The sequence below is a fragment of the Nocardia brasiliensis genome, from assembly GCF_042691675.1.
In the GTDB taxonomy this organism is placed as follows: Bacteria; Actinomycetota; Actinomycetes; order Mycobacteriales; family Mycobacteriaceae; genus Nocardia; species Nocardia brasiliensis_D.
On sequence record NZ_CP170507.1, the window covers coordinates 6,032,753 to 6,089,574 of the forward strand.

General features: G+C 67.7%; 57 protein-coding genes and 1 tRNA gene (2 of these 58 running past the window's edge). 18 read left to right on the plus strand and 40 right to left on the minus strand.

From position 1 onward, the window contains the following. Positions 1–1,250, minus strand: the 5' portion of a protein-coding gene (locus ACFK0J_RS27740; protein ID WP_378732210.1) for a DNA translocase FtsK. The gene continues 1,321 nt to the left of window position 1, outside the view; only the first 1,250 of its 2,571 coding nucleotides appear in the window; the start codon lies at positions 1,248–1,250; the stop codon falls past the left edge of the window. Positions 1,251–1,438: 188 nt separating this feature from the next. Further along, positions 1,439–2,062 (minus strand): TIGR03085 family metal-binding protein, encoded by a 624-nt coding sequence (locus tag ACFK0J_RS27745; protein WP_378732213.1) that lies wholly within the window; start codon positions 2,060–2,062, stop codon positions 1,439–1,441. A 168-nt stretch (positions 2,063–2,230) separates the two neighbouring features. Between ACFK0J_RS27745 and ACFK0J_RS27750 the strand changes: the two genes are divergently transcribed. Next, the gene (locus ACFK0J_RS27750; protein ID WP_378732216.1) at positions 2,231–2,635 is read left to right on the plus strand and encodes a DUF4189 domain-containing protein; all 405 of its coding nucleotides are present in this window, start codon (positions 2,231–2,233) and stop codon (positions 2,633–2,635) included. 29 nt (positions 2,636–2,664) lie between these two features. Further along, complete coding sequence (locus tag ACFK0J_RS27755; RefSeq protein WP_378732219.1) at positions 2,665–3,225, plus strand: hypothetical protein; 561 nt, start codon at positions 2,665–2,667, stop codon at positions 3,223–3,225. Positions 3,226–3,304: 79 nt separating this feature from the next. Here the strand turns inward: ACFK0J_RS27755 and ACFK0J_RS27760 are convergent, their stop codons facing one another. Together ACFK0J_RS27760 and dapA are read right to left on the minus strand one after the other, a co-directional pair. Then, a complete protein-coding gene (locus ACFK0J_RS27760) occupies positions 3,305–5,539 on the minus strand; it encodes an RNase J family beta-CASP ribonuclease (RefSeq protein WP_378732222.1) in 2,235 nt (744 codons plus the stop codon). Between the two features lie 82 nt (positions 5,540–5,621). Further along, positions 5,622–6,470 (minus strand): 4-hydroxy-tetrahydrodipicolinate synthase, encoded by an 849-nt coding sequence (gene dapA / locus ACFK0J_RS27765; protein ID WP_378743068.1) that lies wholly within the window; start codon positions 6,468–6,470, stop codon positions 5,622–5,624. Positions 6,471–6,752: 282 nt separating this feature from the next. On the opposite strand from dapA, the gene ACFK0J_RS27770 reads away from it, so the two are divergent. After that, positions 6,753–7,196, plus strand: coding sequence for a hypothetical protein (locus ACFK0J_RS27770; RefSeq protein WP_218470431.1), 444 nt, complete (start codon positions 6,753–6,755; stop codon positions 7,194–7,196). A gap of 192 nt (positions 7,197–7,388) precedes the next feature. Here ACFK0J_RS27770 and ACFK0J_RS27775 read toward each other — a convergent pair whose 3' ends face one another. The 6 genes from ACFK0J_RS27775 to ACFK0J_RS27800 all read right to left on the minus strand — a co-directional run bounded on the left by ACFK0J_RS27775 (position 7,389) and on the right by ACFK0J_RS27800 (position 13,511). Then, positions 7,389–8,588, minus strand: coding sequence for a winged helix-turn-helix domain-containing protein (locus ACFK0J_RS27775; protein WP_378732225.1), 1,200 nt, complete (start codon positions 8,586–8,588; stop codon positions 7,389–7,391). 599 nt (positions 8,589–9,187) lie between these two features. Then, a complete protein-coding gene (locus tag ACFK0J_RS27780) occupies positions 9,188–10,207 on the minus strand; it encodes a hypothetical protein (RefSeq protein ID WP_378732228.1) in 1,020 nt (339 codons plus the stop codon). Beyond that, positions 10,200–11,393 (minus strand): sensor histidine kinase, encoded by a 1,194-nt coding sequence (locus ACFK0J_RS27785; protein WP_378732230.1) that lies wholly within the window; start codon positions 11,391–11,393, stop codon positions 10,200–10,202. Before ACFK0J_RS27785 ends, ACFK0J_RS27780 begins: the two co-directional genes overlap by 8 nt. Positions 11,394–11,482: 89 nt before the next feature. Continuing rightward, on the minus strand, positions 11,483–12,169 hold the full coding sequence (locus ACFK0J_RS27790) for a DNA-binding response regulator (RefSeq protein ID WP_218470435.1): 687 nt from the start codon (positions 12,167–12,169) through the stop codon (positions 11,483–11,485). A 168-nt stretch (positions 12,170–12,337) separates the two neighbouring features. Next, positions 12,338–12,790 carry a flavodoxin family protein gene (locus tag ACFK0J_RS27795; RefSeq protein ID WP_378732232.1) on the minus strand — a complete coding sequence of 151 codons (453 nt, stop codon included), beginning with the start codon at positions 12,788–12,790 and terminating at the stop codon, positions 12,338–12,340. Between the two features lie 43 nt (positions 12,791–12,833). Next, positions 12,834–13,511, minus strand: a complete 678-nt coding sequence (locus ACFK0J_RS27800) for a TetR/AcrR family transcriptional regulator (RefSeq protein ID WP_378732234.1) — start codon at positions 13,509–13,511, stop codon at positions 12,834–12,836. Between the two features lie 117 nt (positions 13,512–13,628). Here ACFK0J_RS27800 and ACFK0J_RS27805 point away from each other — a divergent pair, with 117 nt between their 5' ends. Beyond that, positions 13,629–15,044, plus strand: a complete 1,416-nt coding sequence (locus ACFK0J_RS27805; protein WP_378732237.1) for a flavin monoamine oxidase family protein — start codon at positions 13,629–13,631, stop codon at positions 15,042–15,044. A gap of 256 nt (positions 15,045–15,300) precedes the next feature. Here ACFK0J_RS27805 and ACFK0J_RS27810 read toward each other — a convergent pair whose 3' ends face one another. Both ACFK0J_RS27810 and dapB read right to left on the minus strand, forming a co-directional pair. Further along, on the minus strand, positions 15,301–15,810 hold the full coding sequence (locus ACFK0J_RS27810) for a hypothetical protein (protein ID WP_378732240.1): 510 nt from the start codon (positions 15,808–15,810) through the stop codon (positions 15,301–15,303). 163 nt (positions 15,811–15,973) lie between these two features. Next, positions 15,974–16,720, minus strand: a complete 747-nt coding sequence (gene dapB, locus ACFK0J_RS27815; protein ID WP_378732243.1) for a 4-hydroxy-tetrahydrodipicolinate reductase — start codon at positions 16,718–16,720, stop codon at positions 15,974–15,976. A gap of 134 nt (positions 16,721–16,854) precedes the next feature. Here dapB and ACFK0J_RS27820 point away from each other — a divergent pair, with 134 nt between their 5' ends. Continuing rightward, positions 16,855–17,679, plus strand: a complete 825-nt coding sequence (locus tag ACFK0J_RS27820) for an alpha/beta fold hydrolase (RefSeq protein ID WP_378732246.1) — start codon at positions 16,855–16,857, stop codon at positions 17,677–17,679. On the opposite strand, the gene ACFK0J_RS27825 is transcribed toward ACFK0J_RS27820, so the two are convergent. The 3 genes from ACFK0J_RS27825 to ACFK0J_RS27835 are packed head-to-tail and all read right to left on the minus strand — an operon-like array spanning position 17,676 to position 18,840. After that, positions 17,676–18,101 carry a type II toxin-antitoxin system VapC family toxin gene (locus tag ACFK0J_RS27825; RefSeq protein ID WP_378732248.1) on the minus strand — a complete coding sequence of 142 codons (426 nt, stop codon included), beginning with the start codon at positions 18,099–18,101 and terminating at the stop codon, positions 17,676–17,678. The genes ACFK0J_RS27820 and ACFK0J_RS27825 overlap by 4 nt on opposite strands. Continuing rightward, the gene (locus ACFK0J_RS27830; RefSeq protein ID WP_378732251.1) at positions 18,098–18,373 is read right to left on the minus strand and encodes a type II toxin-antitoxin system Phd/YefM family antitoxin; all 276 of its coding nucleotides are present in this window, start codon (positions 18,371–18,373) and stop codon (positions 18,098–18,100) included. The genes ACFK0J_RS27825 and ACFK0J_RS27830 overlap by 4 nt, the downstream gene beginning before the upstream one ends. Before the next feature lie 50 nt (positions 18,374–18,423). After that, entirely contained in the window at positions 18,424–18,840 is a 417-nt protein-coding gene (locus ACFK0J_RS27835) for a hypothetical protein (RefSeq protein WP_378732254.1), read from the minus strand. A 97-nt stretch (positions 18,841–18,937) separates the two neighbouring features. On the opposite strand from ACFK0J_RS27835, the gene ACFK0J_RS27840 reads away from it, so the two are divergent. Further along, positions 18,938–19,366: a MarR family winged helix-turn-helix transcriptional regulator gene (locus tag ACFK0J_RS27840; protein ID WP_378732257.1), complete on the plus strand. Its 429-nt coding sequence runs from the start codon at positions 18,938–18,940 to the stop codon at positions 19,364–19,366. Positions 19,367–19,389: 23 nt separating this feature from the next. Here ACFK0J_RS27840 and ACFK0J_RS27845 read toward each other — a convergent pair whose 3' ends face one another. The 3 genes from ACFK0J_RS27845 to ACFK0J_RS27855 form a co-directional block, all read right to left on the minus strand. Then, positions 19,390–20,277 carry an NAD(P)-dependent oxidoreductase gene (locus ACFK0J_RS27845; RefSeq protein WP_378732260.1) on the minus strand — a complete coding sequence of 296 codons (888 nt, stop codon included), beginning with the start codon at positions 20,275–20,277 and terminating at the stop codon, positions 19,390–19,392. A gap of 164 nt (positions 20,278–20,441) precedes the next feature. Beyond that, positions 20,442–21,554: an alcohol dehydrogenase catalytic domain-containing protein gene (locus tag ACFK0J_RS27850; RefSeq protein ID WP_378732263.1), complete on the minus strand. Its 1,113-nt coding sequence runs from the start codon at positions 21,552–21,554 to the stop codon at positions 20,442–20,444. A gap of 234 nt (positions 21,555–21,788) precedes the next feature. Then, positions 21,789–22,994 carry a DUF418 domain-containing protein gene (locus ACFK0J_RS27855; protein WP_378732266.1) on the minus strand — a complete coding sequence of 402 codons (1,206 nt, stop codon included), beginning with the start codon at positions 22,992–22,994 and terminating at the stop codon, positions 21,789–21,791. Between the two features lie 387 nt (positions 22,995–23,381). Between ACFK0J_RS27855 and ACFK0J_RS27860 the strand changes: the two genes are divergently transcribed. The 3 genes from ACFK0J_RS27860 (at position 23,382) to ACFK0J_RS27870 (ending at position 25,645) form a co-directional block, all read left to right on the plus strand. Further along, positions 23,382–24,029 carry a response regulator gene (locus ACFK0J_RS27860; RefSeq protein ID WP_378732269.1) on the plus strand — a complete coding sequence of 216 codons (648 nt, stop codon included), beginning with the start codon at positions 23,382–23,384 and terminating at the stop codon, positions 24,027–24,029. Then, positions 24,026–25,111, plus strand: coding sequence for a sensor histidine kinase (locus ACFK0J_RS27865; protein WP_378732271.1), 1,086 nt, complete (start codon positions 24,026–24,028; stop codon positions 25,109–25,111). Before ACFK0J_RS27860 ends, ACFK0J_RS27865 begins: the two co-directional genes overlap by 4 nt. A gap of 138 nt (positions 25,112–25,249) precedes the next feature. Continuing rightward, positions 25,250–25,645, plus strand: coding sequence for a VOC family protein (locus ACFK0J_RS27870; protein ID WP_378743070.1), 396 nt, complete (start codon positions 25,250–25,252; stop codon positions 25,643–25,645). 100 nt (positions 25,646–25,745) lie between these two features. Here the strand turns inward: ACFK0J_RS27870 and ACFK0J_RS27875 are convergent, their stop codons facing one another. Next, on the minus strand, positions 25,746–27,146 hold the full coding sequence (locus ACFK0J_RS27875) for a pentapeptide repeat-containing protein (protein ID WP_378732274.1): 1,401 nt from the start codon (positions 27,144–27,146) through the stop codon (positions 25,746–25,748). A 208-nt stretch (positions 27,147–27,354) separates the two neighbouring features. On the opposite strand from ACFK0J_RS27875, the gene ACFK0J_RS27880 reads away from it, so the two are divergent. After that, positions 27,355–27,762, plus strand: a complete 408-nt coding sequence (locus tag ACFK0J_RS27880; RefSeq protein WP_378732276.1) for a hypothetical protein — start codon at positions 27,355–27,357, stop codon at positions 27,760–27,762. Between the two features lie 106 nt (positions 27,763–27,868). Then, positions 27,869–29,332 (plus strand): SDR family oxidoreductase, encoded by a 1,464-nt coding sequence (locus ACFK0J_RS27885; RefSeq protein ID WP_378732279.1) that lies wholly within the window; start codon positions 27,869–27,871, stop codon positions 29,330–29,332. Here the strand turns inward: ACFK0J_RS27885 and ACFK0J_RS27890 are convergent, their stop codons facing one another. Beyond that, a complete protein-coding gene (locus ACFK0J_RS27890; RefSeq protein ID WP_378743072.1) occupies positions 29,333–30,331 on the minus strand; it encodes an alpha/beta hydrolase family protein in 999 nt (332 codons plus the stop codon). A 128-nt stretch (positions 30,332–30,459) separates the two neighbouring features. Here ACFK0J_RS27890 and ACFK0J_RS27895 point away from each other — a divergent pair, with 128 nt between their 5' ends. After that, a complete protein-coding gene (locus tag ACFK0J_RS27895) occupies positions 30,460–31,347 on the plus strand; it encodes a PaaX family transcriptional regulator C-terminal domain-containing protein (protein ID WP_378732282.1) in 888 nt (295 codons plus the stop codon). On the opposite strand, the gene ACFK0J_RS27900 is transcribed toward ACFK0J_RS27895, so the two are convergent. Beyond that, the gene (locus tag ACFK0J_RS27900; RefSeq protein ID WP_378732285.1) at positions 31,320–31,769 is read right to left on the minus strand and encodes a hypothetical protein; all 450 of its coding nucleotides are present in this window, start codon (positions 31,767–31,769) and stop codon (positions 31,320–31,322) included. The genes ACFK0J_RS27895 and ACFK0J_RS27900 overlap by 28 nt on opposite strands. A 55-nt stretch (positions 31,770–31,824) precedes the next feature. Between ACFK0J_RS27900 and ACFK0J_RS27905 the strand changes: the two genes are divergently transcribed. Both ACFK0J_RS27905 and ACFK0J_RS27910 read left to right on the plus strand, forming a co-directional pair. Then, positions 31,825–33,000: a saccharopine dehydrogenase family protein gene (locus ACFK0J_RS27905; RefSeq protein ID WP_378732288.1), complete on the plus strand. Its 1,176-nt coding sequence runs from the start codon at positions 31,825–31,827 to the stop codon at positions 32,998–33,000. Between the two features lie 76 nt (positions 33,001–33,076). Then, positions 33,077–34,012 carry an FAD-dependent oxidoreductase gene (locus ACFK0J_RS27910; protein WP_378732291.1) on the plus strand — a complete coding sequence of 312 codons (936 nt, stop codon included), beginning with the start codon at positions 33,077–33,079 and terminating at the stop codon, positions 34,010–34,012. 60 nt (positions 34,013–34,072) lie between these two features. Here the strand turns inward: ACFK0J_RS27910 and ACFK0J_RS27915 are convergent. Further along, positions 34,073–34,144 (minus strand) — tRNA-Gly (locus tag ACFK0J_RS27915). Between the two features lie 73 nt (positions 34,145–34,217). Then, positions 34,218–35,438: an MFS transporter gene (locus ACFK0J_RS27920; RefSeq protein WP_378732293.1), complete on the minus strand. Its 1,221-nt coding sequence runs from the start codon at positions 35,436–35,438 to the stop codon at positions 34,218–34,220. 93 nt (positions 35,439–35,531) lie between these two features. Here ACFK0J_RS27920 and ACFK0J_RS27925 point away from each other — a divergent pair, with 93 nt between their 5' ends. Then, a complete protein-coding gene (locus tag ACFK0J_RS27925; RefSeq protein ID WP_218470459.1) occupies positions 35,532–35,861 on the plus strand; it encodes a helix-turn-helix transcriptional regulator in 330 nt (109 codons plus the stop codon). Positions 35,862–35,993: 132 nt separating this feature from the next. Further along, positions 35,994–37,484: an adenylate/guanylate cyclase domain-containing protein gene (locus ACFK0J_RS27930; protein ID WP_378732297.1), complete on the plus strand. Its 1,491-nt coding sequence runs from the start codon at positions 35,994–35,996 to the stop codon at positions 37,482–37,484. A 6-nt stretch (positions 37,485–37,490) separates the two neighbouring features. On the opposite strand, the gene ACFK0J_RS27935 is transcribed toward ACFK0J_RS27930, so the two are convergent. The 4 genes from ACFK0J_RS27935 to ACFK0J_RS27950 all read right to left on the minus strand — a co-directional run bounded on the left by ACFK0J_RS27935 (position 37,491) and on the right by ACFK0J_RS27950 (position 42,939). Next, positions 37,491–38,786, minus strand: coding sequence for a pitrilysin family protein (locus ACFK0J_RS27935; protein ID WP_218470462.1), 1,296 nt, complete (start codon positions 38,784–38,786; stop codon positions 37,491–37,493). A gap of 86 nt (positions 38,787–38,872) precedes the next feature. Further along, positions 38,873–41,164: a polyribonucleotide nucleotidyltransferase gene (locus tag ACFK0J_RS27940; protein ID WP_378732301.1), complete on the minus strand. Its 2,292-nt coding sequence runs from the start codon at positions 41,162–41,164 to the stop codon at positions 38,873–38,875. 375 nt (positions 41,165–41,539) lie between these two features. Further along, a complete protein-coding gene (gene rpsO, locus ACFK0J_RS27945) occupies positions 41,540–41,809 on the minus strand; it encodes a 30S ribosomal protein S15 (RefSeq protein WP_014986888.1) in 270 nt (89 codons plus the stop codon). 158 nt (positions 41,810–41,967) lie between these two features. After that, the gene (locus tag ACFK0J_RS27950) at positions 41,968–42,939 is read right to left on the minus strand and encodes a bifunctional riboflavin kinase/FAD synthetase (RefSeq protein ID WP_218470464.1); all 972 of its coding nucleotides are present in this window, start codon (positions 42,937–42,939) and stop codon (positions 41,968–41,970) included. 265 nt (positions 42,940–43,204) lie between these two features. Between ACFK0J_RS27950 and ACFK0J_RS27955 the strand changes: the two genes are divergently transcribed. Further along, the gene (locus ACFK0J_RS27955) at positions 43,205–43,873 is read left to right on the plus strand and encodes a metal-dependent transcriptional regulator (RefSeq protein ID WP_378743074.1); all 669 of its coding nucleotides are present in this window, start codon (positions 43,205–43,207) and stop codon (positions 43,871–43,873) included. Between the two features lie 93 nt (positions 43,874–43,966). Here ACFK0J_RS27955 and ACFK0J_RS27960 read toward each other — a convergent pair whose 3' ends face one another. The 3 genes from ACFK0J_RS27960 to ACFK0J_RS27970 form a co-directional block, all read right to left on the minus strand. Then, complete coding sequence (locus tag ACFK0J_RS27960; RefSeq protein ID WP_378732305.1) at positions 43,967–44,776, minus strand: hypothetical protein; 810 nt, start codon at positions 44,774–44,776, stop codon at positions 43,967–43,969. Positions 44,777–44,942: 166 nt separating this feature from the next. Further along, complete coding sequence (locus ACFK0J_RS27965) at positions 44,943–45,365, minus strand: EF-hand domain-containing protein (protein ID WP_378732308.1); 423 nt, start codon at positions 45,363–45,365, stop codon at positions 44,943–44,945. 128 nt (positions 45,366–45,493) lie between these two features. Beyond that, positions 45,494–45,892 (minus strand): DUF4345 domain-containing protein, encoded by a 399-nt coding sequence (locus tag ACFK0J_RS27970; RefSeq protein ID WP_378732311.1) that lies wholly within the window; start codon positions 45,890–45,892, stop codon positions 45,494–45,496. Positions 45,893–46,035: 143 nt separating this feature from the next. Between ACFK0J_RS27970 and ACFK0J_RS27975 the strand changes: the two genes are divergently transcribed. Continuing rightward, a complete protein-coding gene (locus ACFK0J_RS27975; protein WP_378732314.1) occupies positions 46,036–46,638 on the plus strand; it encodes a TetR/AcrR family transcriptional regulator in 603 nt (200 codons plus the stop codon). 308 nt (positions 46,639–46,946) lie between these two features. Here ACFK0J_RS27975 and truB read toward each other — a convergent pair whose 3' ends face one another. The 10 genes from truB to nusA form a co-directional block, all read right to left on the minus strand. Further along, positions 46,947–47,852, minus strand: a complete 906-nt coding sequence (gene truB / locus ACFK0J_RS27980; RefSeq protein WP_378732317.1) for a tRNA pseudouridine(55) synthase TruB — start codon at positions 47,850–47,852, stop codon at positions 46,947–46,949. Beyond that, positions 47,852–48,520, minus strand: coding sequence for a 4'-phosphopantetheinyl transferase Npt (npt, locus tag ACFK0J_RS27985; RefSeq protein ID WP_378743076.1), 669 nt, complete (start codon positions 48,518–48,520; stop codon positions 47,852–47,854). The genes truB and npt overlap by 1 nt, the downstream gene beginning before the upstream one ends. A 232-nt stretch (positions 48,521–48,752) precedes the next feature. Beyond that, entirely contained in the window at positions 48,753–49,709 is a 957-nt protein-coding gene (locus ACFK0J_RS27990; protein WP_378743078.1) for a metallophosphoesterase family protein, read from the minus strand. A gap of 60 nt (positions 49,710–49,769) precedes the next feature. Beyond that, positions 49,770–51,113 (minus strand): MATE family efflux transporter, encoded by a 1,344-nt coding sequence (locus ACFK0J_RS27995; RefSeq protein ID WP_378743080.1) that lies wholly within the window; start codon positions 51,111–51,113, stop codon positions 49,770–49,772. 250 nt (positions 51,114–51,363) lie between these two features. Further along, positions 51,364–52,362, minus strand: coding sequence for a bifunctional oligoribonuclease/PAP phosphatase NrnA (locus ACFK0J_RS28000; protein ID WP_378732320.1), 999 nt, complete (start codon positions 52,360–52,362; stop codon positions 51,364–51,366). 13 nt (positions 52,363–52,375) lie between these two features. Beyond that, positions 52,376–52,819: a 30S ribosome-binding factor RbfA gene (rbfA, locus tag ACFK0J_RS28005; RefSeq protein ID WP_218470471.1), complete on the minus strand. Its 444-nt coding sequence runs from the start codon at positions 52,817–52,819 to the stop codon at positions 52,376–52,378. 28 nt (positions 52,820–52,847) lie between these two features. Next, positions 52,848–53,138 (minus strand): DUF503 domain-containing protein, encoded by a 291-nt coding sequence (locus tag ACFK0J_RS28010; RefSeq protein WP_218470472.1) that lies wholly within the window; start codon positions 53,136–53,138, stop codon positions 52,848–52,850. Positions 53,139–53,234: 96 nt separating this feature from the next. Beyond that, positions 53,235–56,267 (minus strand): translation initiation factor IF-2, encoded by a 3,033-nt coding sequence (infB, locus tag ACFK0J_RS28015; protein WP_378732324.1) that lies wholly within the window; start codon positions 56,265–56,267, stop codon positions 53,235–53,237. Positions 56,268–56,377: 110 nt separating this feature from the next. Then, on the minus strand, positions 56,378–56,737 hold the full coding sequence (locus tag ACFK0J_RS28020) for a YlxR family protein (RefSeq protein ID WP_378743082.1): 360 nt from the start codon (positions 56,735–56,737) through the stop codon (positions 56,378–56,380). Positions 56,738–56,805: 68 nt separating this feature from the next. Then, positions 56,806–56,822: the final stretch of a transcription termination factor NusA gene (nusA, locus tag ACFK0J_RS28025; RefSeq protein WP_069167613.1), read on the minus strand. It continues 1,015 nt past the right edge of the window; the window shows 17 of its 1,032 coding nt (coding positions 1,016–1,032); its start codon lies off the right edge, out of view — the gene reads right to left on this strand; its stop codon occupies positions 56,806–56,808.

Genomic DNA, 56,822 nt, shown 5'->3' on the forward strand with positions numbered 1-56,822 from the left:
TCCACCTCGTAACGGGTGACCGTCGGGCCGCGCACGAAACCGGTGACGGCGGCGTCGATTTTGAACTGCACCAGCACCTCGGTGATCGCCTCGATCATCGATTCGTTGGCGGCACTGCGCTTCTTGGGCGGGTCGCCGTCGGTGAGCAGCGACATCGGCGGCAGCACATAGTCGCCCTCGACCTCGCGGTCGGCGACGAACTCGAGTTGCTTGGGTGGCGGCGGGGTCTGGTCTTCGACTTTGACCGGGCGCTGCTTTTTCGGTTTCGGCTTCGCCACGGGCTCTTCGGCGGCGATCGGCTTGGCATCGCGCAGCGGCGGTTCGCCGATCACCTCGGTCACGGCGTCGGGATCGCCGAATTCGTCGGGCGGATAGTTCTCTACCGGTGTGCGGCCGCGCCGCTTGGCTTTGCCGGAATGCAGCGGGAACCCGTCGGCGTCGTATTTCGCCGGGTCGTACTCGCCGTATTCGTTGTAGTCACCGTATTCGTCGCCGCCGCTGCCGGTGCCGAAGTACTCGCGCAGCCGGTCCGGCACCTCGCGCACCGTGGTGCCGGTCAGTAGCAGCACCCCGAAGACGATGGCCAGCAACAGAATCGGCACCGAAAGCCAGGCGGTGAGCCCGTCGGTGAGCGGCCCGCCCACCACGAAACCGACGAAACCCGCTGCGCGCGAACGCCCGTGCGGATCGGTCGGCGCCCCGGCGATGACATGCCACAATCCGAGAACCGGCAGGCCGACCAGCAGGCCGCCGAGCACCAGCCGCGGCCGGATCTCCGGATGTGCCTGGGTGCGCATCAGGATGACCGCGATCATGGTGGCCACGAACGGCAGTCCGGCCGAGGCGGATCCGGACACCGCGCGAATGGCCTCACCCACCCAATGCCCGACCGGGCCGCCCGCCGACAGCCACACCGCGGCCGCGATCACCGCGCTCAGCGCGATCAGGGCCAGCGCGATGCCGTCGCGACGGTGGCCGTGCTCGATTTCGCCCGCCTTGCTCAGGGTCCGGGTGGTGGCGCCGAGGCCGCGCGCGAGCATGTTCCAGCCGCTGCTGATGCCGCGGCTCAGCACCGCGAGCGGTGCGGTGTTCGACTTGCGTCGAACCGGTCGGCGAGCGGGTGCGCGGCGCCCGCGCGGGGTCGACGCCGCGCGGGGTGTCGCCGAACGGGACCGTGCCGCCGTGGTCCTTCCCCGCGCCGATCCCGCCCGCGCCCGAGTAGTCGTGGTGCTGCGGGACTTACCTGCCATGGACCCAGGCTAGCCGCAAACGCCCCATCGAGACCATCCGCAACACTGGTATCGCGGGCATCAGGGGCCGCTAACTGTGCGGATGCCCAGGTCGCCGCCGATCCGGGGCCGCGCACGAACCGACCGAGCTCAGGGCCGCCTCCGCGTGTCGAACGTGCCGCCCCCAGCGCCTGATCGGCGCCGTTCGGTCAGACGGAGCGGTCCAGACTCAGTACGGTCCGTACCGCCTCGGGGTCGCCCCAGGTCTCGAGTCGGACCTCGTCGCGGCCGAACACGTGCAACAGCAGCTCCGACGGCTCGGCTCGCAACGTCACTTCACTGCCCAGCTTCGGCTGGATGACCGCACGTTTCCCATCGGGGGTCGCCAGGACCACCGTGACCGGCGAGGCGCGATAGGACCGCCGTGCCATCTTGCTGGCCAGGAACCAATATTTGGCCTCGTCGGCGGCCGACAGCTCGCGCGGCTCCCAGCCGGGTGAGCCGCGGCGCACGTCCTCGTGGTGGACGAACATCTCGGCCAGGTTCGCGAGCGCGTCGATCGGCCGCAGCGGTGACCACCACGGCGGGCCGGTCCGGACCAGCTCCAGCAGCTCGGGAAACGGCTTACGGGCCGTTTTCGCTTGCACGCCTTCGAGATACCCGGCAAACGGCTTCAGCATGATGCCGAGCGAGGCGTCCAGGCGTCGCTCGCGAACCACCAAGTGCGCGGCCAGGTCTCGCACCGTCCAGGTCCCGCAGAGCGTCGGTGCCTCCGGCCCTGCCGCCGTCATCGTCTCCACGAGCTGCTGACGTTCCCGCTGCGCGATGCTCACCCCCTGAACATACCGACCACTGCTCCGGTGCGGCAGCTCCGACATCCCGAAACCGCACGCGCCGCCCACAAGTGGGCGCCGACCGCACACCGAGGCCCCGAATTCTTGGGTAGCGCAATGAGGGTTCGCTATGTACCTTGTCACTCGGTCCATCGGGTCGTGGGCATTATGAACAAGAAGGGCAAATCCCCTGTGAAGAAGTTTGTTACTGGTGCGGCCATTGTGGCCGCTGCTAGTTGCGCGCTGGCTATCAGCGCGCCCGCCGCGCAAGCCAAGGCGTACAACTACGGCGCCATCGCATTGTCCACCTCCACCGGGCTGATCGGATATTCCTACGATTACCCGGATTCGGCCGCCGCGCAGGCGCGAGCGGTTCGCAGCTGCGGCGCGGGCGACTGCGAGTCGGTGGTCTGGTTCGCCAATGGCTGTGGGGCAGTGGCGTATTCCAACCGGTCCGGCGCCTACAGCTGGGCCTATGCCGCCTCGCGTGGCCGCGCGCAGAGTAAAGCGTTGTCCTACAACGACTCCGGCGCCTATATCGTGCACTGGAACTGCACGTCCAATCACGGCTGATGTCCGCGAATCGATTCAGGGGAAATATCGTGAAACACCGCACTTTCCGGACCGCCGTGGCCATTGTTCTCACCGCCGCCGCAGCCACCCTCACCGCGTGTGCTTCCGGCGACAAGGAAGCGTCCGCGCCGAGCACCACCACCGATGCCGCCAAGGAAGCCGGTGAACTCCAAGGCGGAAGTGACAAGGGCGACAAGGAAACCGGTTCCGCGCCGACTACCCCGTCCTCGCCGGTGCTGGCCAAGCCCACGGCGCAACAGTTGAACGACCGCCTGACCAAGGCTTTCGATCCCAACGTGCCCAACAAGGAGAAGATCAGCTGGATCCAGGCCGCGGAGCAGGATCCCTATTTGGTCGCCAATCTCGTCGATGCCGCCAAGAAACAAGGCGTCAAGGTCGAAGTCACCAATGTGCAGGACCCCACTGAGGGCAAGCTGAAGGCCGATGCAAAGGTCACCATCAACGGCAGCCCGGTCGATGACGCCTTCATCTCCTTCGTTTCCGAAGGCGGCGAATGGAAGGTCGACCACACCTTCGCCTGCAATATCGTCAAGAGCGCGAAGATCGAGTCCGCGGCCTGCCAGGAATGAGCTAGGGACACAGGAATGAGCTAGGGACAAACGAAAAGCGCCGGGTGCCAAAGGCATCCGGCGCTTTCGCGATTCAGGGTCAGACGCCGATGACCGTCGGCACGATCATCGGGCGACGACGGTAGGTGTCGGCGACCCAGCGGCCGACGACGCGCCGCACGCTCTGCGCGATCCGGTGGATGTCGGTGACTCCTTCGGTGGCCAGCCGCAGCAGTTCGGCCTCGACGAGTTCGGCCGCGTCGGTGAGCGCCGTGGGATCGTCGGAGAACCCGCGCCCGCTGACCTCCGGCGTGCTGACCGCCTTGCCGGTGGTCTCGTCGATCGCGACGGTGATCGAGATGAACCCGCCCTCGCCGAGCACCAAACGATCCGACAGCGTCGATTCGCCGACGTCACCGACCGACAGCCCGTCGACGTACACGTGCCCGACCGGCACCCGGCCGACAATCGAGGCGATCCCGTCGACCAGGTCCACCACCACGCCGTCCTCGGCGAGCATGACCCGGTCCTCGGGCACGCCGGTCGCGATGGCGAGCGCGGCGTTGGCGCGCAGGTGCCGCCATTCGCCGTGCACCGGCATGGCATTGGTGGGTCGCACCGCGTTGTACAGGTACAGCAGCTCACCGGCCGAGGCGTGCCCGGAGACGTGCACCTTGGCGTTCTGCTGGGTGATCACCGTTGCGCCAAGCCTGGCCAGGCCGTTCACCACCGCGAACACCGAGTTCTCGTTGCCGGGGATGAGCGAGGAGGCCAGCACCACGAGATCATCCTCGCGGATATTGATCTGGCGATGGTCGCCGCGCGCCATCCTGGACAGCGCGGACAGTGGCTCGCCCTGCGAACCGGTGGAGATCAGCACCAGCCGATCGCCGGGCAGCGTCGCGGCCTGATCGAGGTCGACGACCACGCTGTCGGGCACCGTCAGGTAGCCGAGGTCCTGCGCGATCTGCATGTTGCGCACCATCGAACGACCGACGAAGCAGATCCGCCTGCCGTATTTCTGGGCGACATCGACGACCTGCTGGATGCGATGCACATGGCTGGCGAAGGAGGCGACGATCACTCGGTTGCGCGCCTTGCCGATGACCGTGTCGAGCACGCCGCCGATCTCCCGTTCCGGCGTGACGAAGCCGGGAACCTCGGCGTTGGTGGAGTCCACCAGGAACAGGTCGACGCCCTCGTCGCCGAGCCGGGAGAAACCGGCCAGGTCGGTGAGGCGACCGTCCAGGGGCAGCTGATCGAGCTTGATATCGCCGGTGTGCAGCACGACGCCCGCCGGGGTACGGATGGCGACGGCGAGTGCGTCCGGGATGGAGTGGTTGACGGCGAAGTATTCGCAGCCGAACGGTCCGTGCGTGGTGTGCTGGCCCTCGACAACCTCCACCAGCTTCGGCTGCTGACGGTGCTCCCGGCATTTCGCCGCGACCAACGCGAGGGTGAACTTCGAGCCGATGACCGGGATGTCGGAGCGCAGCCGCAACAGGAACGGCACCGCGCCGATGTGGTCCTCATGGCCGTGCGTGAGCACGACGGCGACGACATCGTCCATCCGGTGCTCGATGGGCCGGAAGTCGGGCAGGATCAGATCGACGCCGGGCTGCTGGTCCTCCGGGAACAGCACGCCACAGTCGACGATGAGCAGCTTGCCGCCGTACTCGAAAACGGTCATGTTGCGGCCGATTTCGCCGATACCGCCGAGCGCGAAGACGCGAAGCCCGTTCTTGGCCAGCCGCGGCGGCGTGCCGAGGCGATCGTGCGCGGCGGCCGCGGCGCGCGGATCCACTTGGGGCGCAGACTGTTCGGCGCGACCCCGGCCGGACTGCTGGCGGCCGCGGCCGGACTTCCGGGCCTGCTGGCCGCCCGGCGATGCGTCGGCGCGTGGGGACGACTTCTTCGCAGGTGCTTTCGCCTGGGTCGACTGTTTGGGCTGCGACTTGGTCGCGGCGGGCCGCTCTGGTTGCGCGGTCACTTCGGACTGCACTACGACGACCTCCGATTGCACCGTTACGGGCGGCTGCGCGGTAACTTCTGGCCGCGCCGTGGTTTCGGGCTGCGCTGTGGTTTCGGGCTGCGCTGTGGTTTCGGGCTGCGCCGTGGGTCTGGGCTGCGCCGGGGTTTCGGGCTGCGCTGTGCTGGCGGGCTGCGCTGTGCTGGCGGGCTGCGCTGTGCTGTCGGGCTGCGCTGCGGGCCGCTCCGAAACTACCGGCTTTTCGGTGCGGGCAGGCTGCTCGATCGGTGCGGGCGGCGGCGGTCCGGCGGTGCGGGTCGCGGCGCGACGGGGACGACGTGCGATGGGCTCACTCTGTTCGGTCATGCCCGCACCTCGCCGACGCTCGGCTCCGGCATGACTGAGCAATGCTCAGCTGTGCCTGTGGTTCGCTCGCTGCGCTCACTCATCATGCCTGTACCCCTGCTGCTCGTAGATCGTTCGCAAGTTGGTCGAGTTGTTCCGGCGTTGGCATCAACTGCGGCAACCGTGGTTCACCCGCATCGATGCCGAGCAAGCGCAATCCGCCCTTGCTCATGGCGACGCCGCCCAGCCGGAACATCGCCGAATTCAGCGGCACCAGGCTCGCGTTGATCTCGCGAGCGCGCACCACATCACCGGCGGTGTAGGCGGTGATCAGTTCGCGCAGGCGCTCGGGCACGAGATGTCCGATGACACTGATGAATCCGGTCGCGCCGACCGATAACCAGGGCAGGTTCAGCGTGTCGTCGCCGGAATAGAAGTCGAGTTCGGTGTTCGCGATGAGGTCTGCGCCCGCGTTCAGGTCGCCCTTGGCGTCCTTCACGGCGACGATGCGCGGATGCTCGGCCAGCCGGCGAAGTGTGTCGGTGGCGATCGGTACCACCGAACGCGGTGGAATGTCGTAGAGCGTGACCGGCAGGTCGGTGGCGTCGGCGACCGCGGTGAAGTGTGCGAGCAGGCCGTCCTGGGAGGGGCGCGAATAGTACGGCGTCACCACGAGCAGGCCGTGCGCGCCGGCCCGCTGGGCGTTGCGCGCGAGTTCTATGGAGTGCGCGGTGTCGTAGGTGCCCGCGCCGGCGATCACGGTGGCGCGGGCGCCGACGGCGTCGACGACGGCGCGGAGCAGGTCCGCCTTTTCCGATTCGGTGGTGGTCGGCGACTCGCCGGTGGTTCCGGAGATGGCGAGTAGATCGACGCCGCGGTCGACCAGGCGGGCCGCGAGCGCGACCCCGGCATCGACATTGAGCTTGCCGTCGGCACCGAAGGGGGTCACCATCGCGACACCGACCGTGCCGGACGCGCGCAGCTGTCCCTGATTCGCGGTGCTCGCTGCCCCTCCGTGGTTACCCACGCTGCCGCCTCCGGGCCGCACGCTCGCACCGCGTGCTGGCGTCGATTCACCGTTCGTCATGGTCAGAAAGGCTACCCGGTCGGGAGAACGCCCTCGACACCGTCGCCACCGAACGGACCGGCCGGTCGGGTGATCGGTCTCCCACCGCGCAACCGTGATGTCATTCCCGTCCTTGTGCGACATCAAACATGGCGTCACACTGATGTCATGGATCTGAACAAGTACACCGCCCGCCTGCGCGAGGACCTGATCGCGGCCGCCGCCCTCGGCGACGAAAAAACCCAGGCCACCGCGGCGGCGTTGGCCGCGGCGACGGAGAGCTCGGCCCGGCTGGTGTTACTTGCCGCGCTGTCCGACCTCGCCAACGAGGTCAGCACCGAACTGGGTGACCGCACGGTGCACCTCTCCTTCGACGGCACCGAAGCCAAGGTCGACCTCCGCAAGAAGACCTCCCCCGACGACCACCCCACCTTCGAGGAAATGACCGGCGACATCAGCCGTGTCACGTTGCGCCTCGTCGAACAAATGAAGGCCAGAGCCGAGGAAGCCGCCGCGCAGAGCGGTCAATCCCTGAACTCCTGGCTGTCCAGCGCGGTCTCCGGCGCGCTCCGCGACCAGATGCGCGGCTACGGTCCGAAGCGCGACTTCTAGCGCGCCCGTTCTGATCTCATAGAGCGTCCGTACGTTTCACAGAGCGTGTAGCCCTGTGAAACATATGGGCGCGCTGTGCACGTGGGGCCGCTGCGCGAGCTGAAACGTCCGGGCGCTCTGCGCACGTGGGCCGCTGCGCGAGCTGAAACGTCCGGGTGCTGTGCGCACGTGGGCCGCTGCGCGAGCTGGCGACTAGAGCAGGGGTGCGAGGTTGCCTCGGTCGCCGATTACTACCTTGTCGAGTTCCAGCCAGTCCGCCATTTCGCGGAGGGTTTCGGTGAGGGCCGCCGCGGTGGTGGGTGTGTCGTGGCCGGGTTCGGCGAAGGCGGCGGGGACGGAGAGGCGCCCTGCCGCGCGTTCGGCGCGCAGGTCGACTCGGCCGACCAGTTCGCCGTTCAGGAGGAACGGGAAGACGTAATAGCCGTGTACCCGTTTGGCTTCGGGGGTGTAGATCTCGATGCGGTAGTGGAAGTCGAAGAGGCGTTCGGTGCGGGCGCGGAAGAAGATGAGCGGGTCGAACGGGCACAGCAGGGCGGCGGTCTCGACCCGGCGCGGGATCGGGGTGCCTGCGCGGAGGTAGGCGGGCTTGTCCCAGCCCTCGACCTCGACGGGGAGCAGTTCGCCCGCGTCGACCAGGTCGGCGATGGCCGGTTCGGTTTGGCTGCGGTGCAGCCGGTAGTAGTCGCGCAGGTCGGGTTCGGTGCCGATGCCGTGTGCGGTGGCCGCGCGGAGCACCAGTTCGCGTACCGCGTCCTGTTCGGAAACGTTGCGCGCCAAGATATCCGGCGGGATGACGCGTTCGACGAGGTCGTAGTGTCTGGCGAAGCCGACGCGCTTGTCCACCGAGAGCGCGCCCGCGGCGAACAGTTGCTCGCAGATCATCTTGGTGTCGCTGAGGTTCCACCAGGAACCCTTGGGGCGCGGCTTGTCCAGTTCGAGATGGCGCTCCACCTCACCGGCGGTGCACGCGCCGACCTCGGTGATCACATCCAGAATGTCCTTGCCCAGTGTGGGATTGCGTTCGATTGCCTTGCGCATGCCCGCCCAGCGGCCGTGCTCGTACCGCGCCATCCGCCACCGCATCAGCGGCCAGTCCTCGACAGGAATCAGCGCCGCCTCGTGCGCCCAGTACTCCACCAGTCGCCGAGGCCGCCGCACCCCATTACGCCACGCCGCCTCATCGAGCAACGCCCGATCGTAAGCCCCGATCCGACTGAACACCGGCGCATAGTGCGCCCGCACCACCGCCGACACCGAATCCAACTGCAACAGCTGTGTTTTCCCCACCACCCCGAGCACCGCCCGCCGCGACGCCCGCCCCGGCCGCCGCCCCGAAAACCCCTGCGCCGCCAACGCAACCCGCCGCGCCACCCCCAAACTAATCTTCCGCATACCCCGCACAATGCCACGCCGGTCCGACAACATTCCCCGCCCAACGGGACATCACGGAGCGCCCACTCGACATTCGCCACCCCCATGTCCCGTTCGCCGCAAGGCCGAGCGGGCCACGGTGACCAACGGGACCCCACGGAGCGCCCACTCGACATTCGCCACGCCCATGTCCCGTTCGCCGCAAGGCCGAGCGAGTCGCGGCGACCCACGGGACCCCACGGAGCGCCCACTCGACATTCGCCACGTCCACGTCCCGTTCGCCGCAAGGCCGAGCGGGCCACGGCGACCAACGGGACCCCACAGAGCGCCCACTCGACATTCGCCACGCTCATGTCCCAGTCGCCGACACCGCCCCGGACTGAGCGGACAGACGGGACGTGGTGGAGCGACTACACGGCATTCGCCACCGCCATGTCCCGCTCGCCACCGTCATGTCCCGCTCGCCCGGAAGGCCGAGTGGGCTGCGGTGGCCGACGGGACATGGTGGAGCGGCTACTCGGCGTTTGGCTCGGCGGTGTCCCGTTCGCGCTCGACGGTGACGGGGCTGGGGGTGGCGACGGGACGTGGCGGAGGGGTGCTTGGTGGTGCCGGGGGTGGGGCTAGGTGGAGACCTTGATGGTGCCTGCGGCGTCTATTTCGGTGCGGCGGTCTTGGTCGGGGGCGTTGGCTAGGACGGTGGCTAGGATGCGGCGGCCCATGGGGAGGACTCGGACGGTTACCGAGCCTGCGTTGGCGGCGTCCAATTCCTTTGTCGCGGCTTCGATTACCTGCTGGCGGACCCAGCGGGGCACGCCGGCGAAGCCGCCGTCGTCGAGCAGGACCACCTCGACGCCGCGGGAGCGGGCGCCGCGGGCGGCGCTGCTGAGTTCGTCGGTGACGAGTTGCGGGGCGCGTAGGCCGTCGCGTAATTCGGCCTCGAGCAGTCGGCACTGTTCTCGTTCGGTGGCGGTAAGTTCGGCCCCGTCTGCGATGCGTTCCAGGATGGGCCTGGCCACCTTGTCGAGGCGGGCCAACTGGCGGTCGCGTTCGCCGTTCTCCGCGGCCATGGTGGCCTCGGCGGCGGCGCGCATCGTCGACTCCTCGCGCAGCAGCCGCAGCGAACGCTGGGTCGGCCGCATGATCACGGCGAACAACGAGACGCCGGCCACCGTGGAAATCGGCACGATCGATCCGGCGATCACCCCGCCCCGCAGGCCGTTCACCGCGCCGACAGTCGCGATCACGATCGCCACGCCGCCGACGCCGAGCCACGCCGCGCCCAATCGGCCGCGCAGCACGAGCACCGCGAGCACATAGGACGACGCGAACGCGGTCCACACCTGCTTCGACCAACCGTGGTCGACATTGAACGAGGTGAGCGCCGTCGCCAGCGGCCCGGAGGCGGCCACGAACACCGTCGCGGGCATCGGCAGCGGGTCGACCGGGATCACCAGCACCACCACCCCGGCCGCGGCCAGCAGCACCAGCGCCGCCACCGCCGAGATCAACGGCGAATCGCCGAAATTGCGCACCATGTACAGCACGATGGTCGCCTGGAGAATGAGCAGGAACAGCCCGGCCGCCGGATCCCGCAGGCCGAGCAGATCGCGCAGCCCGAACTCGGTATCGGTGTCAGCCATCGCTACCCCACACCAGCGTCACCGTGGTGCCTTCGCCCGGCTGCGATTCCACGAAGCCCGCGCCGCCGGCCAGCTGGCGCATCCGCCCGAGAATGCTCACCGAGATACCGAGGCGGTCGGCGGGCACCTGACTCAGATCGAATCCCGCACCGTCGTCCCGGAATACCACTCGGATACCACCCGCGCTGATGGTCACCGTGACGCTGCGCTGCACTTCACGCCCCGGCACGGTGGCGTGCCGCAAACTGTTGCGCACCGCCTCGGTGAGCGCGGCGGCGATGGTGCCCGCGGCGTCCACCGGCAGTCGGAGATCGTCGAATCCGGCCCAACGCCGGGCAGTGAACCGGATACCGGGGTTGACCTCGTGCACGGCCGAGCGCAGGAATCCGGTGGCCGACTGCGCATCCAGGCGGTTCGGTTCCACCTCGCCGACCCGGCATTCGTCGAGCTGTTCGAGTGTCCGCTCGGCTTGCCGGCGCAGCACCGGGGAGTCGGTGCCCGCCCGGGAAGCGTCCAGCAGGGTTGACAGCACCGCGTCGTGGATCAGTGCCGCGAAGCGCGCACGTTCACGATCGCGGGCCGCCGCGCCCGCGACGGCCGCCGCGCGCCTGCTCTCGATCGCCGACTCACGGTCCACCCGATCCGCGGCCGCCTTGGCATAGATGGCGCACCACAGGAACAGCGCGCACAGACCCGCCGACCGCACGAAGTCACCGGCCCACACCAGCGGCGTCGTGTTCGGCACCACGAACCCGTTCGCGAATGCCGACAGTGCGGCGCCGATCACGAGATAGATGACCGCCCACATCGGCCGCCACGCCAGCACTGCCGCCAGCACGCCCAGCGCGAGCACGCGATACAGCCAGACCGAGGACGCCTCGGGTGCGGGATCGGGATACGCGAACGGGATCACAGCCATCGCCGCGAGGAAACTCACCGCCGCCGCACCGGCGACCAACTGAATGACCTGCCTGCTCGATGCGATCGACACCGCGGCGAGCACCGGGAACAACCCGAATGCCAGCGCCACCGTGAGGATCGTCCAGCCGCCCGCGACGAACCGGCTCTGGTCCGCGATCTCCGGCAGTTCCACCACCGCGACGATTACCCCGGCGATCCCGATGGCCAGTCCGAACCGGCGCAGGATGCGATCGGATGCGCCCTCGTACCCACTCTGCCGGGACACCGGTGCGATTCCACGGCGCCACCGGCTCGAGGTGGTGCGGTCGAGCGACACGGGGTGGGAAGTCGAGGTGTCCAGCATGCTGGACGCAATCATGCGCGCGGATGCCGCTCGGGCACCGGAAGCCAGCCGTCCTCCACCGCCCGCTTGTACAGGTCGGTCTTGGTCGGCGCGGGCCGTCCCGCGTCGGCGTACTTCTGCCGGATGCGACCGAGGTAGTCGTTGACCGTCTGTTCGGACAGACCGGTCAAACGCGCGACCCGGGAGGCCTTCTCGCCGGACGCGTACAGCGTGAGCACCTCTTCTTGACGCGGGCTGAGCCCGACGTCGGACAGTTGCGGGTCGCCGTCGATGGCGGCCGCCCAGTCGGTGGTCACCACCTGCTCACCGGAGGCCGCGCGGCGCACCGCCGCGACCACGGTCTGTACGTCCTCGGATTTGCGCACCACACCGAGCACACCGGCCCGCGCGGCGGAACGCACCAGGAACGCGTTGTCCGCGCCGGTGAAGATCAAAACCTCGATGCCACGGTCGCGCAGGGCGCGCACGTTGTCCTCGGGCGTCGACCCATCGGCCAATCGCAGATCGAGCACGACCAGGTCCAGTTGCGGCAGGTCCTGGGCGGCGGCCAGTAGTTCCGGCACCGTACCGGCGGTCAGCACCAGGTCGAGGTCGGATTCCGGCGCAAGCATGGCGGCCAGTCCGATCGCAACCGATTCGTGGTCTTCGACCACTCCGATCCGGCGCGGTGCGTTCTCGCCCCCTTCGGCCAACGTCACCTGAAATCTCCATTCCCGAGCAAACTCGTCACATCCCCACCGCAACAACGTTCTGTCAGTATGCCGGGCTGAAGCACCGAATGGTCAGACACCAGAAATCGGGGCCGTTTCTTTCGCAGGTCCGGCAGCGATTGTCACCGCTAGCTATTTCGGGGATAAAAACTGTCATTAGCCCATCAGGTGCGCGGCAAGGGTTGCGCCGAGTTCCCAGCAGCGCTGAATGTCGTCCTTGCTCGGTGGCCCCGACAGGATTACCGGCGCGGCCGCCTGCTCCCAGCCGAGACCGGTGGTCACCCGCGCGACGCCGTTTTCGGCGCCTTCGGTGCCCTCGTTGCCGTGCAGATAGAAGCCGAACGGCCGACCCCGAGTGGAATCGAGGCATGGGTAGTAGAACGTGTCGAACGCGTGCTTGAGCGCTCCCGACATGTAGCCCAGATTCGCCGGACTGCCCAGCAGGTACCCGTCGGCGGCGAGCACATCGGAAGCGGTGACGGCCAGCGCGGCGCGACGCACCACCTCGACGCCTTCGATCTCCGGGTCGGTCGCGCCGGACACCACCGCCTCGAACATCGCCTGCATGTGCGGGGACGGTGTGTGATGGATTATCAGCAGCTGCGCCACAGGACGAGCCTAATCCCGACCGTTCGTTCCGCATCGCCGCGGCTCAAGATCGACGCAGCCCATCCAGGACGCAGTGCAGACCCTGTTCGAATCGTCGTGTCGAGTCGGTGCGTGGGTATCGGCCGAAGTACTCCACGACCGGTGTGATGTCGCGGCCGTCGGCGGACGCCAGGCGTGAAACATGTTCTGGTGACAACGGATCCGGTCGACCGGCGCGCGCCCAAGCGGATTCGGCCAGTGCCGCGCCGAGCACGTAGTAGTAGAAACCGGCGATCGCCGCGTCGAGCTGCTCGCCGGAGAAGCCCGCGTCGGTCAGCACGCGCAGGATCGCGCCGAATTGTGCGACGGCGGCGGGGCCCATCGGCGGGTTGTCGCCGATCAGCGCCGCTGCCCATGGGTGTCGCAGCAGAGCCTGAAACGTTCGGTGTCCGATCGCGGTGAGGTCGGCGCGCCACTCGCCGGACGGGTCGATGTCGTCGAGAGTCTCGGCGAACACCGCGTCCACCGCGAATTCCAGCAGGTCGTCCTTGGTGGACACGTATCCGTACAGCGTCATCGGGGGCGCTTCGAGTCGGGCGGCGAGTTTGCGCATGGTCAGGCCTTGCACGGACTCCTCGTCGAGCAGGGCGACGGCGGTGGCCACGATTTGGTCGCGGTCGAGTGTCGGAGGGGTGCGCGGCGACTTTGCCGGGCGCAGCCATACCGAATTCCGTTGGGGCATTGCCTGATTGTACGGCCGGGCGTACATTGGACGGGTATACGTACAGTGTACGGATATGTCGTACGCCGTACGAGTCAGCGGATCGCCGCTGGTGATCCGCGTTCGATGGAGGTATCGATGTCGCAGCCACAGAACCAACCGGTCGATGTAGTAGTGATCGGCGCCGGACTATCCGGGCTAGCTGCCGCGAGGCGATTGGTGGACGCGGGACGGTCCGTCGCCGTGCTGGAGGCCAAGCCGCGGGTCGGTGGGCGAACGCGCAACGGGCGAGTGGGGGCGGTCACCGTTGACGAGGGTGCTTCGCTGGTATATCCGGTGCACCACAACGTCTTTCGGCTGGCCGCAGCGCATGGCGTCGAGCTGTTCGAGGGCAGTTTCGACGGACGCTTCCTGTTCTATGCCGACGGTCTCGCGCATACCTTTCAGTTCGGGTCGACGCGCGGTATGAAGTTGCTCGGCAACCCGGCACTGCGGCCGCTGTTGCGGGTGGCGCTCGGCCTCGCGGCGCGGTGGAAGCCGCTGCCGATGCGGCCCGATGACCTGCTGGACCTTGTTCGGGCGATCAGGCGACTGGACGAGCTGGCCGCGACCGTGCCGCCGCACGCCCCGTGGACCGCACCCGACGCCGACGAACTCGATCGGCGCACGATGGGTTCCTGGTTGGCTGCGGAAGTGCCGTCGGCTCAGGCACGCCGACTCTTCGAGTCCAGCTTCGCCGGATACTTTCCCGCGTCGGTATCCCTGCTGTTCGCCTTGCACTACCTGAACACCTGGGGCGGCGTGGGGTCGCTGCTCTCCGGGCGGCAGACCCGGATTTTCCGGTTCGCCGACGGCGCACAAGTATTGGCGCGTGCGATCGCCGCGTCGCTCGGCGATCGGGTGATTCTCGACACCCCCGTCCAGGAGATCGCCTGGCAGGCCCGCAATGTCGTAGTGCGCAGCGCCGCTGCGGAATTCGACGCGAAACGGGTGATTGTGGCGATTACCCCGTCGGGGGTTCGGAACGTGCGCTTCGATCCGGAGCTGCCGATCGACCGCGCCATCCTGCAGGATTCTTGGCAGCCGGTGCACGGCCGCAAGATCAATGTCGTTTACCGGCAACCCTTTTGGCGTGCAGCCGGGCTGTCCGGTTCGGCGCTCGGCGACCTCGACACGATCCCCGGCGTCACCGACGTGTCGCCACCGGACGGCTCGGTCGGCATCTTGGCCAGCTACGTGACGGTGAACGAAGCAGAGGACGATGCCGCCGGACGACGCGAGTCGGTGTTGGCGGCGTACGCGCGATTGTTCGGCCCGCCCGCACTCGAACCCGTTGCATACGTAGAGCAGAACTGGGCAGACGAGCCTTACACGTTCGGTTGCGAGGGTGGATTGACCACCGGCGCGCTGACCACCGCTCGTCGACTACCGAAGGCACCGGTCGGTCGACTGCACTGGGCAGGCGTCGAAACCGCCGACACCTGGATGGGTTTCATGAGCGGCGCAATCCAGGCCGGTGAGCGCGCCGCCGACGAGGTCCTCGCCGCGAGCTGACACTGCTGCGCGCGGCGCGCGGGTCCGTTCTCCGCCTGCGCGCGCTGAGCGACGCGGAGGTACGCAGAACAGGCGCAGCCGGACGGAGTCCGTAAAGAGACCGCGCGAGGTCGGAGCGAACGCCGAGCTACGCAGAACAGCGCGGTCCACCCTTGAATGGCGGCAGCCTGAGCCGGCGCGGAGGTACGCAGACAGGCGCAGCCGGACCGCGTCTGTCCCCAGAACGCGCATAGCCGAGGCGAAGGTGCTGGTACGCCTAACCTGCTTGGTCGCGTTCGAGCTTTTCTAGTGCGACCGCGCGGCGCATGGTTGCGCGGGCTCGGGTGCGGTCGCCGGCGTAGTCGTAGGCGCGGGCCAGGCGGTAGGAGACGCGCCAATTGTCGGGGTCGGCTTCCCATTCGGCCTTGACCTGGTTGAACAGGTCGTCTGCCGCGTCGCGTTCGATGCGGCCGGAGGGGCGGCGGGGCAGGTGGCTGGTGTCCAGTTCGCGGCCCTCCGCGTGCATGCGGCGGGCCAGGTGTTGGTGGGCCAGTGCGGCACGCACGGTGGCGACGACGACCCAGACGCCGACGAACGGCAGGATCAGCACGCCGATGCCGATGAGGATCGCGGCGACACCGCCGGAGTCGATGAGGCTGAACGCGATTCGGCCTAGGAGCAGGAAGTAGAAGCCGCATACGAGCACGAGAGCCGCGACGAGCGCGACAACCTTGACCACTTCCCGGTTCTGCCCGTCCTCGTCCGCCCCGGATTCCGCGGCGTTCACACCCACACCTCGCCGGGGACCGCCATCGTCGAGCGAATTATTCGCTCGACCACGGGGTTCACGGCTCGCTCGCCCACGATTCCGCCACACCCGTGCTCGGCTCCGTCATGCACGACGGCAAGCCGTGATGGTGCGGTGGCAACGATCCGCTTGCTGCGTTTGATCACAGGTCGAGGAAGGGGTCGAGGCCTACGGTGAGGCCGGGGCGGTTGGCGATCTCGCGTACGCCGAGCAGCACGCCGGGGGCGAAGGAGGATCGGTCGATGGAGTCGTGACGGATGGTGAGGGTTTCGCCTTGGGTGCCGAATAGCACTTCCTGGTGGGCGACCAGGCCGGCGAGGCGTACCGAGTGCACTCGTACGCCGTCGACGTCGGCGCCGCGGGCGCCGTCCAGTTCGGTGCTGGTGGCGTCGGGGCTGCGGCCGATGCCTGCCTGCTCGCGGGCGGCGGCGATCAGTCCGGCGGTGCGGTAGGCGGTGCCGGAGGGCGCGTCGGCCTTGTTCGGGTGGTGCAGTTCGATGACTTCTACCGATTCGAAGAACCGGGCGGCCTGTTCGGCGAACCGCATGGACAGCACCGCGCCGATGGCGAAGTTCGGTGCGATCAGCACGCCGGTTTCGGGGCGGTCGGCCAGCCAGGCGCGCACTTCGTCGAGGCGGGGGGCGTCGAAGCCGGTGGTGCCGATGACGGCGTGGATGCCGTTCTGCACCAGAAACTTCAGGTTCCCCATCACCACGTCCGGGTGGGTGAAGTCGACGACTACCTGCGTGTTCGATTCGGTGAACGCGTCGAGCGAATCGTCTTTGTCGACGGCCGCGACGAGTTCCAGGTCGGCCGCCGCTTCCACGGCCGCACAGATGGCTTGTCCGACTTTGCCGCGCGCTCCGAGCACTCCGACCCGTATGGTCACCGCTCCTCCTCTTTCCGTTTTCGTCGGTGTCAGCCTATCGACCGTGCCGGGGTGGCGGTCCGCTGACCTCTGTGATTCACATTGCTACATGCGCATGTTTGCGTACGGCCGGTATCTCCCCTACCGTCGCGGAGGTGACTTCTATTCGTGAGCGGGCCGCGGTTTTCTTTGGTGAGCACGACAGCAAGAGACTTGTTGTCGGGCAACATGATTGGCATTACTACACCGGCGGTGCGGGTGATCCGGTGTTGTTACTCACCGGTGGTGCGGGGATCGGTATCGGCTGGCTCGATTTGACGCACGCGCTGATTCCGCGGTTCCGAACCCTTGCTCCCGACTATCCGTCGAGCGTCGGGTCCTGTGCGGAGTTGGTCGACGGCCTGGTGGCGCTGCTCGATGCGGAGGGGATCGATCGGGCTCATGTGGTCGGTCAGTCAGCGGGAAGCATGTTCGCCGAACTCCTTTCGCGTCGTGCGCCGGAGCGGGTCCGATCGCTGATCTTGTCGAGCACTGGGCTGTACGGGCCGGAGGATGTGGACCGGCTGCGTATGCGAGTCGAGACCACCTTGGCGACGCCGTGGTCGGAGACCCAGGAAGCGATTCACACCGCATTGCGCGGCACCTGGAAGGACTCCGATGACGCCGAGTTCTGGATCGAACAGGTGGTATCGGCCACCGATGCGGCGGGCAGCGCGGGCGCCGCCAATTCGTATCGTCTGCTGCTCGAACTCGCCGAGGGTGTCGACGAACTCATGCGCGGTCCCGCCTGGCAAGGACCCACCCTGATCTTCCGCGCGAATGACGATCCGCTGATCACCACCACCCATACCGAGCGCCTGCGTGAACTGCATCCGAACAGCGATTTCCGCACCTTCGCCGAGGGCGGTCATTCCTTGCTACTCAGTCGGACCGCCGACTACATCGGTGTGGTGCACGAATTCCTCACCGCATCTGACTAGTCATGCCAGGGACATACGACCGCCACCCCGGTCGGTCCGAAATGTCCGACATTGCGCGTGACAACCTCCAGCCCGTGCGATATGGCGGTCGCGGCGATCAGCGCGTCCGCCGGTGTGACCGGATTTCCGTTCCCTTCAGTTCGCGCCACCATCCGTCCCCATGCTTGCGCGACTGTCGCATCTACCGACAGAAGGCGCCCTTCGAATCGGTCGATCAGCGACCCTGTCAGCCACTCCACCAGTCGCCGCTTCCTCGCCGAATCCGGCATCTTCTCGATGCCCTTACGGATTTCGCCGAGGGTGATGACGCTGAGATGAAGCCGGTCCTCGTCAGTCGTGTGGAGCCATTGGGTGAGGCCGGGATTCGGCCGAGGCTTCACCCATTCCGACACCGCACTCGTATCGAGCAAATAGTTCCTCACAGTTCGACGTCGCGCACATCCATACGGATGCGTTCGATCTCTACTGCGGAATCGCGCAGCGGCGAAGCCGCGAAGAACTCGGCGAGACTCCCCTGCCTGCTCGTCTTCTGCCGCCACTCGTCGATCGGTACGACAACAGCGACCTCTCGTCCATGCTTGCTGATCACTTGCGGCCCCTCCCGCTCGACGATGTCGATCAACTCGGACAACCTGGCCTTCGCGTCGGCGAGTGGCCATGCGACGTCAGGTCGCTCCGACCGCTTTCGAGCCATCTGATCACCTGTTCCGACCATTTTGACTACTCTGGTCAGATCGAGATTACCTACCGAACGGCCTCGGCACCAGCCATATTGGCGGCCATTTTTCGCAGCACCCACATCGTCTCGGCGAACTGTTCGTCGGTGATGCCCTCGGTCATCTTCCGGCGGCGCGCGCCGATCCGCGCCCACGCCCGGTCGTGGGCGGCCCGACCCGCATCGGTCAGCGAAAGAGTGCCCGATTCGTCGACCACCAGGCTCCTGGCCACTACCGCCGCCAGCTCGGCAGCCCATTCCGCCGAGTCGGCGAGAAAAGCGTCCAACGCGTCGCGGAGCTCGCTTGCCGACTGCGGCCCGCTCGATAGCGAGTGCAGGATCTGCCAGTGTCTGCGGCTCAGCTCGCCGACAGCGAGATCCTCCTCGAATCGCTCGTTGATCAGCCGATCGAGTTCGACGAGCCAGTAGCCGATTCGACGCTGCACGGCCATCATTCCTCCATATATGCTTCAGTACAACTACATGTAATTTAACATGCAGTTGATTCGGGTGGAAAAATACACAGGAAGGAGGAGTGCACCGATGGACGAGCACGATGCGATCACCGAAGCCGTCGAAGCGGCGATGGTCCGAATCCGACGCAGACAAACCCGAGGGGCACTCACCGGCGACACCCCTATCCCGGTCGCCGTTTTCCGCGTGCTCGACGCGGTGGCCTGCACCGAATCCCCCACCGTCAGCACCCTGGCGCCAGCCTTGGGCGTAGATCAGCCGCGCGCCAGTCGCCTTGTCGCACAGTCTGTTTCACTCGGCCTACTGGAACGAGTAGCCGACCAGCACGACGGGCGACGCGCCGTGCTCCGGCTCACCGGCGACGGCAAGCGGGCGGTGACGGCCGCCCAGACCGGGCGCCGCACCGCCATGGCCGCGGCCATGTCCGACTGGACTACCGCCGAGCGGGCCGAATTCGCCCGCTTACTTCGTCGATTCGTCGATGCCATGGACGACTGATCCGAAACTACCTGCGCGACTGGTCATGCCGCCGGTTTACGTAGCACCTCGATCACCGAGGTGATGCTGTGTTCACCGTGCCCGTCCGCGACCGCGCGGCGCAGCAGACCGTACATCGGTGCGTGCCAAGACATATCGACCCCGCTTTCCGCGCCGAGTTCCTCGTCGTTCCCAATGGACGCGTGGAACAGGTCGACCGAGGAACCGAGTTTCGTGTAGTCGCCGGTGTCGATCTCGTCGGCCATGATCGGCAGCAACGACTCGATCATCTGCAGCCATTTGGTCGCATAGGGCACCATCGTCTGCGCGGTCAGTCCGCGAGCCGTCAAAATGGCTGCGCCCTCGAAGAATCCGAGCAGGGCGGGCAGCAGCGTCGCACCGACCGCTGACTCGTACAGCGCGGCGAGATCCGGCTCCGGGCCGAGGTGGATGGTGTCCCCGCCGAGGACGCGCAGCGTCTCCACGTGCTCGTCGAAAATCTCCCGGTCACCGCCGTAGTAGAGCTGGGTGTCCGGCTGCCCGACCGCCGCGGGCACGTTCTTGATCGCACCGCCGAGGAACCGAGCACCATGCGCGGCCGCCCACTCGGCCAACTCTTTTGCGCCCGACGGGGTTCCGCTGTTCAACGTGACCAACGTCCGGCCCGACATCGCCTCGCCCGCCCGCGCCAAACTCTCCAGCGTGGCCCCGAACGTGGTCAGGCAGGAGACCACGAGCGCGCTCTCCCGCACCGCGTCCTCGATCGCAAGATGGTGCGTCGCACCTGCGGCAACCACCGGTGCCGCCCGATCCGGACTCCGGTTCCACACTGTGGTCGGGTGCCCCGCCGCGAGGAATGCCTCGGCGAGCGCCCGTCCCATTGCTCCCAGTCCGAGAACGGTTACAGGTTCCCGTGCGCCATCGGTCATCATGGGCTTCCTTCCAAGTCATTGCCCCTACCGAAGGCAAGTCTCGGCACCGCCCGAATCGCCGACAAGTACGAACTTTTCGGTCGAATACGCACGTCGAGGTAAGCAACCAGCTCACACCGCTCCGCTGCCGCGCCGCATGATCAGCGTCACTACGGCGCGCGCCGTCAGTCGAAGACGATCACCTGTCGCAGCGCGTGACCTGCGGCGAGTTCGTCCATGGCGTGGTTGATGTCGTCCAGGCCGATATGCGCGGACACCAACCGTTCGACGGGCAGCCGACCGGCTCGCCACATGTCGACGTAGGTAGGAATGTCACGCGAGGGCACGGCTGAACCGAGATAGCTGCCGACGATCGAACGGCCTTGCGCGACAAGAGCAAGCGGGGAGATGCTGGCGCGGGCGTCCGGAGCTGGCAGGCCGACCGTCACGGTGGTGCCGCCGGGAGCCGTTGCCGCGACGGCGGTTTCGAAAGCGCGAATATTGCCCGCGGCCTCCACGACGATCTCCGCCTGTACGCCGAGCTCGGCCACCTGCACGGGAGTGTAGGCCGCAGTGGCACCCAATTCCTCAGCGAGAGTGAGCTTTTCCGGGACGGTGTCGACGGCGATCACCTCATGACCGTCGGCCGCCAGCGACACCGCCACCAACACCGCCGCCATGCCGACCCCGCCCAGACCGACCACCATGATCCGGTCTCCCGGCCCCGGCTTCGCCGAATTCAGCAGTGCTCCACCGCCGGTCAACACCGCGCAGCCGAGTACGGCCGCCACCTCCGGCGGTACATCGTCGTCTACCGGCACCACCGACCTGCGGTCCACCACCGCGTGCGTCGCGAAGGCAGACACCCCGAGGTGATGGTGCACCTCGCTGCCGTCCCGGCTCAGCCGCCGTCCGCCGCCGAGCAGTTCACCCGCGTTATTGGCGAGACTGCCCGGCACGCACGGTGTCCGGCCGTCGGTCGCGCAGCCCGGGCACGCGCCGCAGCGCGGCAGGAAGGTCATCACCACGCGCTGTCCGACGGCGAGATCACTGCCGCCGGGGCCGATCGCCTCGACTCGGCCCGCCGCCTCGTGTCCGAGCAGCATCGGCACCGGCCGCACCCGATTGCCGTCCACCACGGACAGGTCCGAATGGCACAGCCCAGCCGCCTCGATCCGAACCAGCAGCTCCCCCGCTCCCGGCTCGCCGAGCTCCAGCTCACCCACGCTGATCGGCGCCGACTCGGCGAACGGCACCGGCGCCGCGATCCGCTCCAGGACCGCCCCACGAATCTTCATTCCGCCGACGCTACCGCCCGCACTGCCCCAGGCCCAGTGCCCGCCAGCCACCACCCGCCTGCCGCCAGCCGCCAGCCGCCAGCCGCCAGCCGCCAGCCGCCAGCCGCCAGCCGCCAGCCGCCAGCCGCCAGCCGCCAGCCGCGCAGGAGTTTGCTCGCAGCGCACAAAAGAGCTACCAATCTCGTGCGCAGCCGCGACCTCGCGCGCTGCGGGAGGGACGGTTCCGCAGGGTGACTACCGCACGCGGTGGGCAACGGCGGTTGCTCGGTTCAGTAACCATTCCAGTGGGCCGCGGCGGAAGAATTGGGTCCAGCAGGCGGCGAACATCAGGATGATGGCAGACAGTCCTAGCAGGACCGGGAGGGAGTCCGCAGGCAGGGTGTCGAAGCCGAGCACCGCGATGGCGGCTACGTGGAACACGTAGGCGGTCAGCGACATGGTGCCGACCGCGATCAGTGGGGTGGTCAGGCGTCGGAACTGCCGGGATCCGTCGCAGGCGGCGAGACAGGCGACCAGGATGGTGAGCGCGACACCGGTGTTCCCCAGGATCGAGAAGGTGCTTTCGCTGTGCGGGATCGCCGACAGTCGGTATCGCCAGCCGGGCGGGTCTTCGGCCAGGTCGGACCACCAGGGCGCGTTCATGAACCCGAATGGTTCCGTCTCGCCTGGTGAGAGATGCAGTGCCAGTGCGGAACCGCCGTATCCGAGCACCGCGAGGCCGACACCGGTGATCGCGAGCCGGGCGCGAATTATGCTGGCGGACAAGTCGAGTCGAGCGACCGCCATGCCCGCGATCACGAACGGCAGCCAACTCAGTGCCGGATAGCTGCCGGTCAGCAGCAACCCGGTCAGCCCACCCGCACTGCCGATCGGATCGCCGCGACCGCTCGCCCAGGCGAGCGGATCGAATCGGTTGACGGCGTCGATCCAGCCGGTGTCCTGCGCGAGCACCACGAACCAGAGTTGCGGCAACACCAGCGCGCTCACCGCCGCGATGACGGCCAACGTGGCGGCGCGCAGTCTGCGCAGCGGCAGGACCAGCAGGAAGTACAGCCCGTAGTAGGCCAGGATGACCTCGACCGCGGTGCCGAGCGCAGTCAGCGCGGTGCCGAGCACGACCAGGACACCCGCCCGGATCAACACCTTCACGGCCGCCTGCCTGCCGTCGCGCTCCGTCTTCGCCGCCCGCCGACCGGTGATCAGCAGAATCGAGAAACCCGCGAGAAACGCGAACAGCGCCGACGACCGCCCGTGCGTCAGCTCCATGACGAACCCGATGCCGCCACCCCGCCCCGCATCAGGACCAACGTGCGCGGCGAACATCCCGAGCACCGCGATACCGCGCGCCAGGTCGACACCGAGCAACCGAGCACCGGCGCGCGCCTTCTCGGCGACACCGCCAGCCGAACCCGCGGAAGCCGTACCGCCGGTCCGAACCACGCCACCAGCCCGATCCACACCGTCCGTCAGATCTGCGCCGTCAACCCGCTCCTGACCGCCAACATGAGGTGCACGGCCAGCCCGATCCGGGTCACCAAATCGACCCATACCCCCCGCCGGATCCGCACCACCCACGCAAGCAGTGTGCTCGGCATCGGCGGCAGACGGAACTGTCTTGTGGGCCATGACTTTCAGCGTTGAGAAAGATCGATCCGCTCGGTATCCGGCATCGGACCGGAACCCTCCGCCCGTCGGCCGCGAATACCCCGCCGATCGGCTGGACCACCCCCACCGGTCGGCTACCTCACCGCCTCGCTGACGGGTCGATATACCACCCAGATCTAGGCTCACGGCTGACAGGGCGACGTCTGGACAGGAGTGTGGCAAGTGATCCGGGTGGTGGTCGTCGATGACGAAGCGCTGGTGCGATCGGGTTTCGAGCTGATCCTGAATGCGGCCGCCGATATCGAGGTGGTCGCGACGGCGACCGGGACGGAGGCGCTGGCGGCGGTCGAGCGGACGCGGCCGGATGTGGTGCTGCTCGACATCAGGATGCCCGACGTGGACGGCCTGACCGTGCTGCGCCGACTCCGTGAGGTGCCCGACCCGCCGGTGGTCGCCATGCTGACAACCTTCGACACCGACGACTACATCCTGTCCGCATTGCGCTCCGGCGCAGCGGGTTTCGTGCTCAAAGACACCGAACCCGAGCAGCTGGCGCAACTGACCCGGACCCTCGCCGCCGGTGGCGTGGTGTTGTCGCCGAAGGTCTCGGCCGCTCTGCTCCGCAACGCCGGGCCCGCCACCACCGCGGACCTGGATGCGGAGGTCGCACGCGTCGAGCGGCTCACCGAACGGGAACGTACGGTGCTGGTGCTCATCGCCGAGGGGCTGTCGAATGCCGAGATCGGGCAACGCGTCCACCTGAGCGTCGGCACGGTGAAGGACCATGTCAGCGCCATCTTCACCAAACTGCGAGTACCCAGCCGCGTGCAAGCGGCACTGCTCGCACAGCGGGCGGGCCTACTACCGTGACCCGCTTCCCGCCATGGCTGATCGACCTCGCGCTCGTCGCGGTAGCCGCGGCCGACGTGCTCGTCGACGGCGAGGACACCTCCCCCGGCAAGCTCGCGGTCGGCGGTATCGCGTGCGCGGCCTTGCTGCTGCGGCGACGGCACCCGCTGGCGGCATTCGTGCTGACGCTGCCCGCAAGCCTGCTGCTGGCCAATCTCGCCGCCCCCGCGATCGCCCTGTACACGCTGGCCGAGCGCACCAAAAACCGAACGCTGCTGGTGACGACGATCCTGGCCACCTCGATCGCCGCGTCCACACCATGGCCACCCGACCAGACGGAGTACCGCCCGCCGGACACACTCGTCGCCTTCGCCTACTCGCTGGCCTGGGCGGGCGCGCCCGTGCTGCTCGGCCAGCTGATGCAGACCCGCCGTGATCTGTCGGCCCGGTTGGTCGAGATAGAGGAGGCGCGCGACCACGAACGGCAACTGCACGCCCAGGCCGTGTTGGCCCGCGAACGCGCGCAGATCGGCCGCGAAATGCACGATGTGGTCGCACACCAGGTCAGTCTGATCGCCGTTCGCGCGGGCGCGCTCCAGGTCGCCGCCACCGACCCCGACGCGGTCGATGCCGCGCGCACCATCCGCAGGCTCAGTGTCGACACGCTCGACGAGCTCCGGCACATGGTCACGCTGCTGCGTGCCGCGGGCGGTCAGGGCACCGAGCTGACACCGCAGCCGACCCTCGCCGATCTGCGAAAGTTGCTCGACTCCAGCGGCATCGAGGTCGAGTTGCGCGGTGACCTGCCCGACGAGCTGGGCGCGCCAGGCCAGCGCACGATCTACCGCACGGTGCAGGAGGCGCTCACCAATGTGCGCAAGCACGCGCCGGGTGCGACCGCCCTCGTGTGGCTGTGGCACGACAGCGATCACTACGGCGTCACCATCACCAATACCGCGCCGACCCGTTCCGCGGTGCCGCTGCCCAGCTCTCGGCACGGACTGGTCGGCCTCGCCGAACGCGCCGAACTGCTCGGTGGCAGCTTCGAATCCGGACCGACCGCCGATCACGGCTATCGCGCGGTGCTGCGCCTGCCCCGCTGACGCGAAATGGTCTGTGTCACTGGATGCTGGCGAAATCCATGGGATGTTTGCTAGCGTCGGAGATCGTGACGGTGCTCCCGTTGGCCGCCTTGTACCGAGCCCGGGGTCGGGATCGTCACTGCACAAGGAGAAATTCCACTGTCAGTACAGTTCAATCACACTATTGTCGGTTGCCACGACAATCGGGTGACCGCCGAATTCTGGGCGGACATCCTCGGTTCGGAACTCGGGGCCGAATGGGGCCCGTTCATCCCACTTCCGTTGGATAACGGCGTCACTTTCGATTTCGCGAAGGTGCCACCGCACGTTTCCGAAATCCAGCCCCAGCATTACGCATTCCTGATCTCCGAGCCGGAGTTCGACGCGGCCTACGCCAAGATCCAGCGCTACCAGCTGGAGCACTGGGCCGACCCGCGCCAACAAGGCGTCAACGAGATCAATCACAATGACGGCGGTCGCGGTGTCTACTTCCTGGACCCCAACGGCCACTTCATGGAATTGATCACCGTCCCGTACGGCGGCTGGCCGAGCTAGCAGGTGAGAGGGGGCGGCGTCCATCCGGATGCCGCCCCTTTCTGCTACCCGCCGGATTCTTTCAACCCGCCTTCACCGCACGACCCGCTCTATCCCCTGACTATTCGGGCGGTTCCGGCGGCCACGGGTTGGGTTTGATGTTGGCTGGTTTGCGAGTGGGGATGTCATCCCAGTCGAAATGGGTGCCGACCCAGGCTTTGGGGCGGTCGAAGTCGACCTCGTTGGCGGTGAAGCGGGCGTCGACGAAGGAGATGTCGCCGAAGAAGTCGCCTTCGGTGAAATCGACGGAGCGGCCGGCGAAGGTGGTGCCCGCGAAGGTGGTGTTGCCGTGGAATTCGGCTCGGCTGAAGTCGGTTTCGCGGGTGCCCCGGTGCCGCAGGCGGGTGGGCGCGCCGATGCGGGTGTCGTCGAAGGCGACGGTGCCTGCCTCGAAGTGCGCGCCCGCGAAGCTGATCCGCGGGCTGGTGATCTCCGCGCCGGTGAAGGCGAGGTGCTGGCCGTCCAGAGTGGCGTTTTCGAAGGAGGTGAGCTCGGCGTGGAACTTGGTGTCCTGGAACGAGGTTCGGGCACCGGTGCAGCGGGCGCCGTTGAAGGTGGTCCGCGGGCCGACGAAGGTGGCCTTCTCGAACGACACGGAACAGTCGAAGGTCGCGCCGTCGAAGGTGGTGCCGGAACCCGCGCGTTCGATCTTCTCGGGACGGGTCGAGCCGAATCTCGCATGGTCGAACAGCGCGGGGCCGCCTTCGAACTTCGCCTCGCGGAAGGTGACGTGCGGACCGGCGAAGGTCGCGTGCTCGAAGGTGCTGCGGCCGATGAATACCGCGCGGGCGAACGAGGTGCGCTGCCCCAGGAAAACCGCGTGCCGGAAGTCCGCTCGTTCGATGACGGCGTTGTTGAAGGTGAACTCACAGTCCGACCAGGAGACATCGGCCGACCGCTCGAGATGGTCGGCGATCACCTTGACGATGGTGCGGCGCACCTCACGATCGTTCTGCCGGAACTGGTAGACCCGTTCCACCTTCAGGCCGGACTCGTCCACCGTTTCCGCCTGCGAGACAAGGTGGTTCGCACCGGCGACGGGGTCGTAGGGCAGCCGGAGATAACCGCACAGCACGTCGACGCATTGTTGGCGCCTGCTCGGCAAGCGGAACTCGTCGGCGAGTCCGGCCATCGCATAGACCCCGGCGATGCGCACCGCCACATCGGCATCGCCGAGTTGCTGCGAGGCCGCCCCGAACAATTCGGCGAACCGCCCGCGTTCGAGGTCACGCTGCCGCCGGTAGGCCACCACCAGAGCGGCCGCGCCACCGACGCCCGCCGCGACCGCCAGTGCGATTTTGGTGAGGTCCAGTTGATTGGGGGTCTCGGCTTTCGCGCCGAACGCCAGCCACAGCAGCCACCAGGTGAGCGCCGCGATACCGAGGCCGCAGACGACCGCCGCCAGCACCGCAAGCAGTAACGCCGCGCGGTGCAGTCGGTCGCCCAACCTCCCCCATCGCATTAGCGCATGGTAGCCGGATTGCCGCCCCTCGACCACCGGACAAGATCGGCGACCCCTTGCGCCCCAGGCCAATTCAAATGTCCTCTATCCACGAGTGGCACACCATGGAGAACCGCTCTCGACATTCGCCGCAGCCAGGTGCCACTCGACGGCACGGCGGGCCGCGCGCCTCGGCGTCCGGCGCGGGTTGCTCGAGTAGTCTGCGGGGATGTCTGGTTCCGATTCACTCGATCCGGTGGCCGAGGTCGAGACCGTGCATGCACTGTTGGCCACGTGGCTCGGCACCGATGCCGAGCCGGAGGTCCTGGAGAGTTTCGCCGGGACCCAGCACGACACGTTCTCCATGGTGACCACCTCCGGTGCCCGGTTGAGTCGTTCCGAGTTGCTGTCCGGACTGCGGCGGGCGCGCAATTCTCGGCCCGGTCTCGACATCGAGATCTCCGACGTCGAGGTGCTGTTCGCCGAAGGCGACGTGACGGTGGTCCGGTTCCTGGAGCGGCATCACTTCGCTGGAAAGCATGCCGATCGCCGGACGACGGCGTTTCTGACCACCGAGTCCACGCCGCCCCGGTACCGATGGCGGGCGTTGCACGAGACCCCGGTCACCGAGGACTGAATCTCGCGCCACTCCGCCCCGGCAGAAAGAGTGGCACGGACGTGCAGTAATCAACAGCTCGCGCACTGGATTATCGACGCGTTTCCCCGCGACTCGGAGGCTGTGCATGAGATGTGTGGTGTTCGGAGCGACCGGCTACATCGGCGGGCGACTGGTCCCGGAACTGCTGGGCATGGGCCATTCGGTGCGGGTGATGGTTCGCTCCCCCGGCAAGCTCGACCAGGTGCCGTGGCGCGACGACGTCGATATCGTCGGCGGTGACGTCACCGATCCACAGACAGTCGCCGCCGCACTGGACGACCAGGAAGTGCTCTACTACCTCGTCCATTCGCTGGTCCAACGCGACTTCGTCGACATCGATCGCCGAGCGGCGCAGATCGTGGCGACCGCTGCGGCTACGGCGGGTCTGTCCAGGGTCGTCTATCTGGGCGGCATCATCCCGCCGGGCGAGCGGCTGTCGCCGCATCTGTCCTCGCGGGCGGAGGTCGGCGAAATCCTGCTCGCCTCGGGCGTACCCACCGTCGAATTCCGTGCCGCGGTGATCATCGGATCCGGTTCGGCGAGCTTCGAGATGCTGCGTTACCTCTCCGAACGGCTGCCCGCGATGGTCACGCCCCGCTGGGTGCACAACCGCATCCAACCGATCGCGATCCGCGACGTGCTCTACTACCTGGCCCGCGCCACCACGCTCGGCCCACAAGTGAATCGGTCCTTCGACATCGGCGGACCCGATGTGCTGACCTACCTCGACATGCTCCGCAGATACGCGGCGATCGCCAAGCTGCCGCGTCGCGCGGTGGTGCCGGTGCCGGTACTGACACCTTGGCTGTCGGCGCAGTGGGTCAACCTGGTCACCCCGGTTCCGAAAGCGATCGCCGTGCCGTTGATCGAGTCGCTGGTGCATGAGGTGGTCTGCGGCGAGCACGACATCGCCGAGCACATCCCGGACCCGCCGGAGGGATTGACCGGCTTCGAACGCGCGGTGGCACTCGCGCTGGCCCGGATCCGCGATTTCGACGTGCCCACCCGCTGGTCCGACGCCGCGACACCGGGCGCACCATCGGATCCACTGCCCACCGACCCGGACTGGTCCGGCGGCACCCTCTACCAGGACGTCCGCGAACGCCACACCGACGCCGATCCGGACACCGTGTGGCAGGTCATCGAATCCATCGGCGGTGAGCACGGCTGGTACTCGTTCCCGCTGGCCTGGTCGATCCGCGGCTGGATCGACCGGCTAGCGGGCGGAGCCGGACTGCGCCGCGGCCGACGCGATCCGCACCGGCTGCGCGCGGGCGAGGCACTGGACTGGTGGCGCGTCGAATATCTCGACCGGCCGCGGTTACTTCGGCTGCGCGCCGAGCTGCGGGTGCCCGGCGACGCCTGGTTGGAACTGTCCGCGGAGCCCGAGCCGGGTGGCGGCACGCTGTATCGGCAGTGTGCGATCTTCGAGCCCCATGGACTGTCCGGGCACATCTATTGGAAGGCGATCTCGCCGTTCCACGAGATCGTCTTCGGCGGCATGGTCCGCAACATCATCGGTGCCGCCGAAGCGCAAGCGCGCTCGTGATCACCGGCCGACGTCGCGTACGTAGTGACACTGGTCGCGCAGAAACCCTTCGGCGAACAGTGATCTGGGTGCGGCAATGGCGACGACGGTGGTCTTGACCGTGCTGTCCTCGATGTCCTTGCGCAGCAGGGAATGGGTGGCGTCGCGGTAGTGCTCGACGCGCAACAGGTCGGCCGGAATCAGTTGGCGGTAGCGGGTTTCGGTGTCGACGATGTCGACATTGCGGTCGTGATCGGCCAGGACAAGTAGCACGGGGATGCGGACCGCGGCGAGGTCGGCGGAGGCGTCGGCGGTGTAGTTCTGCTGGATGAATCGCCAGCGTTGCGCGGTCATCTCCGGGGTGACGGCGCCTGCCGCGCTTGCTTGTTCGAAGGTTGCGCCATCGCGCAGTAGTTGCCGGGTGCGGTCGCTCCTGGCGATCGCGGCCTCGATCTGCGCCGGAGTCGCACCGTCCGCGGTCAGTTCGGCGACCATGTTGTAGCGGCCCTGCTGGAGCCAGTTGACGGCGGGTGAGACGGCGATCATGAACTGCAACATGGGGTCTCGTGCGGCGACGGCGGGCAGCACCCAGCCCGCTTGGCTGGCGCCCCACAATCCGATCCGCGCCGGATCTATTTCGGGTCGTGTTCTGGCCCAGGCGATTGCGTCGAGCGTTTCGGCCGTCCGGTCGGCCATGGTCTGGTTCAGCCAGTCGCCGGGTGCGCCCGCGACGCCGGGTTTGTCCCAGGCCAGCGACGCATACCCCGCACGCGCCAGTGACTCCCAGATCGGCCGGTAGAAGGTGTCGTGGGTGGCGTCGATCGGGCCGTCGCCGTGCACGAAAACCACCAGGCCGAACGGTGCCGTGCCCTGTTTCGGCAGGGCGAGCACGCCGTGCAGGGGTTGTGCGCCGCCGGGGATGGTCACGCGTTGTTCGCGCAGGTCATAACTGTTCTGGTACAGGACCCAGCCGACTGCCGCGGCGATCAACATGAGAATCGCCGTGAGGGACCCGAGTATTCGCCACCGCCGCCGCGAAACGGGTGCGGCACGAGGTTCTTCCGACGACATGGCGTCTCCAATCGTTCGTTCTGTAAACCATCGTTTGTATGATGAGCGCATCAGCATCGACCGGATCGAGAGAGTGAATGGTGGAAAACCAGAACGCCGAGGTGACGACCCGCACCCTCGTGGAGAGCATGGTCCGCGAGGACGGCACCATCGACGCGGCTGAGCTGTATACGGTTGCGAACGCACTCGGCATGACCGATCAGCAAGTCCGGCTGTGCATCCGCCGTCTGGTCGGCGACGGTCGATTCACCCAGCAGGGTCGGGGCCGCAAGGCGATCCTGCACGCCACGGCGGAGACGGCGAGCGCGCTCGCGCCCGATGTGGAGTTCGTCCGCTACATGTTCGCCCAGGATCGCGGCGAGGCCGAGTGGGACGGCCGCTGGCATCTGGTCGCGTTCGCGATTCCGGAGTCCGCTCGCCCGGCCCGAGATGTTATGCGCGACAGCATCGTTCGGCTCGGCGGAGCGCCGATCCAGGGCGGACTCTATGTCAGCGCGAACGCCTGGGAACCGCAGCTGGCGGCGCTCGCCGCCGAACTCGACGTCGCCGACCACGTCACCACGTGCACCACCGCCGACCTGCGGGTCGGACACACCGAATCGCCGCGCCGGATTGCCGCCCGGCTGTGGCCGCTGGACGAGATCGCCGCACGCCATCGTCGACTCCTCGATTTCGCGCGGCGCACGCTGCGGCGGTTGCGCGCCGCCGAGCTCACCGACACCGAACTGCTCACCGTCACCATCGAATTGGCCGCCGAGTTCACCAGTGCGATGGAGCCCGATCCCCTGCTGCCGCCGCAGCTGCTGCCGCAACCATGGGCCGGGACCAAGGCTCGCGGTGTGGTCGCCGAATGCTGGTCGCTGCTGCTCGCAGCCGAGACACCCAGGCCGCCTCGACTGTTCCGCAGTTATGCCGAGGTGGTTCGCGAAGTGACGGATCATGCTCGGCCCCTGCGCATTTCGTAGACAGCTAAGCCTGCCGAGATAACAAGCGCGAGCCCGGCGGCGGTTGCGGTGAGCACGGTCGTGGCGAACCAGAACCGGGTCCAGGTCGGCGGGACCGGTGTCAGCACGACCGCCAGCGTCAGGTAGATCACCACACCCCTACGCAGGCGGCGTTCGCTGCGGACCTGGCAACGCAGAACTGTCGGGCCGGGCCATGCCCGGAGACGGATCACCACTCGCCAGGTGTGCAGCGTCATGCCCAGCACCGCGAGCAGTAATCCCAAGCCGAGCAACTGGATCCAGTCCGGCAGCCGGACTTCCGGACCGCTCGCGGGCAGCGCGATTGCCGCGAACGCGATCCCGGCCGCCGCCTCGATCACGGCGAGCCGTCGCACCGGTCCGCGAGGAGTGCCGTGCAGGAATCCTGGCTTCGTATCGTTCATGTTACCGTCGATCGTATATGAAACGAACGATATTGTGCAGCCGGAGGAGATCGGGATGAGGGTGCTGGCACTGGGCGGATCAGGTGCGATGGGAAGGGTGGCCGTCCGGACCGCGGCGGCACTGCCCGGCGTGCACGAGATCGTGGTAGCCGATCGCGACCTCGCGGCGGCGCAATCCACTGCTCATGCGCTGTCCGGTTTCGATGCCGGACTGCGCGCATCCCGGGTCGAGGTGACCGATCGAGCGGCCCTCTACCGCGCCCTCGCGGACGCCGATGTCGTCCTCAATACCGTTGGCCCGTATTACCGTTTCGGGCTGACGGTGCTGCGGGCGGCGATCGAGACCGGGACGCACTATCTCGACATCTGTGACGATTGGGAACCGACGGTGCGGATGCTCGGATACGACGCCGAGGCGCGTGCCGCCGGTGTCTGCGCGATCATCGGGATCGGGGCGAGTCCCGGGGTCAGTAATCTGCTCGCGGCCCGTGCGGCGCGTGAGCTCGACACGGTCGAGGACGTCTACACCGCCTGGCCCGTCGATGTGCCCGGTGCCGGGAATCCGGACAATGCGGGACTCACGGACTCGTCCGGCTTACCCACCGCCGCGGCCGTGCATTGGATGCAGCAGGTCAGCGGCACTGTCGCCGTGGTCCGGTCCGGGCGGTTGGTACAGGAGCCGCCGCTTCGCCCGGTGCCGTTGTCCCTGCCCGGCGGGCGGGCCGGAACCGCTTACACGGTCGGTCATCCCGAACCGGTCACCTTGCATCGGACTCTGCGACCGTCGGGGCATGCGGCGAATCTGATGGTCGTGACACCCGGCACCGCCGCCTTCCTCGACGTTCTGCGTACCGACATCGACAGCGGCGCCCTCTCCAACGAATCCGCCGCCGCCGAAGTGGCCGCGCCGACGCTGCGCCGGGGGCTGCGCTCGATGGCACGCTCGTGGCGCTTCGCCGGGCCGGGAAATCTGCCGCTGTTCTTCGCGGTCGCCACCGGCAGCAAGGATGGTGCGCCGCGATCGGTCCTCGCGCACGTCGGCTCAGCCGGGTCCTTGCTCGATGATATGGCGGCGGCGACCGGAATTCCGTTGGCGCTCGGCCTTTCTCAGCTCATCGATGGTCTCGCGGTACGGCCGGGTGTGCATCCACCCGAAGCGATTCTCGATAGTGATCGCTTCTTCGCCGACCTCGGCGAGCATGCCGGTGGTGTCATCATCGAGCGAAGCTAGGCAGTCCGTCGATGAGGGTTCGCCTACGTTCCTTCTTTCCTAGCCGGGGCCTTCATTCGTGAGTACGGTCGCGATCATGGCGAATGACGTATTGGTGCTCGGGGCGGGTGTGATCGGATTGACGACCGCGGTCTGCCTGGCGGAGGACGGTCATCGGGTCCGGGTGTGGGCCGAGTTGCCGCCCGAGCGAACGACGTCGGCCGTCGCGAGTGGGCTTTGGGGGCCCGGTTACACGCCGCGTGATTTGGCATGGAGTCGCGTCACGTTCAGCGAGTTCTCCCGGCTGGCCGAGGATCCGGAGTCCGGCATACATTTCGAACGCGGACTTCAGGTGTCGAACTTCTCCGCCGAGCCGCCACCCTGGATCGACGACCTGCTCGACGTGGAAATGGTCGCCCCCGACGAACTGCCCGACGGCATGCTGGTCGGCCTGTGGAGCACGGCCCCACTCATCGATCTGCCGCGTTACCTGCGATATCTGACCGGTCGCCTGGCCGCGAACGGCGTCGAAATCGAACAGCGGGCGGTGCGAAGTTTGGATGAGGCCGCAGCGGCCGCGCCCGTCGTGGTGAACTGCACCGGCGTGGCGGCAGGCAAACTCGCCGCCGACGACGGCGTGCAACCGGTGCGCGGACAGCACGTCATCGTCCGAAACCCCGGTATCAGCCACTTCTACGTCGAAGCCGTCCCCCAACCCGAGTTCGCCGGGTTCTTCCCGCACGGTGACCGCCTGATCCTGGCCGGTGTCCGCCAACCAGGCCAATGGAGCCTGACCCCCGACCCGGAAGTAGCCGCCCAGATCCTGCGCCGCTGCATAGCCATCGAGCCAAAACTCGCCGACGCCGAAGTAATCGGCCACGAGGTAGGCCTGCGCCCCGGCCGCACCCAAGCCCGCCTCGACGAACAACCCCTCGGCCGCACCCGAATCATCCACAACTACGGCCACGACGGTCTAGGCGTCAGCCTCTCCTGGGGCAGCGCCCGCGAGGTCGCCCGAATACTCACCGACTGATCGTTGAGACCGTTGCGGTGAAATGGAAAACCCCGGCCGACTGGGACCGGGGTTTCGGGGAGCGGATGACGGGATTTGAACCCGCGACCCTCACCTTGGCAAGGTGATGCGCTACCACTGCGCTACATCCGCGTTCGCATCTCGGGGGTTCCAGGATGCGAAGAGAGACTTTAGCGGATCGGCGGCGGCAAATGCCAATCCTTGATCATGCGGGCTGTTCGACGGGGGTGCGGCCGCGGCGCAGGCCGAGTCCGGCGGCGGTCAGGCAGGCCGCGGCGACGACTACGACGAACCAGGGGAATACGGTGCTCAGGCCCCAGGTGGTGGCGGCCCAACCGGCGAGGATGGTGGGCAGCGCCATGGCCGAGTAGGCGAGCAGGTAGTAGGCCGACATGGTTTCGCCCCGCTTGTGTTGCGGCACAACCTCGGACAGGTGGCGCAGTGATCCGCCGAAGCCGAGTCCGAAGGTGGCGCCGAGCAGTACCCCGGCCAGCAGCACGACGACCCAGTTGCCGGTGTGCAGCGCGGGCACCGTGAGCAGCAGCGCCACGGCCATGCCGGTGTCGCCGCCGATGGCCGCGCGGCGGGCCGGAATCCGGGTGGCGAACAGCTGCGTGGTGGCACCGGCCAGTGCGGTCGACGCGACCACCGCGCCGCCGAATACCAGGTTGTGGATGCCGGTTTCGGCCGACGCGAGCGACGGGTACAGCGACAGCAGCACGCCGAGCACCGACCAGGCCGCCATCACGCCCAGCGCGGAGAACCAGAAGTCGCCGCGAATCTCCGGCGGCACAGCCGGTTTCGCGATCCTGATCCGGCCCGCGATGCGCCCGGTGTGCGGTTCCTCCAACGCGATGACGCCGATGCCGATGAGCAGGCACACGACGGTGATGACGACGTACGGCGTGCGCAGCGGATGCGGCGCGTATTGCGCGAGCAGCGCCGAACCCAGAATCGCCACGGCCATACCGACATTGAAGGCGACCCCGCTGAGCTGCCCGGACCGCGCGCCGTGTTTGGGGCGCAGATCCAGCAGGGCCGCCGCACCGGCGACCACCGTCGCACCGACCGCGAAGCCGTGCAACGCACGCGCCACCAACAGCATCGCGACGTTATCCGCCAGCAGGAACACCACCAGCCCGGCGATCATCGTCACGAACGCACCGAGCAGAACCGGCTTGCGGCCAACCACATCCGAGATCTTGCCCGACACCAGCACCGCACCCAACGCCGCGAACGCGTACACCGCGAACACGAAGGTCGTCGTCAACGGCGAGAAATGCCATTCCTGCTGATACATGCCGTACAGCGGGGCGGGCGCTCCGGACACCCCGAGGGCCACTCCACTCGCGGCCAACACCAGCCCGTAGGCCCAGCGTTGTGAGGTCTGCTCGTCAGCGGCGGGCACCACTGTCGTCGCTGCCATCGAAACTCCGATCAGGTAAGTTTGATAATGATCGAACCGCGTCCGACATTACAGCTGGTATGACGATCATCAAACCCCGGAGTGAGGTAGATCATGACCGAAGCTAAGGAGGCGGCGGCCGACGCCCCGCCGGTGGCCCCCTTGTCCACCGTGCTCGGCGCGCTACAGGACCCCATCCGCCTGGAGATGGTGCGCCGCCTGAGCAACGCGGGCACGGCGGTCCGGTGCAACCTGCTCTACGACGTGATCAACAAATCGACCGCCACGCACCACTTCAAGATCCTGCGCGAGGCCGGCGTCATCGAGCGGGTGATCGTCGACGGCCAGATCTGGCAACGCCTGCGCACCCAGGACCTCGAAACCTCGCTCCCCGGTGTGGTGTCCGCGGTCGTCGAAGCCGCCAACCGAGCGCACCGGGACTGATCGCGGGGACGCGTCGGTCGGCATCAACTGCCGAAGAACTCGCCTGGCCTCCGCCCGTCGCCGGTACTCGACCACCGGTGTTCGCGCACGTCGAACGGGGTGAGTCTGTGCCGGTAGAGCATCATGGTGCGGGTGGCTCGCAGAAACGATGTCGCATCCGTCACCAGGTCGCTCATCCGGCTGCCTGTCCTGGGGTGTTTCATCGGCCTCGGGTCCGCGGTCCTCACGATCCTGTACGCACCGATGCCGTTCGCCACACTGTGCCTGATCGTCGCTGGTTCCATGATCGTGTACGCGGGTGACGCGCTGTTGTGGCTCGGCCCGACGCGCAGGCGCCTGCGCGTCCTCGATACCTGGACGCGCACGCACACCCCGGAGAATGCCATCGCCGCCTGGCGGGCAGTCGCCGACCTACCCTGGGCGCCGCTGCGGCGGAAACGAACCTACCTGGTGGTCATCGCTCTGATCGCGGCGTGGAACGTCTTCGGTGTCCGACTGCTCGGGCTCCCCGCGGAGTCGTTTCTGCTGTTCTTCCCCGGCTCACTACTGGTGTGGCTGTACTGGCTGACGGAGCGCATCCTGCTCACCGAACTACTGATCCGACCGGTGCTGGCCCAGATCAGTGCCGAACTTCCGAACAGCGCCGTCGCACCCATTCCGCGGGCCAGCCTGAACGGGCGCCTGCTGATCACGGTGCCGGGGACGGTGGTGATCGCGGGTACCGCAGTCGCCGGACTGGTCGGTCCGCACACCATCCAGACCATATCCACCGGCGTCGGGGCATCCCTGCTCGTTGCCCTCCTCATCACCAGCTGGCCGGTGGCCTTGCTGGCTAATTCGGTGACAGCGCCGATCGCTCACCTCCGCGTGGCGGCCGAACGGATCGGCCGCGGCGAGCTGACCGCCCGGGTGCCGATCGTGTCGATGGATGAAGTCGGCGTGCTCGCGCACGCGTTCAACACCATGGCCGACGGACTGCAGGAGCGCGAACGAATCCGCACCGCGTTCGGCACCTACCTGGATCCCGCTGTCGCCGAACATGTGCTGCGCGAAGGTCCGTCGCTGGCGGGTGCGGAAGTCGAGGTCACGGCCTTGTTCCTGGATGTCCGCGGCTTCACCGGCTATGCCGAACGACATCCGGCGCGCGAGGTGGTCGCCGCGCTCAACACCCTGTTCGAGCTGGTGGTGCCGATTGTGCGCAGGCACGACGGGCACGTGGACAAGTTCGTCGGCGACGGGCTGCTCGCCGTTTTCGGTGCACCGCAGGCCAATACCCAGCACGCCGAGCACGCGCTGGCGGCGGCACTCGACATCCGAACGGCTCTGAAGCAGCCGCCGGGCCAGCAACTCGACATCGGGATCGGCTTGAACTCCGGCACCGTCATCGCCGGAAACATCGGCGGCGCAGGACGATTCGACTACAGCGTGATCGGCGACGCGATCAACGTCGCCGCCCGCGTCGAAGCGGCGACCCGGCACACCGGCGACACCATCCTGCTCAGCGAGCAGACTCGGCGGCTACTGCGCACGGACCACGCCCTGCTCGCCCGGCCGGACGTCACCCTGAAAGGCAAATCCGCACCGGTGACGTTGTACGCGCCCGATGAACCCGCCGAGCACTGACCGTCGTCAGTCCGCGACCAGTCGACGCACCGCGGCCGGTAATTCGCGAGTCCGCTTGTACGGCCCCGCAATCGAGGCCGCGAACGGCCGACCCAGCAGGGTGCTCGCGATCGCGGACACCTCCTCGGTGGTGACCGCGTCGATGCGGGCCAAGGTCTCCGACACACTGCGATGGTTGCCGTAGCTGAGCTCACTGCGGCCGATCCGGTTCATCCTCGACGCGGAATCTTCCAGGCCGAGCACGAGACCGCCACGCAGCGAACCCTTGGCCCGGGCGCATTCGGCATCCGTAATACCGTTGGCGGCAACCTCTTCGAGCACACCGCGGGCCAACGCGGCGACCTTGCCGAGGTTTTCGGGCTGGCAGCCGATATACACCGAGAAGGCACCGGTATCGGCGAAGGTGTCCACACTGGAGTACACCGAGTAAGCCAGCCCGCGTTCTTCCCGAATCCGTTGGAACAGACGGGAACTCAGCCCACCACCCACCACGGTGTTGAGCACCGAGAGCGGCCAGCGCCGCTCCCCTTCGTGCCGGCCGAACGCGCGCACACCGAACGCCAGATGCGCCTGCTCACTGTCGCGGTGGCTCCAGTGCAGTTCCGGCTCACTGGCCGGTCGAAACCGGCCCTCGCGACGCTTGGCTGGCGTGGCCGCGGGATCGAGCCGATTCTCGAACGCGCGGTGCACCAGCTCCACCGTGTGATCGTGTTCGACATTGCCCGCGACCGCGACGACCATCCGGTCCGGCCGATAGCGCCGCAGGTGGAAGCCGCGCAGCTGCCCGGCGTGCATCGACTCGATGGATTCGATGGAACCGATCACCGGCCGCCCGATCGGATGATCACCGAACAGGGCGGACAGGAACGCGTCGCCGACCAGGTCTTCCGGGTCGTCGTCGCGCATGGCGATCTCTTCGAGCACCACCTGCCGTTCCACGTCGACATCCTCCGCGCGGCACAGCCCGTTGAGCACCACGTCGGAGACCATGTCCACGGCCAGCGGCAGGTCCTCGTCGAGCACGTGCGCGTAGTAGCAGGTCTGCTCCTTCGCGGTGAACGCGTTGAGCTCGCCGCCGACGGCGTCCATCGCCTGCGCGATGTCCAGCGCGGTTCGGGTCGGCGTCGCCTTGAACAGCAGATGTTCGAGAAAGTGAGCCGCACCGGCGACGGTGGGCCCTTCGTCACGCGAGCCGACTCCCACCCAGACACCGATCGACGCCGAACGCACGCCGGGCACATGCTCGGTTACCACGCGCAGTCCGCCGGGTAGCACGGTGCGCTGTACGCCTGGATCGTTCATGGTGTTCCGCAGCTCCAGTGACGAACCCCCCTGCTCGCGCCGGAGCAGGGGGGTTGTCGTCTTCTTCGTCGTCACAAAGACAAGTACTACTCGGTCGCCGCCGAGCCCGCATCAACGGTGTCGGCTTCCGGGGCGTCGCTTGCCTGTTCCGCGTTGTCGTCCTCGACCGGGACCAGCGAGATCTTGCCGCGGTTGTCGATATCGGCGATCTCGACGCGCAGCTTGTCGCCGACGTTCACCACGTCCTCGACCTTGGCGACGCGCTTGCCGTTGCCCAGCTTGGAGATGTGCACCAGGCCGTCGCGGCCGGGCAGCAACGAGACGAACGCACCGAAGGCAGTGGTCTTGACGACCGTGCCGAGGAAGCGCTCGCCGACCTTCGGCAGCTGCGGGTTGGCGATGGCGTTGATCTGGTCGATCGCCGCCTGCGCCGCCGGGCCGTTGGTCGCACCGACGTAGACCGTGCCATCGTCCTCGATGGAGATGTTGGCGCCGGTCTCCTCGGTGATCTGGTTGATCACCTTGCCCTTGGGCCCGATCACCTCGCCGATCTTGTCGACCGGGATCTTGATCGCGGTGACGCGCGGGGCGTACTGACTCATCTCGTCCGGGGTGTCGATGGCCTCGGCCATCACCTCCAGGATGGCGGTGCGGGCGTCGTGCGCCTGGCTCAGCGCACCGGCCAGCACCTGCGAGGGGATGCCGTCGAGCTTGGTGTCGAGCTGCAGCGCGGTGACGAAATCGCGGGTGCCCGCGACCTTGAAGTCCATGTCGCCGAAGGCATCTTCGGCGCCGAGGATGTCGGTCAGTGCGACGTAGCGCACCTCGTCCTCACCCTTGTCGTTCTGAATGGTGTCGGACACCAGGCCCATCGCGATACCGGCGACGGGGGCCTTCAGCGGCACACCGGCGTTCAGCAGCGACAGGGTCGAGGCGCAGACCGAACCCATCGAGGTGGAACCGTTGGAGGACAACGCCTCCGACACCTGACGGATGGCGTACGGGAACTCTTCCTGGCTCGGCAGCACCGGCATCAGCGCCCGCTCGGCCAGCGCGCCGTGGCCGATCTCGCGACGCTTCGGCGAACCGACGCGGCCGGTCTCACCGGTCGAGTACGGCGGGAAGTTGTAGTGGTGCATGTAGCGCTTGCTGGTCTCCGGGCCGAGCGAGTCGACCTGCTGGGCCATCTTCACCATGTCGAGGGTGGTGACGCCGAGGATCTGCGTCTCGCCACGCTCGAACAGCGCGGAACCATGGGCCCGCGGCACCACGGCGACCTCGGCGGACAGCGCGCGGATGTCGGCGAGGCCACGACCGTCGATGCGGAAGCCGTCGGTCAGGATGCGCTGGCGCACCAGCTTCTTGGTGACCGAGCGGAAGGCGGCGCCCAGTTCCTTCTCGCGACCGGCGAAGTCGTCGCCGAGCCGGGACAGCACGTCGAGCTTGATCTCGTCGATCTTCGCTTCGCGCTCCTGCTTGTCGGCGATCGACAGCGCCTCGCCCAGCTCACGCTTGGCGGTGCCCTCGACGGCCTCGTAGACATCGGCCTCGTACGGCGGGAACAGCGGGAACTCGCCGGTCGGCTTGGCGGCCAGCTCGGCCAGATCCGCCTGCGCCTTGCAGAGGCGGGCAATGAACGGCTTGGCGGCCTCGAGGCCCTCGGCCACGATGGCCTCGGTCGGCGCCTGCGCGCCACCCTCGATCAGCGCGATGACCTTATCGGTGGCCTCGGCCTCGACCATCATGATCGCGACATCACCGGACTCGACCACGCGGCCCGCGACAACCATGTCGAACACGGCGCCGTCGAGCTGCTCCACGGTCGGGAACGCGACCCACTGGCCGTCGATCAGCGCGACGCGCACGCCGCCGACCGGGCCGGAGAACGGCAGACCGGCGATCTGGGTGGACGCGGACGCGGCGTTGATCGCGACCACGTCGTACAGGTCGTTCGGGTCCAGGCTCATGATCGTGACGACGACCTGGATCTCGTTGCGCAGGCCGTCGACGAACGACGGGCGTAGCGGACGGTCGATCAGGCGGCAGGTCAGGATCGCGTCGGTGGACGGACGGCCCTCGCGCCGGAAGAACGAGCCGGGTATGCGGCCCGCGGCGTACATGCGCTCTTCGACGTCGACCGTCAGCGGGAAGAAGTCGAACTGGTCTTTCGGGTGCTTGCCCGCGGTGGTGGCGGACAGCAGCATGGTCTCGTCGTCCAGGTAGGCGACGACCGAGCCCGCGGCCTGACGGGCCAGCCGGCCGGTCTCGAAGCGGACGGTGCGGGTGCCGTAGCTGCCGTTGTCGATCAGCGCGACGGATTCGAACACACCGGGCTCGACCTCTACAGCCGAGGACTTGCGTTCAGTTGTTTCGGACATTCTCTTCTCTCAACCTCTCGTCTTCGCCGGATCAAGCGCCGGTCGGCGCGATCCGACTCTCGTCAGCCATACCGGGTACGGACGCGCGGCAACCATCCTGGCTACGGCACGCACACCCGGCCGGATCCCCTTGGACCACGGCGACGCGGAGGCGGTCATCGATCGAAGCCCGCCGGCGGTATATCCCCTGCCGGGAGGCCACTACCGAAGACCGACGCCACGCAGGCGGGTGCATACGGCTGTGCAATGTTGTCGTGCACCAGGGCCGCTCGAACACGAGCAGTCGCCCCTATACACAAAGAGCCAACGGGGAGATTGTACGTCTCCCCGTTGGCCCGGTCTGCGGCTACCTCGGGTAGCCCAGGTGTGAAGCTGTCAGCGGCGCAGGCCGAGACGCTCGATGAGCGAACGGTAGCGCTGGATGTCGTTGGCGGCCAGGTACTTCGAGAGCCGACGACGACGACCGATCAGCGCGAGCAGGCCGTGCCGGGTGTGGTGATCGTGCTTGTGCACCTTCAGGTGCTCGGTGAGGTCGGAGATACGCTTGGACAGCAGCGCGATCTGGGCCTCCGGCGAGCCGGTGTCCTTCTCGTGCAGGCCGTATTCCTTGAGAATCGCCGACTTCTGCTCGGTGGTCAGTGCCATGGGGCATCCACTCCTATTTCAGTCCCGCGCTCGAATTTCCGGTTACCCGGTTCGGGTGCCACCGCGGACCGCAGCAAACCCGAGGATCTACCTTACCGGACCGGCCGTGCCGAACCGAATCGCGATCGGCTGGGGCCGGTCAGCGCAGGATTCCGGAGCTACCGGTCGTCGGCGGCGGCGAGGACCTTGCGGGCGTTCTCCACGTCACGACCCATCGTTTCGATGAGTTCGTCGACCGAGTCGAACTTGCGCTGGCCGCGCACGTGGTCGACGAAATCGACCGCGACGTGCTGGCCGTAGAGGTCGGCCTCGCCGTCGAGCACGTACGCCTCGACGGTGCGGGCGCGGCCGGAGAAGGTCGGGTTGGTGCCGACCGAGATGGCGGCCATCGCGCGCTCGCCGGGCGTGACGGTGCCGATGGTCGGGCCGGGGCCGAGCACGGTGAACCAGCCCGCGTACACCCCGTCGGCCGGGATCGCGGCGTGCATCGGCGGTGCGACGTTCGCGGTCGGGAAGCCGAGCTGGCGGCCGCGGCCGTCGCCGTGCACCACCACGCCCTCGACCCGGTGCGGGCGGCCGAGCGCTTCGGCGGCGGCCGCCATGTCGCCCGCGTCGACGCAGGCGCGAATGTAGGTGGAGGAGAAGGTGACCGCGTGCTCACCGAGCAGCGTCACGCCGTCCACCTCGAAGCCGAAGCGCCGACCGAGCTCGCGCATGGTGTCGATGGTGCCCGCGGCCTTCTTGCCGAAGGTGAAGTTGTCGCCGATCACCACCTCGGCCACATGCAACCGCTCGACGAGCAGGTCGTGCACGTAGCGCGCGGGGGTCAGCTTCATGAAAGTTCGGTTGAACGGCATGACGCAGAACACGTCGACGCCCAGTTCCTCGGCCAGTTCCGCGCGCCGGGTCAGCGTGGTCAGCTGCGCCGGATGCGAGCCGGGTCGCACGACCTCCATGGGGTGCGGATCGAAGGTCATCAGTACCGCCGGGACACCGCGCGCGGCGGCCGATTTCACGGCACGGCTGATCAGCTGCGCGTGGCCGCGGTGCACGCCATCGAACACACCGATCGTGAGCACACACCGGCCCCAGTCCGCGGGCACATCGTCGAGACCTCTCCATCTCTGCACAGTCCGCAGCTTATATCGCGCAGTCGAACGGAGCCCGACCGAAGCCTGCCCGGAGCCGCGCCGCTGCCGCCGATGTCACAGCACGCTTGGCGGAGCCGTGTACGGGCGGTGAATCCCCGGTTCCCCCGTGCGGCGAGCTGTGTCAATCGGGTGGCATGTGCTTAAGCTCGGGTATGTGCCCGGTAAACGTGATATCGCCACCCGCCGTGAGCTAGCCGACGCCGCTGCCGATGCGTCGAGACAAGCCACCGGCGGCACCGCGACCATCGCGCCGGAGCTGTCCTCGGTCGCCCAGGACTATCTGAAGGTGATCTGGACCGCACAGGAGTGGTCGCAGGAGAAGGTGTCGACCAAGTTGCTCGCCGAACGGATCGGGGTGTCCGCGTCCACCGTCTCCGAGGCCGTGCGCAAGCTCGCCGATCAAGGGTTGGTCGAGCACGCCCGGTACGGCTCGATCACCCTCACCGAAAATGGTCGACGCGCCGCGGTCGCGATGGTGCGCAGGCACCGGCTGATCGAGACGTTCCTGGTCAACGAGCTCGGCTACGGCTGGGACGAGGTGCACGACGAAGCCGAGGTGCTCGAGCACGCGGTCTCCGAACTGCTCATGGCCCGCATCGACGCCAAACTCGGCTACCCCGACCGCGATCCGCACGGCGACCCCATCCCCTCCGTCGACGGCGCCGTCCCCACCCCACCGGCCCGCCAGCTCAGCGACTTCCACGCGGGCGAGTCCGGTCGCGTCGCCCGCATCTCCGACTCCGACCCGGACATGCTCCGCTACTTCGACTCCGTCGGCATCGCCCTGGACACCACCATCACCGTCCTGGAACGCCGAGATTTCGCAGGCACCATAGCCATTCGCATCGGCACCACCGAAACCCCCACCGACCTAGGCAATCCCGCCGCCGAAGCCATCTGGCTCACCACCTAGGCCCGGGCGTCGCGAACGGGACATCAGTGAGGCGTCACTCGCATTTCGGCGCAGTCATGTCCCGGCGGTGAAGCTTGGTCGGGTGGGTGGTGGTCAGCAGATGATGAAGTAGTCCTGGAGGCGGGTGGGGACGCCGTCGGCGGCGGCCTTGGTCCAGCAGACGTCGTGGGGGAAGTAGACGTAGGTGGCCCAGCCGTCGGGGGCGCGACGGACGATGCGCTGGCTGTCGCCGGGGACATCCCAGACGATGACCGCCCAGTTGCCGTCGCATTCGGTGACTGTCGCGTTGTGGCTGCCGAGTTCGCCGATGTCGTCGAGGTCGTGCACGATCGTTTGGGCGGCGCAGAATGGGGGCAGGTTCGGTTCCTGGAACCGTAGTTCGCCGGAGACGACCTGGCCTTGGTGGAGCAGGAAGAGGCTGTGCATGCCCTCCGGCACCGGGGTGGTACCGGGCGGCGGGGTGCCCATGCCGAAGCGGTAGCAGCCGACCGGTACCGCGAAGGTGGCGGAGCCGTTGGCGTCGGTGACGGCGTCTCGGCGCAGCACTTCGGTCGTGCCGTCGAGCGGAATGTCATGGGAGGCCGGGTCGCACGGCTGTACCAGGCGGAGGTCGACCGGCACCTTCGGCACTGGGGCGCCGGAGAGGGTTCGGGTTTTGAGCACTACGGTGCCGGAAGCCTGCGGCGGATTTCCGGGCTTGTCAGGAGCCGGCGTGCCCGGTGACGGATTACGCGGCGGCTCAACGACATCGGTGGGGGGTGTCGTCGGTAGCGGCAGCGAACTCGTCGCGGGCGTAGACCGATCCGCCGGTATCGGCGATCCGTCTTCACCGCCACATGCCGACGCCGCCAGCACCACCGCAACGACAACGAGCGCCTGCTGCACAACTCCGCGGAAACCCACCGCCCCCACCTCTCGATCAGGTCATCGGATACTCGACCTATCGCTCTCCATCATCCCACGGTTACCGCAGGTAGACCCCCTACTTTCCGGGGCCGCCGAACGGGAAAGGAGGGCGGGGATCGTCGGGTTTCGGCGCGTGCACGTCCCGTTCGAGGGCGAATTGCGTTCAGCGGGAGAGGAAGTCGAGGAGGGTGCGGAATTCGGGGAGGGAGAGGTAGCCGTCGTTGTCTTGATCGGCGGCGACGAGCAGGGTGGCGGCGGGCTCGTCGATGCGGCCCTCGCCGACGTGGCGGATGAGGGATTCGAGTTCCTCGACGGAGATGCGACCGTCCTGGTTGGTGTCGAAGATCTTGAAGGCGGCGTCGGCGTCGGTGACCTCGATGCGGCCACCGGCCAGCGCGGCCTCGAATTCCGCTCGGGAGACAAGGAAGTCGCCATCGGTGTCGGCCGCGGCAACAAGGCGTTCGACGGCGTCGTCATCGACATCCAGCCCGAGTCCACGGATACCCGTGGTGATATCGGCGACCGACACGAGACCATCCCCGTCCCGATCCCACAACTCGAACCTATCGACCGGTTGTCCACTCATCGCCCAGCCTCCCACTACCGCAACATCAACGGCCGATCCACACTCTACAAATCCTCCCATCCCCCAGCACCCCGAGCCCTGTCCGGCGAACGGGACATGACAGAGGCTCTACTCGCACTTTGCCGCAGTCATGTCCCGTTCGATGCGGTGGTGCGGTTTTCGTCGGCGGTGGATAGCCAGAAGTAGAGGGGAGGGAGGACTATTTCGATGATGGTCAGGACGATTTGGAACCAGTGGGGCCAGCCGTGGACTGCTAGCGAGATGGCGCGGCCGACGGCGCCCAGGAGGAAGATTCCGGCGAGCCAGCGGATGGCCAGGGCGGGGATCGGGGATCGGCGGGCGGCCCAGATCCACGCGACGCCGTAGCCGACGAAGATCGCGCCGAAGAAGCGGCTCTGGCTGTCGGCGGTCACGCCGGAGGAGCCCATGTCGGGGACCGAGTCGATGCCGAGTGCCATGTGCAGGAAGCCGATGCCTACGCAGGCCACGCCCATCACCATGGAAAGCCACTTGAGTGTCGCGGCCATGATTTCCTCCCGAATGAATTCGACGCAAGGTGCTGGTGGGCAGCGGATTTCGAGGTCTCGCGGATGCCCACCGACTAGTTGACGTGTGTCTACTAACAGACCCTACGACGCTTAGTAGACACACGTCAACTAAGCTGTGTCCGATGAGTACTCGCCGCCGCCTCTCCCCCGATGAGCGCCGCAAGGTGCTGCTGGAAGCCGGTGCGCGACTCTTTGCCGAACGCGCCTACGACGCGGTGCTGATGGAGGATGTCGCGGCGGCGGCGGGGGTGTCGCGGGCCCTGCTCTACCGCCACTTCCCGAGCAAGCGCGACCTGTTCGCGGGCGTCTACGAGGAAGCGGCGGACCAACTGCTCGTCGCGACGAAGTTCGACACCGAAAGACCACTCGCCGAACAACTCACCGCCGGGCTGAACACCCACTTCGACTACTTCGAAGCCAATGCCCACAGCGTGCTCGCGGCCAATCGGGTGCTCGCGGGCGATCCCACCATCCAGGCGATCATCGCGGGCGAGCTCGGCGAACTGCGCCACCGGCTGCTGGACGCCATGGGCGTCGAAGGCGCCACCCGCACCCAGGTCTCCTCGGTGCTGATGAGCTGGCTCACCTTCGTCCGCGTGCTCACGGTCGAATGGTTGGAGAACCACCACTTCTCCCGCGCCGAACTGCTCGACATCAGCGTCGGTTCACTGCTCGGCGCGCTCCAGCCACTCCTCGGACCTGAGCTCCGCCCGGGCGGGAAGTGAGCGCAGGGGTCCTGGACTGCACTGCGGCATACGGAGACTCGGCCGCATACCGAGCCCGACCAACGCCGAGAGGCTGCCACAAACCGCGGCCCGGCCACATGCGGAGACTCGGCCACATACCGAGCCCGGCCAACGGCCGAGAGGCTGCCACAAACCGCGGCCCGGCCCACATGCGGAGGAGCCGACTCAATACCGAGCTGCCATCCACCGAGAACCAGCCACCTGCCGAGACGCCGCCGCATGCGGAGACCGGCCACATGAGGAGACCGCGGCCACGTGCCGGGGCAACGGATCGTGGCCGTGACGAGTTACAGGTTGGACGGGCGGACAACCATTACGGATGCGGCGCGCTTGCCGCTCTCTTGGAGTAGCGCGATCGCGCGTCCCGCCGGGTCGATGGCGGCGTAGACGCCGGGGAGGCCGATGGGGTCGAGCCAGCGGCCGTTGCGTAAGTCGTCGGCTTGCGTCTCGTCGATGTCCCGGTGCGGGAAGGCAGTTCGGACCGCCGCGTCCATGTCGAGGCTGAGCAGCGAGGCGTCGGATTCGGCGGCGGTCGCCAATTCGTCGAGGGTGCGGGCGTGTTCGAGGGTGAACGGGCCAACTCTGGTGCGGCGCAATGCCGTCAGGTGTCCGCCTACGGCGAGGGCGGCACCCAGGTCGCGGGCCAGGGCTCGCACGTAGGTGCCGGAGGAGCATTCGACCGCCACGTCGAGGTCGACGAATTCACCGTCCGAGACATCACGGCGGGCGAGGATGTCGAAGCGGGACACGGTGACCGGGCGGGCCGCCAGCTGCACGTCTTCGCCCGCGCGGTGCCGAGCGTAGGCGCGTTCGCCGTTCACCTTGATCGCGCTCACCGTCGCGGGCACCTGTTCGATGTCACCGGTGAGTTTGGCGGTGTGCGCGGCGATTTCGTCATCGGCGAGGTGCAGAGCCGGAGTGGTCGACAGCACCTCTCCCTCGGCGTCGTCGGTGGTGGTGGCCCGGCCCAGCCGGATGGTCGCGGTGTACGCCTTGCTGGTCAGCGTCAGCAAGCCGAGCAGTTTGGTGGCTCGCTCCACGCCGAGCACGAGCACCCCGGTCGCCATCGGGTCGAGGGTGCCCGCGTGCCCGATCTTCTTGGTGCGCAGCAGTTTCCGGCATTTCGCCACGACGTCGTGGCTGGTCCAGCCACCGTCCTTGTCGACGATCAGCAGCCCGCCGAGCCCGTCCATCAGGCGTACGCGATCGCGGTGAGGATGAACCCGTCGGCGATCAGCCACCGGCCGTCGAACGAAAGCAGCGGCGCCCCACCGTCATTCGTCTGCCCCGGCACCAGCAGCTCGCTATGGAAGGTGCCGTGGCCGGAATCGGCGGAATTGCCCTCGATCTCGAAGGTGATGTGCGCTTCCTCGAAGCCGAGCCAGCGCGCGGTCAGCGGCCACCATGCCTTATAGGTGGCTTCCTTGGCGCAGAACAGCAAACGGTCCAGGTGCAGTGCGGAATCGGTGGTCTTCAACCACTCCCGCTCCGGCGGCAGGCTGACCGAATCCAGCACGCCTTCGGGCAGCGTCGCGTGCGGCTCGGCATCGATGCCGATCGAACGGAAGCGCATCTTGTGCGCCACCGCCGCGGCCCGATATCCGTCGCAATGGGTGAGGCTGCCGACGATGCCGCGCGGCCAGATCGGCGCGCCCCGCTCCCCCTTGCCGATCGCCACCGCCGGCTCGCCGAGTTCGGCCAGCGCCAGCCGGGCACAATGCCTGGCCCCGATGAAGTCCCGGCGTCGCTTCTCCACCGACTTCGCGATGAGATGCTCCTCCGCCGGATGCGCCTTCAGGTCCTCCGGATACTCCAGCAGCTCAGCCGACGCGACACCGGCAGGCAAAATTTTCTCGATCAGCTCGCCCGCCTCCCCGAAACTTCAGGCCAGACTCGTGAGCCACCAATGTATGGCTGGCGTCCGGCGGTCAACGGGTGGGTGAGTTTGCCCGTACCCGACGAGTTACCCATGTACACACCAAATCAGTAGTTGCGTTTGTAATCAAATTGCCGAAGCGACAGCTGGCGGCCCGGCAGTCAACCGGTGGCCGCGCAGCGGCGCCGCACATTCGCCGAGGCTGCCGGTTCTCCGGTCAGACGCCGCGGCGGCGCTGGGCTTTGCTGCGCATCTCCTGGGCGGCGGCTTCCATTTCCGGGGTGACCTGGAAATGTCCGCCCCATTTGTTCAGGGTGCCGGGTGGGTACTCGGGGGCGGGGAGGATCTGGCGGAGCAGGCGGTCGGGGAGGCCGCGGCGCTGCCATTCGCGGGGGTAGCCGAGCGAGACCTCTTCGAAGCGGACGCCATCGTAGTGCGAGGTGCGCGGGATGTGCAGGTGCCCGTAGACCGAGCAGACCACGTTGTAGCGGGTGTGCCAGTCGGCGGTCAGTTCGGTGCCGCACCAGAGCGCGAACTCGGGGTAGAACAGCACGTCGGTGGGCTGGCGAACCATCGGGAAGTGGTTGATCAGCACCAGCGGCGTGCCTTCGGGCAGCGCGTCCAGTTTGCGCTTGGTGACCTGCACGCGGGCGTGGCACCAGGCGTCACGGGTCAGGTACGGGTCCGGGGAGAGCAGGAATTCGTCGGTGGCCACCACATTGCGGTCCCGCGCGATGGCGAGGCCCTCGGCCTTGGTGGTGGCGCCTTCCGGCAGGAAGGAGTAGTCGTACAGCAGGAACAAGGGTGCCAGCGTCACCGGTTTGCCGTACTCTTCGGCCCCCGCGCCCTCCCAGACCGGGAACGGGTCCTCCGGGGTGAGCACGTCCAGATCCCGGCAGATCGACACGAGGTAGTCGTAGCGCGCGACACCGGTCATCTGCACCGGGTCCTTCGCCGTCGTCCACAACTCGTGGTTGCCGGGCACCCAGATCACCTTGGCGAATCGGCTGCGCAGCAACTCCAGCGCCCACCGGATGTCGTCGGTCTTCTCCCCCACGTCCCCGGCGACGATCAGCCAGTCCTCCGGCGAGTCGGCCTGGATCTGCTCGACCACCGGCCGATTCCCCTGGTGTCCGACATGAATGTCGCTCACCGCCATCAACTTGGGTATCACCACACCTACCTTGGCACATCCGTAGTCCCCTGCGCCCGCCACCCCGCCGCACCGGCTCCGCTAGATCTTTTGCGGGACTTCGGCGCCGACTCGAGCCCAGCGGCCGGACCAGGCTCGCCAGGAGACGGCGGCCAGACGCAGGAGCATGAAGGCGACCAGGCCGGACCAGATTCCGGCGATGCCCCAGTCGAAGACCAGGGCGAGCCAGATGGCGGGGAGGAAGCCCAGGAGGGCGGCGCCGAGCGTGGTGGTGCGCAGGTAGGCGGCATCGCCCGCGCCGAGCAGGACGCCGTCGAGGGCGAACACGATGCCTGCCACCGGGATGATGCAGACGAAGAACCACCAGGTGACGTGGGTGCGGTCCAGGACGTCGGGGTCATCGGTGAAGAGTCTCGGGATGAGTCCGGCGCCCGCGGCGAAGCACGCGGCCAACGCCAAGGCGAAGATCTCCGACCAATAAGTGACACGACGGGCCAAGCCGCGGGCACCAGCGGCATCGCTCGCGCCGAGCGCCGCACCGACCAGGGTCTGCGCGGCGATGGCGAGTGAATCCAGGGTCAGGGCAAGGAAATTCCACAGTTGCAGGACCAGCTGGTGGGCGGCGACCGAGGCGGCGCCGAAGCGGGAGGCGACGGCGGCGGCCGAGACGAAGCACGCCTGGAAGGCGAGGCTGCGAACGATCAGATCACGGCCGAGGACCAGTTGGGCGCGCATCACCGACCAGTGCGGGGTGAGCGAAACCCGCTCCCGGACAAGGGCATTCAGAAATAGCGCGGCCATCACCAGCTGACCGGCCACGTTCGCGACCGCGGAGCCGGGCAACTCCAGCCGCGGCGCACCGAGCAGCCCATGCACCAGCACCGGGCACAACACGCCCGAAACAACAAGCCCGGCAACGACATACATGAGCGGCCGACGCGTCTCCTGCACCCCGCGCAGCCACCCGTTGCCCGCCATCGAGATCAGGATCAACGGCACACCGAACAGCGCGACCCGCACCCACACCAGCGCCTCGGCGGCGATCTCCCCACCCCCGGCGATCGCGCTGGTCAGCGGCTCCGCGCAGACCTGCACCAGCACCAGGATCAGCGCGCCGACCACGATCGCCAACCACGTCGCCTGCACCCCTTCGGCCACCGCGCCCCGCTCGTCCCCCGCACCGTGCCTGCGCGCCGCCCGCGCCGTGGTGCCATAGGAAAGGAATGTCAACTGTGAACTCGCCTGCGCCAGAATCAATCCCCCGACCGCGAGCCCGGCCAGCGCCAGCGCACCGAGCCGCCCGACCACGGCGAGATCGAACAGCAGATAGATCGGCTCCGCGACCAGCACGCCCAGCGTGGGTAGCGCGAGACCGAGAATCCGTCGGGGCCCGGCCGCGGCAGCCGGTTCACCGGGGCCCAGCACCGGACCGTCGATCGACGTCGCCCCCTCCGCCGGGTTCGCGCCCACTTCTGCCCCGCCAGAGCTCGTCGAACTCACCGAACCTCCCCGTCGCCGCCTACGATCCTGCCCACTCGAGACCTTGCCACGAGGCACCGACAAACAGTCACAGCCCGGCAGCACCGAAGACGCCTGTGAGCACAGCGCTCGAACATGCGCGGCGTCAGCGCCGCCGAACAGGTACGCAGCTCGCGAGAAACGCGGCGCGGATCGATCACCCGAGGGCGTCCAGCAATCCGGCAACGAGCTCGTCGGGACGTCCGTACGCGGTATAACCGGCGGCAAAACGATGCCCGCCCCCGCCCAGCGCGGTCGCTATCTCGGCAACATCCACCCCGTCGTCCGCACCTGCCCGGCTGTCCCTGGCGCGCAACGACACCGTCCACCGATCGGCGACGGTACTGGATTGCTTGAATACCGCCGCGATCCCCGCTTCCGCGGAGGTGCGGACGATATCGATAACGCTCTCGGCCTCTTCGGAACTCACCCCGGCGATGTCCTCGCGCCGTACGAACGCGTACACCAGCCCGATGCCACGCACCCCCGGTACGAGCTGCGCGGTGCCGAGCACCCGAGACAGCATGGTCAGCCAACCGAACGGATGGGTGTCCAGCAAGGTCCTGGCGATCTCCGCGCCGTCGATTCCGGTGGCCAGGAGCCGCTCGGCCAATTCGTGCGTGCCGGGACGAACCCAGCGGAACGACCCGGTATCGGTCACCAAACCGGCGTAAAGGCAGTGCGCCACTTCAGGATCGATCGGCACGCCCCACATGTCGAGTACCCGCACGATCAGACTGGTCGTCGATTCCGCGGCCGCGTCGACCACATTGATCGACCCGAACCGGGTATTGGACCGATGATGGTCGAGCACCAAAGTCTTTGCGGCCCCGCCCATTCGATCGGCCAGCGCGCCCAGCCGCCCGGCGCTGCCACAATCGACCGCGATCAGCAGATCCACCTCGGCGGGCACCTCGGCAGGCGCCACCAGATGCTGCACACCGGGCAGCGACCGCATCGACTCGGGCAGTTCGGCGGGTTCGGCGAACGACACCCACACCGGGACCCCGCGCCGGTGCAGGACCAGCGCCAGCGCGAGACCACTGCCGACGGTGTCGGCGTCCGGTTGAACGTGGCAGACGATGGTGACCGAGCGGGCGGCCTTCAACGCCTCGACAGCGGGTTCGAGGTCGACCAGGTCCCGCATGGTGGTCATCGTCTACCGCGGGTCACTCGTCGTCGTCGCGTTCGACCTTGTACGGGTCGGCGTCGCCGGCGTGCCTGGCGGTGGCCGCCACCTTCGCTACGGCTTCGTCCGCGGCCTTGGCCCTGGCCAGCAGTTCTTCCATGTCCTTGGCGACTTCGGGCACCTTGTCGAGGACGAACGCCAGGGTCGGCGTGAACTTCACCCCGGTGCCCGCGCCCACCTTCGAACGCAGCACTCCCTTGGCCTTTTCCAGGCCCGCGGCCGCGCCCTGATAGTCCGGTTCGGCGTCCAAGGTTTCGCCGAGCACCGTGTAGTACACCGTCGCCTCGCGCAGATCGCCGGTGACCTTGGCGTCGGTGATGGTCACGAAACCCAGCCGCGGATCTTTGATCTCGTATTCGATCGCGTTGGCCACGATCGAGGAAATCCGCTTGGCGAGTCGGCGTGCCCTGGCTTGATCCACCATGGCTGAACCCTCCTCACAAACTAACTAGTCAATCTTCGGGTCCGAAGATCCTGCGGCGCACTGCCAGCAACTGTAACTCCGGACGTGCCGCGACGTGCCGCTCACACCGGTCGAGTACCTCGGTCAGGTGATCCATACCGGAACTGACCAGGGCAACTCCCAGCAATGAACGGCGATAGCGGTCTTGCTCTCCGCCCTCGGCGGCACTCACGCCGAAGCGCTGCAATTCGGCCAAAATGGGCCGGATCACGGAGCGCTTCTCCTTCAGTGAGTGCACGTCGCCGAGCAGGAGGTCGAACTCGAGTGCACCCAGGTACACCTACACACCTCTTTGTGTCGAAAGGCCCGAGCTTCGAGAGTTCATCCCGCGCGGCCCGCCGGGCCATGGACCCGGCGTGCCGCGCGGTGTGTGAACTCAGTCGCGCGGCTTCTCGCGCAGCTCGTACGCCTCGATGATGTCGCCTTCCTTGATGTCGTTGAAGGTCAACGTCAAACCGCATTCGAAGCCCTCGCGGACCTCGGTGACGTCGTCCTTTTCCCGCTTCAAGGAAGAGATCGATACCGTTTCGGCGACCACCACGTTGTCGCGGAGCAGGCGCGCCTTGGCGTTGCGCTTGACCGAACCCGAGGTGACCATGCAGCCGGCGATGTTGCCGACCTTGGACGAACGGAAGATCGCGCGGATCTCGGCGCGGCCCAGCTCGACCTCTTCGTAGATCGGCTTGAGCATGCCCTTGAGGGCCTTCTCGATCTCGTCGATGGCCTGGTAGATCACCGAGTAGTACCGGATGTCCACGCCTTCGCGGTTGGCCAGCTCGGTCGCCTTGCCCTCGGCCCGGACGTTGAACCCGATGATGATCGCGTTCGACGCCGACGCCAGGTTGACGTTGGTCTCGGTGACACCACCGACACCGCGGTCGATGACCCGCAGGCGCACTTCGTCGTCGATCTGGATACCGAGCAGCGCCTCTTCGAGGGCCTCGACGGTACCGGAGTTGTCGCCCTTGAGGATCAGGTTGAGCTCCGAAGTCTCCTTCAGTGCGGCATCCAGATCTTCCAGGCTGATCCGCTTGCGGCTGCGTGCGGCCAGTGCGTTGCGCTTGCGCGCATTGCGCCGGTCGGCGATCTGGCGAGCGATCCGGTCCTCGTCGACAACCAGCAGGTTGTCACCGGCACCCGGCACCGACGTGAAGCCGATGACCTGGACCGGCCGCGACGGCAGCGCCGCGGTGACATCCTCGCCGTGCTCGTCGACCATGCGCCGGACGCGACCGTAGGCGTCGCCCGCCACGATCGAGTCGCCGACGCGCAGCGTGCCGCGCTGGATGAGCACCGTGGCGACCGGGCCGCGACCGCGGTCCAGGTGCGCTTCGATGGCCACACCCTGGGCGTCCATGTCCGGGTTCGCCCGCAGGTCCAGCGCCGCGTCCGCGGTGAGCAGGACGGCCTCGAGGAGGGCATCGATGTTGATGTTCTCCCGCGCGGAGATGTCGACGAACATGGTGTCGCCACCGTATTCCTCGGCAACCAGGTTGTATTCGGTCAGCTGCTGCCGGATCTTGTCCGGGTTCGCGCCTTCCTTGTCGATCTTGTTGACCGCCACCACGATCGGCACGTCGGCCGCCTGCGCGTGGTTGATCGCCTCCACCGTCTGCGGCATGACGCCGTCGTCGGCGGCGACCACCAGGATCGCGATATCGGTGGCCTTCGCACCACGGGCACGCATGGCGGTGAACGCCTCGTGACCGGGGGTGTCGATGAAGGTGATGAGCCGGTCGGTCTCGCCGAGGTGAGTCATCACCTGGTAGGCACCGATGTGCTGGGTGATGCCACCGGCCTCGCCCTCACGGACGTTGGCCTTACGGATCGTGTCCAGCAGTCGGGTCTTACCGTGGTCGACGTGACCCATGACGGTCACCACCGGCGGACGCTGCTCGAGATCGTCTTCGCCGCCCGCGTCCTCGCCGTAGGTCAGGTCGAACGATTCCAGCAGCTCGCGGTCCTCGTCCTCCGGGCTGACCACGTGCACGACGTAGTTCATCTCGCTGCCGAGCAGCTCGAGGGTCTCGTCGTTCACCGACTGGGTCGCGGTGACCATTTCGCCGAGGTTGAACAAGGCTTGTACCAACGCAGCCGGGTTCGCATCGATCTTCTCCGCGAAGTCCGAGAGCGAAGCGCCACGGGCGAGCCGGATGATCTCGCCGTTGCCGCGCGGCAGCCGGACGCCGCCGATGGCGGGCGCTTGCATGCTTTCGTACTCGGCGCGCTTCGCCCGCTTCGACTTACGGCCACGACGCGGCGCGCCACCGGGACGACCGAACGCGCCGGCCGCACCGCCACGACCACCGGGACCACCCGGACGGCCACCGCCGCCACCGGGACGACCACGGAAACCACCCGCGGCACCGCCACCGGCACCGGGCGCACCCGTGCCCGCACCGGCGCCACCACCGGGGGCACCGCCACCGCGGTAGCCACCGCCACCGCCACCGGGACGACCCGCACCGCCACCGCCGCCGGGACCGCCACCTGGGCGACCCGGACGACCGGCGCCGCCGGGCCCACCGGCACCGCCGGGACGGGCCGCACGAGACGGCATGGCGCCGGGGTTGGGCCGCGGCGGCATCGAGCCGGGGCTCGGCCGCGGCCCACCGGGACGCGGACCACCCTGACCGGGCGCCGGACGCGAACCCTGCGCCGGAGCACCGGGACGCGGAGCGCCCTGGGCCGGACCGGGACGCGGGCCACCCTGGGCCGGACCCGGACGCGGGCCACCCTGGCCGGGGGCCGGGCGCGGCGCGGGACGCTCAGGAGCCGACGAATATGGATTGTTGCCGACCCGAGGAGTCTTCGGGCCGGGACGCGGACCGGAACCACCGGGACGCGGGGAACCCTGCGCCGGGGCGCCGGGACGCTGTTGCTGCTGACCCGGACGCGCCGCATTCGGCGTCGGGCGCGGCCCGGCCGGTGCGGGCGCCGAGCTCGCGGGCGCCTCGGTGGACGCCGACGCGGCGGGCGCCGGTGCCGATTCCTGAGCAGCGGCCGGCTTGGCCGCGGGCGGCGGCGTCGGACGTGCCGCGGGGCCCGGCTTCGCGGCCGGTCCCTCGCTGGTCCGCGGGGCGCTGGCCTCGCGGACGGTTTCCTGAGCTGCCGCGGCCGGGGCGGGCGCGGGAGCCGGCGGACGGGGACCCGGACGGGGGCCGCCACCGGCGGGCTTCGCGGCCGGACGGGCCGACGAGCTGGGGCCGGGGCGTGAGCCCGACTTGCTGCCGTTCGCGGGGGCTGATTTGGATGCGAACGACTCACGCAGCCGACGCGCGACGGGTGCTTCCACCGTCGAGGACGCCGACTTCACGAACTCGCCTTGCTCCTTGAGCGTTGCGAGTAGTTCCTTGCTGGTGACACCGAGTTCTTTGGCCAACTCGTGCACGCGGGCCTTGCCTGCCACTGCTCTCCTCACTGAGAGGTCGAGCAGGTGCACCCGTTGTTCAGGGACGGGGCCCGCACGACCTCGGGTTATCTCCGATGGACGTTCATCGTTGGTGCTTCACGGTGTGCTCATGAGTGCTCGTGCCTGTTCTCGAGGTACTTCTCCAAGGCTGAGATATCCAGATTTCCGGACACTCGTAGTGCTCTGCCGAATGCTCGGCGCCGTTCTGCCGCGTTCAGACAAGCCGAGACGGGGTGCAACCAGGCACCCCGTCCGGGAAGTCTGCGCCGCGGATCGGGAAGGATCACGACCGAGGGGGCACCGTTTCCGGTATCCGATTCCCGCGCCACGATCCGCAACAGATCGGCGGCCAACTCGCGCTTCCGGCATCCGATACAGGTCCGAATCGGTTGCGCGTGCTGAACCTCTGTCCACTCTACCGCCGACCCGGTCGGATCAACGAACCGCTCCCCTGCGGAAGTTACCAACATGTCATCCCGACGGCGCGGTTCGCGACCCGTTATGTCCAACGCACGGTGCGCCGCGTCGGTTCCGGTCAACTCCGGTGCGCCT

Coding starts and splice junctions, on each gene's coding strand:
- ACFK0J_RS27850 (WP_378732263.1), bottom strand. CDS start 21,554: ATGAAGATTCGTGGGGCGGTCCTGGAGCGGATCGCGGCGCCGGTGCCG.
- ACFK0J_RS27920 (WP_378732293.1), bottom strand. CDS start 35,438: ATGGCAGCGACGACAGTGGTGCCCGCCGCTGACGAGCAGACCTCACAA.
- ACFK0J_RS27970 (WP_378732311.1), bottom strand. CDS start 45,892: ATGGCCGCGACACTCAAGTGGCTTTCCATGGTGATGGGCGTGGCCTGC.
- ACFK0J_RS27760 (WP_378732222.1), bottom strand. CDS start 5,539: ATGACCGAACAGAGTGAGCCCATCGCACGTCGTCCCCGTCGCGCCGCG.
- ACFK0J_RS27750 (WP_378732216.1), top strand. CDS start 2,231: ATGAACAAGAAGGGCAAATCCCCTGTGAAGAAGTTTGTTACTGGTGCG.
- dapA (WP_378743068.1), bottom strand. CDS start 6,470: ATGGTGACCCCCTTCGGTGCCGACGGCAAGCTCAATGTCGATGCCGGG.
- ACFK0J_RS27845 (WP_378732260.1), bottom strand. CDS start 20,277: ATGATGACCGATGGCGCACGGGAACCTGTAACCGTTCTCGGACTGGGA.
- ACFK0J_RS27905 (WP_378732288.1), top strand. CDS start 31,825: ATGAGGGTGCTGGCACTGGGCGGATCAGGTGCGATGGGAAGGGTGGCC.
- ACFK0J_RS27805 (WP_378732237.1), top strand. CDS start 13,629: ATGTCGCAGCCACAGAACCAACCGGTCGATGTAGTAGTGATCGGCGCC.
- ACFK0J_RS28000 (WP_378732320.1), bottom strand. CDS start 52,362: ATGACCACCATGCGGGACCTGGTCGACCTCGAACCCGCTGTCGAGGCG.
- ACFK0J_RS27910 (WP_378732291.1), top strand. CDS start 33,077: ATGGCGAATGACGTATTGGTGCTCGGGGCGGGTGTGATCGGATTGACG.
- ACFK0J_RS27770 (WP_218470431.1), top strand. CDS start 6,753: ATGGATCTGAACAAGTACACCGCCCGCCTGCGCGAGGACCTGATCGCG.
- ACFK0J_RS27780 (WP_378732228.1), bottom strand. CDS start 10,207: ATGGCTGACACCGATACCGAGTTCGGGCTGCGCGATCTGCTCGGCCTG.
- ACFK0J_RS27925 (WP_218470459.1), top strand. CDS start 35,532: ATGACCGAAGCTAAGGAGGCGGCGGCCGACGCCCCGCCGGTGGCCCCC.
- ACFK0J_RS27965 (WP_378732308.1), bottom strand. CDS start 45,365: ATGAGTGGACAACCGGTCGATAGGTTCGAGTTGTGGGATCGGGACGGG.
- ACFK0J_RS27840 (WP_378732257.1), top strand. CDS start 18,938: ATGGACGAGCACGATGCGATCACCGAAGCCGTCGAAGCGGCGATGGTC.
- rpsO (WP_014986888.1), bottom strand. CDS start 41,809: ATGGCACTGACCACCGAGCAGAAGTCGGCGATTCTCAAGGAATACGGC.
- truB (WP_378732317.1), bottom strand. CDS start 47,852: ATGGACGGGCTCGGCGGGCTGCTGATCGTCGACAAGGACGGTGGCTGG.
- ACFK0J_RS27885 (WP_378732279.1), top strand. CDS start 27,869: ATGAGATGTGTGGTGTTCGGAGCGACCGGCTACATCGGCGGGCGACTG.
- ACFK0J_RS27880 (WP_378732276.1), top strand. CDS start 27,355: ATGTCTGGTTCCGATTCACTCGATCCGGTGGCCGAGGTCGAGACCGTG.
- ACFK0J_RS27875 (WP_378732274.1), bottom strand. CDS start 27,146: ATGCGATGGGGGAGGTTGGGCGACCGACTGCACCGCGCGGCGTTACTG.
- rbfA (WP_218470471.1), bottom strand. CDS start 52,819: ATGGTGGATCAAGCCAGGGCACGCCGACTCGCCAAGCGGATTTCCTCG.
- ACFK0J_RS27775 (WP_378732225.1), bottom strand. CDS start 8,588: ATGCGGAAGATTAGTTTGGGGGTGGCGCGGCGGGTTGCGTTGGCGGCG.
- ACFK0J_RS27900 (WP_378732285.1), bottom strand. CDS start 31,769: ATGAACGATACGAAGCCAGGATTCCTGCACGGCACTCCTCGCGGACCG.
- ACFK0J_RS27800 (WP_378732234.1), bottom strand. CDS start 13,511: ATGCCCCAACGGAATTCGGTATGGCTGCGCCCGGCAAAGTCGCCGCGC.
- ACFK0J_RS27935 (WP_218470462.1), bottom strand. CDS start 38,786: ATGAACGATCCAGGCGTACAGCGCACCGTGCTACCCGGCGGACTGCGC.
- ACFK0J_RS27830 (WP_378732251.1), bottom strand. CDS start 18,373: ATGGCTCGAAAGCGGTCGGAGCGACCTGACGTCGCATGGCCACTCGCC.
- ACFK0J_RS27940 (WP_378732301.1), bottom strand. CDS start 41,164: ATGTCCGAAACAACTGAACGCAAGTCCTCGGCTGTAGAGGTCGAGCCC.
- ACFK0J_RS27895 (WP_378732282.1), top strand. CDS start 30,460: ATGGTGGAAAACCAGAACGCCGAGGTGACGACCCGCACCCTCGTGGAG.
- ACFK0J_RS27975 (WP_378732314.1), top strand. CDS start 46,036: ATGAGTACTCGCCGCCGCCTCTCCCCCGATGAGCGCCGCAAGGTGCTG.